We start from the raw sequence: 56,937 nt of genomic DNA, 5'->3' as shown, positions 1-56,937 counted from the left end.
GAACCGGAGCAAGGCTGGTGAACGGAGCGAAGGCAAGAGTTCTGATTTGCGATGACGATCCCTTGTTGATCGAGCTGATGGAATTCAGGCTCAGGGCAAAGGGATATGAGGTCATCAAAGCAGTAGACGGGGCGGAAGCGCTCTCGAAGGCAGAGCATGAGGCGCCGGACATCATCGTGCTCGACGCGATGATGCCCAAGGCCGACGGCCTGGAGGTCCTTGCCCGCATCAAGGGCGATCCGGCTTTGTCCGAAACCCCGGTCGTCATGCTGACCGCCCGCAAGGGCGAAAGGGACATCGTCTCGGCCCTCGAAAAAGGAGCCGACGACTACCTTGTGAAGCCATTCATCCCCGAGGAGCTTCTGGCGCGGTTGGCGCGTCTGCTCGCGCGAAAGAGCGGGAAACGCTGATGCGGCGCCGCCGGTGCGCAGCCCTTGGCGCATGTCTGATCCTGGCGATCGCTGCGCCCCAAGGCGCGGTGCTGGCGCAGACGGTGGATGAACTTTACGAGTTCGGCGTCAAGGCCAGGCAAGCGCAGCATTTTGACGAGGCGGTGGAGTTTTTACGGCGCGCCCTTGCGCTTAAACCCGATAACGCCGACGCCTTGGTGCAACTCGGTTTTGCCGAACTCGGCCGCGACAATCTGTCGGCAGCGCGCGACGCTTTTTCCAACGCCCTGTCCTTGGCCCCAACCTATCGGGACGCCAGCTTTGGCATGGCTGAGGTCGAGTTCCGCTCGGGCAATCTGGATGCCGCGCTTCCGCTAGCCGAAACGGCCCTGCGGGCCGAGCCCGGCAACGCTGACGCCGCCACGCTTATCGCGAATATCCAGAAGGCGAAGCAAGCCGCCGGCAGTGAGGTGAGACGGTCTCCCGCGGTTCCGGCGCCGACAAAGAAACCGACTAGCCGGCGGCCCGATCCCGTCGCCGGTCTGATGGAGCAGGGCAGACGCCTGCGAGCGGCGGGAAAGCTGCCCGAGGCGGAGAAAGTCTATCGCCGGGCACTGGGACTGGCGCCGAAGAACACCGACATCCTCGTCGCCCTTGGCCTGGTCGTCGGCTCCAGCCAAAGCTTCGACGAGGCGGGGCTTTTCTTCGACCGCGCGCTTGCGATCAAGCCGGGCCTTCTCGACGCGCGGCTCGGCAAGGTGCGCCTGGCGATCTGGCGGGGCGACGCGCCGAGCGCCCGCCGCTTGGTCGATGGCGTGCTGGCCTCAGTGCCAGGCAATGTCGAGGCGCTCGAGCTGGATGCGAGAGTGGCTTTGCTCGAGGCCGATTACACGCGGGCCGGGCAGTCGTTCCAGCGCGTGCTTGCGGCCGATCCGCGCAATGCCGAGGCGCTGGTCGGGCTCGGCGATGTGCGCCGCGCCGAGGGTAAAGAGGAGGACGCGCGGGATGCCTACAGCCAAGCGCTCGCCGTCGAGCCTGGCTCTTTCGATATCGAGCAAAGGCTGGCCGTGCCGCCGCCGCGCAAATGGCGGCTCGATCTCGGCAGCGAGGTGAGCGATCTCACGAGCGAGCTCGGCGACTGGACCGACAGTTCGGCAGGTCTTGCCTATCGGCTGTCGCCGCGCACCACGATTTCCGGTCGCACCCGGCTGGCTACACGCTTCGGCCGCACCGACGTCCAGATCGAAGGCCGTATCGACCAGGCCTTCTCGCCGGCGTTCTCTGCCTATGCTCTGGCGGCGGCGACGCCGGACGCTGATTTCCTCGCGCGCTATTCGATCGGCGCCGGGGCTTCGTGGCAGGTCATGGCGCCGGCAAAGGCGTTCGGCCCGCTTTCGCTCAACATCGACGCCCGCTACGACAATTTCGCCGACACAAATGTCACCAGCATCTCGCCATGGGTGCAGACCTCTATCCTAGACGGCCGCCTGGGGCTTTCCGCCCGCTGGGTTCATGCGCAGGATGATATCGGCACGGGCGCAGACGGTTATGTGCTTCGCGTCGACCTTGCTGCGACACCGCACTTCAACGTGTTCGGCGGTTATGCCGACGCTCCCGAAATCTCCGACGGCACGCTGGTGCCGACGCGCGCGGTCTTTGGTGGTGTTTCCTGGGACATCAGCGATCCGCTGACGTTGCGCGCCAGCATCGCGCATGAAGAACGACCGAGATTCGACCGGAATACATTCGGTCTCGGCCTGACCGCGCGGTTCTGACCATGTGGTACATCTGGGATCTCTCCATACTGCTCAGCGCTCTTTCGCTGGTGATCATGCTGTTCCTGATCGCGAGACGCGTCCTGCAGGAGCGCCGGAGCAAGGCTGCGGCCGATCAGCGGCGTCAGCTTCTGACTGCGCTGATCGCCTTCACCGAGAGCCGCGACCGCGAGGTGTTGAAAACGGCCATTCTTTCGGTGCCGGCTGGCGTGGCGATCAATACCGGCTTCGAGTTCATTTCGCTTTTGCGCGGCGAGGAGCACGACGATGTCCTTGCTGCTTTCAAGGAATGTGGCCTGCCGGCCCTTGTCGGCAGGCAACTGGAAAAGGGCAACGGCGCCGAACGCATCCATGCGGCCGAGATGCTGGCGGCGCTGCGCTCGGAAGGTGCGGTGGCAAGCCTGCTTTCCGCGCTGAACCACGACCGCTCGCGCGAGGTCAGGATCGCCGTCGCCATAGCGCTCTGCGATCTGAACAGCCTGCCGCCGCTCGGCATTGCGCTGCGCAAGATCGGCGTGGCCGGGCAGCGCTCGCGACGCCTGATCGAGCTGTTCAGGCGCTTTCCGCACGCGCGCCTGGAGGAACTGGCGGACCATGCTGCGCGCGCCGACGCCGTGCCCTTCATAAGGGCGGCCGCGATCGACGCATTGGCCCGCGCCGGCGGCTTCCGCTTCGCCGATCTCTTCGCCCGCTTGGCCGACGACGCCTCGCCCGAGGTTGCCGCGGCGGCACTGCGGGCGCTCGGCCTCACCGGAAATGCCGACGCGCCGGCGATCCTCTCGACCGCGATGACAAAAGGCGACTGGGAGGTGCGCAGCGCGGCCGCCGATGCCGCCGGCCGCCTCGGCCTCGCCGAACTTGGCCGGCCGCTATCCAAGCTGATGGGCGACGAGGTGTGGAACGTGCGCTATGCCGCCGCCAACGCGCTGCGCTCCTTCGGCCAGCCGGGAGAGCGGTTGCTGCGCCAGATTGCCGACAGTGAGGTCTCGCGCAGCCAGCGCACCGCCTCGCTCATTCTTGCCGAGGGACCAGCCGTATGATCGCCGACTGGAGCGACGAGATCGTTCTTGCCGCCACCATCTTGTCTTGGTTCATCATCGGGGCCGGGCTGGCGCAGACGACGATATACCTCCTGCAGCTCATCGTCGCCGGCTATGCATTGTCCAAGCGCCCACCGGTCGCGCGCTCGGCGCTGCTTTGGCACCGCTATGGCGATGTCGCGCCGCCGATCGCGCTATTGGTGCCCGCCTACAACGAGGCCTTGAACGTGGTCGAGAGCGTCCATTCCATGCTGGCGCTCGAATATCCCAATTTCGAGGTCATCGTCATCAACGACGGCTCGAAAGACGAGACCTTGCTGCGCCTCATCGAGGCGTTCAAGCTGGTAAAGTTCCATCGGCCCTATGAGGAGGCGCTCGCGCACAATCCGATCCGCGGCCTCTATTCGTCACCGATGACCGAGCGGCTGTTCGTCGTCGACAAGGAGAACGGCGGCAAGGCCGACGCCCAGAACGCCGGCATCAATGTCTGTCGCGCGCCGCTCTTTTGTGTCATCGACGGCGACTCTATCCTTGAGCCCGACGCGCTGATGCGTGCCGCCCAGCCATTCATCGACGACCCCGAGCGCACCATTGCCGTCGGCGGCACGATCCGCATCGCCAACGGCTCCAGGATCGAGGCAGGCAGGGTGCGCGAGGTCCGTCTGCCACGCCGTCTGTTGCCACTGCTCCAGGTGGTCGAATACCTGCGCGCCTTCCTGATGGCGCGGCTTGCCTGGAGCCGCATCAACACACTGATGCTGGTCTCCGGCGCTTTTGGCATGTTTCGCCGAGCCGAAGTGGTGGCGGTCGGCGGCTTCACCAAGGGTTCGATGGGCGAGGACCTCGACCTCGTCATCAAGCTGCACCGCTATATGCGGGATAAAAAGCGCAAATACCGCATCCAGTTCATTCCGGAGCCGGTGTGCTGGACCGAGGCGCCGGAATCGCTGAGCGTCCTTGCCCGGCAGCGCACGCGCTGGCAGCGCGGCTCGCTCGAATGCTTCTTCCGCTACCGCTCCATGCTCTTCAACCCGCGCTATGGCCGCGTCGGCTTTCTCGGCTTCGGCCACATCTTCATTGTCGACGTTCTGGGACCGGTGGCGGAGGTGCTGGGCTATATCCTCATCCCCGCCTTCTGGCTGCTCGGTGTCCTTTCGGCCGAATATCTTCTGGCCTTCACCTCGCTCATCTTCACCTATGGCGTCTGCGTGAGCGTATGCTCCCTCGTTCTCGAAGAGGCCGAGTTGCAGCGTTTTCCCCGCGCCAGGGACCTCGCGGTATTGACGGCGGTCGCCGTGATCGAGAATTTCGGCTACCGCCAGCTCAACAATTTCTGGCGCGTGAAGGGCTGGTGGCAATTTCTTCGGGCCGACCAGAGCTGGGGTGAGATGACCAGGACCGGCCTGGGCGGCGCGAAGAAGTGAGCCCCGTCTGCTGAGTCACTTCAGCGTCCGCTCGATCTCCGTGATAAGCGCATCGAGTGCGGCGTGCGAGGCCCCATCGTCCGCCTGCTCGATCAGCAATGTCTCCAACGCCGATGCCCGCGCGCTGATCTCCGCAAACCCGAATGTCCCCGCGGCCCCGGCGAGCGAGTGCGCGGTGGGAATCAGGGTGTCGTTGGAGCCCACTGACGGGCCTCTCTGACGCGCCGCCCTCAACTCCGCGAGTTGAGTGGCGCACCGAGCCAGGAAACGCTGTCGTAAGGGGGCGAAGGGATCATTCAGAATGGAAGGGGCCTCCATGGATGGCTTTAGAGGTATTCAAGCAGAAAACTCGGTGGAGTGGAACGAACTGCTTGCGGTCCACGCTCCTGTCAGAGCAGAACTGCGGCGCCCGCTTCAGCCAAATGCAATGGCGATGAGTTTTTGATGTCCAACCGCGGAATGAGCGAGCTGGTCGGCATAGACCTTCTTGAAGGCCGGCGAGCGGGGTGCATTCAACGTATTTTCAAATGTTTGGAGCCTGCTGCGGTATTCGGATAGGCCGACAGGTCGGCGGCCGCAGCACGTCCGCTATCATGCAATTGGTGAAAGTGTACCATCCTGCCGCCATGAGCTCACGACCGGCAATACGGCTTGCATGGCCCAACAGTTTGCCTAGCCACTCGTCAAGCGCGGGACATCTGAAGCGCAACACGATTTCGTCCTTCCGATTTGGCACGAAAAAGAGCCAGATCGGCGGCATTGACGAAATCCTTCGGCGTTTCGTTCTCGGTGGGCACCGCTGTTGCGACGCCAACGCTGATGGTCACGCGATCCGAGCCGTGGGGTATGTTCAGCTCCCGCACGCTCTGGACGAGCTGCTCTGCGATCGCACTGGATTGTTCCAGTAAAGTGTCGACCAGCACGATGACGAACTCTTCGCCTCCGTACCGCGCAGCGAGATCGGTGGAACGGCCGGAACCGCTCTGGATTACGCGGGCGATTTGCTTGAGCACCTCGTCGCCGGCCATATGGCCATAGGTATCATTGTATCGTTTGAAGTTGTCGGCATCGATCATCAACAGCGACAATGGGGATTGTGCGCGAAAAGCACGCTTCCATTCAGACGCCAGATATTCGTCAAAATAGCGCCTGTTGCCGAGGCCCGTCAGGCCATCGATCCGCGTCAGACGTTCAAGCTCGAGATTAGCACTGATCAGCTGTCGCTGGCTTTCCCTTAGCGCTCGGTATGCAGCTTCTCGCTGGACGTGATCCAGATAGGCCCGCGTGTGATATCGAACGCGTGCAATCAGCTCGATACGATCCGGAAGCTTTACGAGATAATCGTTCGCTCCCGCACCGAACGCTTCGCCCTTGGTGGCTGGGTCTTCCTTGCTCGACAGCACAATGACTGGGACCGCGCGTGTCGAAGCATGCTTCCGGTATTCTCGCACCAGATGCAGCCCATCGACCCCGGGCATGACGAGATCCTGCAGGATGACGGTTGGCTTTACCTCGTCGGCGACCGTCATCGCTCTCAATGGGTCGGTGCAGAAGTGTAACGAGATATCAGGCTCGCTGGCTAGAGCGCGCCTGACCGCCTCGCAAACCATGATCTGGTCATCGATGAGCAGAACCATGGATGAATAGTTATCTGCAAGTGGTGGGACCAGCTGTGGTTCTAGCGTCATCGGACGAACCCTTTCACCTGGAGCGCTGAAAGGGCTTCGATTATGCGTGAGCCGATCGCACTCAAAGGAAGAATATCAACAGCCGCGCCGACATCGGCGGCGGCCTTCGGCATGCCGTAGACGGCGCTGGTTGCTCTATCCTGCGCGATTGTGAGATGCCCCTTGTCGCGGAGCTGTCTCAACCCGTGCGCACCATCCCTGCCCATGCCTGTGAGCAGGACTCCAATCACCGAGCCAGGCCACCATTGCGCGGCACTTTCGAAGAACACATCTACGGACGGCCGATAAACGCTGTCCTCGGGGCTAGGCGTATAGCCAAGTTGCTGAGCTGACTTGAAAACCAGATGATCCGCGGAACTGGCAATGAGAACGGTGCCCGCTTGAGGACTATCGTTTTCCCGCGCTGGACGGATCGGGAGAGGCGTATGCTGGCCGAGCCAATCAGCAAGGCCTGGAACGAATTGGGCATCGAGATGCTGTACGAGCACGATGGCGGCGGCGAAATCAACGGGAAACGCGCTCAGGACTGCGGCAACGGCGGCCGGCCCGCCAGCAGAGGCACCGATTGCAATTAGCCGTCGAGCTGTCGGCTCAGCCGCACGGGACATCCTCCTTCTTGCCTTGCCCGGCGCATCGCCGATCAGCTTGCCGATCGTTGCTATCTTGTTGGTCAACAGCCGTGCGGATTGCGAGGACGCATCACCTTCGATGCCTACTGAGGGAATATCGACGGCGTCGAGCGCGCCATGCCCCATCGCTTCGTAGACGCCGGCGACGTTGGCTTCGATACTGGCTGTCACCAGCAAGATTGAACATGGGGTTTCCGCCATGATTCTGCGGGTCGCTTCCACCCCGTCCATCTCTGGCATCGCTAGATCCATGAGTATCAGATCCGGCAGATCACGTCTGCAGACCTCGACCGCCTCACGCCCATTGGTCGCAATCCATGCGACTTGGTGTTCGCCGGTCGACATGACCAGCCGGCGCAGAAGTTCAACCGCCATCGGCATGTCGTTGACTACGCCAATTCTCATTCGTTGGTCGCCAATTTCGATCTCATTCAGTCGCCTCGCCGATCATGTCCACGACGGCATGGATCAGCGCCTCGTCCTGAAAGGTACTCTTGGTCAGATAATAGTCGGCACCGGCGTCAAGCCCGCGCGAGCGATCTTCTTCCCGATCCTTGTATGAAACGATCATGATGGGTGTGTTCCTGAGATGGGCGTCCTTTCTGATCAGGCTCACCAGTTCGATACCATCCATGCGCGGCATGTCTATGTCAGTGACGACGAGATCAAAAGGACCAGATCGGACGGCATTCCACCCGTCCATACCGTCGACTGCCACTTCGACGTCATAACCGTGATTGCCCAGCATCTTGCGCTGGAGTTCGCGAACCGTGAGTGAATCGTCAATCACCAGCACGCGCTTGCGTCTGCTCGGTCCGGGACCGCCCGCGGCTCGCCGAAGGGCTCGAAATCCGCTGGACGACGCAAGCTTTTCCACCGATCGAACCAGATCATCGACGTCGAAGATCAGAACAGGCGAACCGTCCTCCATCAGGGCCGCTGCGCTGATGTCCTTGATCTTGGCAAACCGGGAATCGAGAGGTCTGATCACCAGTTCGCGTTCCCCGAGAAAACGGTCGACGATTAGGCCGTAGGCTTCCCCCCGACCCGTTTCCACCACGACGACCGAGAGTTCCTCTGGTTCGGACGCAGGCTCTCCTCGATCCAGCACCTCGCGCGCTGTCACCAACCCGATCTGTCGATCGTTCAAGCGAAAATGCGGGCGGCCCTGCAGGAGGTTGATCTCCATCCGCTGCAATTTCATTGTCTTGGAGATGGCAGCGAGTGGAAACGCATAGGGCTCCCCATCGACTTCGACGAGTAAGGTGCGCAGGACTGACAACGTCAGCGGCAGTTGCAGTTGAAACCGGGTTCCTCGACCAAATTCCGAGGAGACGCTCGTGATTCCGCGGACCTCCTTCGTCATCGCCTGCACTGCATCGAGACCCACGCCACGGCCGGAGACGTCGGACAGGCCAACTTTCATCGAAAAGCCGGGCAGAAAAAGGAATGCCAGCAATTCCGTTTCGCTGAGCGCGTCGGCGCTTTCCCTGGTTGCAAACTGCCGGGCGACGACAGTCTCGCGCAGCTTCGAGAGCTCGATCCCTCTGCCGTCGTCCACCACGGCTATTTGCAGCAGTCCGGCATTGTGCCTAGCTTCGAGCCTGATGAGTCCCTCTTCGGGTTTGCCGGTTGCGAGGCGCTCATCAGGCGATTCAAGCCCATGGTCTACCGCGTTGCGCAGAAGATGCCCCAAGGGGGCATCCAGCTGCTCGAGGATATCGCGGTCGATGCCGGTCGAGCCGCCTACGATCTCCAGTCGCACCCGCTTGCCAAGTGTACGACCGAGGTCGCGGACCGTTCTTGCGTAGTGTCTCACCCCGTCTTCAAAAGGTCGCATCCGGCTCGCCAACGTCTCCTCGTACAATCGGTTGGCAAGATCGGTGGCTTTCCGATCGACTGAATCCAACTCATCGAGACGCTCCGCCAAGAAGGCTTGGCTCAACCGAAGCTTTCGCTGCGTTTCAACCAGCGCTTCCACCACAGCCGCATCTTTTGCGACCGGCAGCAGCACTGCATCAAGATTGTCGAACGCACTTGCGATGTCTGATTGAAGGTGCTTCAGCCGCAGCAGCCCGTCAGCGAATGGCCTGAGCCGCCGAGCTTCCATCAGCGACTCGCCGGCCAAACCGAGCAATCGGTTCAGGCTTTCTGCCGTCACCCGAACCATTCTATCTGAGCCGATGCTCCCTCGGGCTTGAGCTTTCGGCTCGACAAGGGGGTTCGCTGACGAGGTTGCCGCCGGCTCCTTTCGGCTATGCTCTGGCGTTGCGAAATCAGCTGCCGAATCTTGGGGTGCGGGCTCGGGGAGGGACAGTTCCTCGAACTTCGCCAGAAAGCTTTCGACTTCCGGGTTGACGCTCTCGTTCGATGATCCCGATGCGATCAATTTCAGAAGGTCAGAGCCTTGCAGAAGCGCATCTATATGCTCCTTGCGTACCCTCAGATGCCCACGTTGCGCGGCGACCAAGCAATCTTCCATTGCATTTGCAACTTTGACGGCGGGCGTCAGATCGATGATGCGGGCTGCTCCTTTCAGCGAATGCGCGGCCCGCATGCATTCTTCCAGTGCGTCGGTGGCGACAGGATCGCGTTCGAGCGCAAGAAGGCCGGAGGTCAAAGCCTGTGATTGCGTCTCCAGTTCGGCCTGGAAAAGGCTCAACATCGAAACCTGGCTGAAGTCCTCATCTGTCATGCCATGCTCCGATCCATCATCGTGAGCAGTTGTCCCGGGTCGAGACAGCCAACAGCCCGTTCCCGCCAGGGCAAAACGGCAACAGTAGCCGCCGACAGCGTCTTGCCGATCGTAGCTGGCACGGCGAGAGTGTCGCGTGCCCGGTAGCGATGTAAGCCGTGGACCTCATCAACCGTGAAAGCAACCCGCTTGTCCCGCTCGCCCACCACGACGAGGCGGCGAAATATCTTGGCTCGTCTGCCTTGTTCCTCCTCCTTGGCTTCGTCGATCCCGAGCAATTCAGCGAGCGACAGGCAAATCAGCAATTCGCCCCGGACATTGGCGATGCCGAGCACTGCACTATTCCTGCGGTGTGGAAGGGAATGAACGGGACGGGATTCAGCCACTTCATGAAAAATGCCAGCTGGAAGCGCCAGCCATTCGTTCCCCAACCGGAAGAGAACGGCCGTCTGCAGCGCTTCATCGTCCGTTGAAACGACCGCTGCACGACCAGCGTCATCAGGCCATTCGCCGCGATATGCCGAGGGCGCCGCACGATCAAGGAGGCGCCGTGCAATCTTCCTATAGGTCGGGCAATTCCGGCAGTGGAGATGCTGCTCCAGTTGGGGACAGGACTTGTCACCCCGAACGCCTATCCGCCGCCAGCAGTCGTCGATTTCAATCTGCTCCACTGGCAGAGCGATCCTTGTCGAAGCCGGCATCAGGTGCCGCTCCTTTTCTGGACCCGGACCAGCCTTCCGGCCAGCGCCTCGGCGCCGCTGTGGTCGCCTTGCTTGCGAAGCAGCAAAGCCAGGTGGACCAGAGCCTCTCGATGATTTGGCGCGAGATAGAGTGCCTTGCGATAGCTTTGCGCGGCCTTGGATGCAGCGCCATCCGCATCCTGAACGAGGCCCAGCAGATAGAAGATTTGCGCGGAAGGACCGAATTTCTCGAGATGGGCGAGGGCGACCTCCTGTGCCTCCTTTACCCGACCCGCATTGGCGATCCGTTCAACCGCGACTAGGCTTTCCGAGACCTGATCAACGGGCTTGGCCAGGGCCGGCGCACTGTTTTCCTTGCCGACGGTCAGTCGTGGCGGAAGAACGGGCTTGCTCTTGTTGAGCTTCGGGGTTGATGTCCGCACCGGGATAGCAGTTGTCGGCGCCGCGGCCTTGATGGGCTCCGATTCCAGGAAGGCAAAGGCCAAGGGCCATTCAGCGGAAATAAAGCCATGCAGCCTTGGAAGTGCTGCTTCCGCGGGACCGACCAGAAGAAGTCCGTCCGTGGCCAAGAGATCTTTCAGGCGGGTCAATGCGCGATCCTGCAGTTCGCGATTGAAATAGATCAGCAAATTCCGACAGAGTAGGATGTCATAGACCTCTTGCCCAAAAATTGCGCGAGTACCGAATAGGTTGCCGACCCTGAAGCGAACCTGTTTCAGCACCGCAGCACTGGGCCGCAACCCACCCTCGACCGCTTCGAAATAGCGGTCCCTGAATTCGAGATAGCTGCCGCGAAAGGAATTGCGCCCGTAGACGGCACGTTCAGCCAACGCGATATTGCGGGTACTGACGTCCACCGCATCGATGTTGAACTCGTGCGCTTCAAAGCCGGCATCGAACATGGCCATTGCGACCGAATAGGCCTCTTCACCGGTTGAACATGGCAGGCTCAAGACTTTTGTCGGCTGAGCACGCTTGTGCACGCGCGCATGCCGCGCCAACATCGTGAACGCTTCTCGGTCGCGAAAGAACCAAGTCTCCGGGATCACCACCGCATTGATCAGCTCCTGCAGCTCCTGCGGGGAACCGGTCAAGTGTTCCCTATAGGCCTGAGGATTGGCAATCCGGCACGCTGCCATCCGGTCTCTGACCGCCTGACGGACCACTGTCGGGCCAACGCTGGCACTGTCCAGTCCAATGGTTTCCATCAGGAGCTTTTCTATTGCGCCGGTCATTAAACACTCATCGCGGCCTGGCGGAGCAATGCGGTACGAATCTCTTCCGAAAGCAGCGCTTCCGCTTTGACCCACTGAATGATCTCCGTGCCATCCGAAGCCACCGGACCAAGATAAGACGGCGTTTCTGGCTCGAGGCCGAACGGCGCGAAGTCGGCAGGGTCTCGCTCGACCGTATCCGTCACCCGTTCCGCGACCAACCCAAGCAGGCGTTGCTCGCCATCTCGCGCCGGGTAGCGCGTAACAACGATCCGGGTGCTCAATAGGCGCTCCGATGGCCGGCCAAGCGCAAGAAGAGTAACATCGATGAGAGGGATGGGTATTCCGTTATAACTGACCAGACCGACCACACCGGTTGGCGCACCCGGCAGAACTTTCACATCGATATAGGGCAGCACCTCTTCAATTTGGTGGACATCGATCAAGTAGCGATCCGAACCCATACTGAAGGCGAGGAATAGCATTATCACCTCCTACTGCCGGCCCGCTATGCTCTCAGCTTGAACCTTGAAATGCTGCTTCGCATGCTACCTGAGACTTGATTGAGCTCGTCGATCGCGAGCGTCGATTGCTGAAGGGACTCGACTGTTTGCTGAGCTGCCTCGCTTAGCTGGGTTAGCGTGTCGCTTATCTGTCCCGCGCCGATCGCCTGTGCTTGCATGCCTTCATTGGCGACTTCGAAACGTGGCACCAACCCCTGGACCTGCTGGATGATGTCGAAGAGTTGCCCGCCGACCTGCTGGATTTCGTGCATGCCCCGGCGGACCTGCTCGGAAAACTTGTCCATGCCCATCACACCGGCAGCAACTGCCGACTGGATGTCTTTGACCATCTGCTCGATATCGTAAGTGGAGACGGCCGTCTGGTCCGCAAGCCTTCGGATCTCTGTCGCCACCACTGCAAAGCCCCGGCCATATTGGCCGGCCTTCTCAGCCTCGATGGAAGCGTTGAGCGACAACAGGTTCGTCTGATCGGCCACTTTGGTGATGGTCGTCACCACCTGATTGATGCTGCCAGCTTTCTCGCTGAGGATTGCGAGTTTGGAATTGATCGCACCCGCCGCGTCCATGACCTGCTGCATGGTTCCTTCCATACGGGTCAGCCCCTCTTGCCCTCCGCCCGCGACGGCAGCCGTTTGCTCGGCAACTGTCGAGACCTCGTTCATCGTGCGAACCAGCTCGTTTGAAGTGGCGGAAATTTCCTTGGCTGTCGCGCGGATCTCAGTCGTGGTCGCGGCGATTTCAGTCGCTGTTGCCTGCTGCTGCTTGGAGGTTGCAGCAATCTCAGTTATCGACGTGCCGACCTGTATGCTGGACCTTTGTACCTGACCAATGAGAGTTGTGAGATCGTCTGCCATTGCGTTGAAGCCGTCGGCAAGCACGCTGAATTCGTCCCGGCGCCTCAGATCGAGGCGTTCGCTGAAGTCGCCTTGCCGTATCATTTGAACCGCGTCGACCAAACGTGTGAGCGGAGCTGTGACAGCGCGAAACAGCTGGTAACCCAAAAGAAGGGCTAGTCCGAGGGCTATCAACAAGCCCACGCTCAAACCGACTTCCGCCGTGCTAACGATTGAGCTGATTCGCTGCGTCGCGCTGTTTGCCTCGCCTCTGTGATCCTCGAGCATGGCTTGCAGAGCGGACTGCAATTTCACAAAGATCGGCTCTACCGTGTTCTTGATGACCGGACTTTCATTGGGAGTTTCACCTTTCGACAAGGCAGCTCGGCTCGTGTCCAGCACAGCAGTTTCCGCCAGCCGAAATTGGTTGGCGAGTTCTTTGACGACTGCGTAATTCTGCTTGTCGATGTCGGAGACGATCGTTGCTTCATACTCGTCCATCAACCGCCGCACTTGGTCGCGATTGGTCGCGATCGTGCTTTCAAGCGTGCTTTTATCCGACGGGTTGTCCTGGAGGGCATATTCCTGAAGCAGGCTATGTGCCTTCATCTGCCCCATCATGATCTCGGTGCTGTGATAGAGGTCTGGAAGGATGCCCTTCTCGACCTCAGTTGCCTCCCGCTCCGCCTGAAGAAACCAGGCGTACGCGATAACGGCGATCACGGACATAACCACCAGAACGGCAGCGAAACTGACGAGGATGCGGTGGCGTATTGTCAGACTCGTCATGGAACCGGTTCACCTATGGGGGCATCGAGGCCTGCGCGAAAAGCGCTCGTTCCGACGTTTCGAAAAGGTGCGTCGAAAAGCAGCAGTCTTAAGCAGAATGGTTTCTTTTCCGTTCCATCGCTAATGATGGCAAAGCGGCTCGCCAGTCGGCGCCCCCAATAAGCGTGGTCAAAGGCATGTCTCGCCGTCGACATAGATAAATCCGACATCGGCTGGGGCGGCACGCACCGTCAAGTGGAGCGTGCATGAGCTGCTTGAGGCCAGGAGTTGAATGACTGCTTAGTCCGCTTGATGCCGAAAGCCGACCTCTCGCTTGCGTCCACTAATTTCACCTTGAATCCAACGCAAAGTAAAAAAGGGCCGAGCTGAGACACATATGGTGTGCGCGCCGAGCGGACTTTGCGCTGCCGCCCGAGAACCATCTTGGAACGAAGCCAAACGTTCTCTAATTGCAGATGCTGGTGACTTGGAAGGACGCGCACAACGGAAATCCAAGGAATTTTCGACGCACTCGCAACATCCAAGCATGAGCGGTGGAGAGAAGTTCTATACTCACCTGTTCGACCCGGGGCCTGATGACCGTCCCATGCCGGGGTTGATCCATATGGCGTGGCGTCGCAGGCGCGAACCTTCAAATTTTCCGTGATAAAGAGAATGCTGGATTCAGTAGGCTGACAATTGTAGTGCCGAGAATAGATGAGGCCCGCAATCGCTTGAAGAAATTGGAGTGAAGCTGGCCGCTGAACCGGAGGCTGACTGCGGAAGGATCGCTACGAGTTCATCTGCAAGGCGTGGGCGTCACAGCCGGAACGCTTCAGACTCAATCCGCTCCAGCAAATGCCGGGACCAAACATTTAGGCGATCAACCGGGGTGGGCAAGATGTGCCGCGTGCGCAGATATCAGGGCCCTGAATCTGCCGCTCAACAGGCACCTCGCCGCTGGCCAATCGCTCGCCGCTGGAAAACGCGGCCGCGCTGGCTGAGGAAAAACATCTTCGGCTGGGCCGGCGACTCTATGCCATGAAGCCTCCGGCAGGCTTGGACCGCGCGAAAAAAGGCGGCGTCGCCCGGCTGGGTCTGTCACACTACACCACGACGGACGAGGTCGACCAAGCCATAGAGGCCGTTGCCCGGCTCGCGGTCCGACGGGGGGCATTAAGTAGGCAAAAAGGGGACCAGCTGTGGCTGCTGTGGATAATGGTCCTGGTGTCTTGCTGATTGGGCCAGCTAGCGCGCACTCTCACAGCTATGGTGGCAGAGCATGTCGAATTGGCCTTGTTTGAGCAGTCACTCGGCAACATCGAAGGCCTCAATCGACCGTTCTGTGATCGTGTGGCGGACGCTGCGGAAAAAACCGAAGGGTCGGTTCTGTTCGATGTCCGCGTTGACGGCGATACCTGGGTTCAGCGGATAGCTGCGATTGGATATGGCGTGATAGGTACAGCTATAATCGTGATGGGGAAGAACGGACAACTTAGATGCGCATCGGTAGACGGGGATACCGCTCTTTTGGTGTCAGAACTGGCTGCCTGGAATGCGTCTCCGCTTGGTGAGCAAGCGAAGATTGATCAACGCGGAGCAGCCAACATCCTGCTGGCGACGCTCCGTAGTTCAGGTCACTTCGGCAGTGGTGGCTGGCGTTCCTGAGCGAGGCTTATGCAGCCTTCTGGCTAACCACCAGCGGGATAGTCGAGTTCCAACGATCCAGATTTCCAGGGCGGCAAATTGCTTGCCCTGTGACGTCCCGTGACTGACGGTCAGGTCTCCCTACCTGGGCGGGTTGGGCTACAATACCGGCTTCGCCAAAGCGGTCGATCTTGCTGGAAGCTTGCTGCCGCGGTCACGGGTTGAGCCATGCCGCATGGCAGCTACGTACAGGCAGCCTTACAGCAGCAGAATGAAAACCGACCACCCTATTCCCGCCTGTACGGCACGCCCAGCATAGCCGGTGCGCTGGTCCGCGAGCGACGGATCATCAACGCAACGATCGCCGCAACATAAGGCATCATCAACATATATTGGTAGGGAATTGCGATACCGACGCCCTGGATTTGCAATTGCAGCGCGTCGAGGAAGGAGAACACCAGAGCCGCCACGAAAATCGGGTAGGGGCGCCATAGGCCGGCGATGACGATGATGATGGCCAGCCAGCCGCGCCCGTTGGTCATGTCCGGCACGAAACGCGCCGCCTGGCCGACGGAGAGAAACGCGCCGGCAACGCCCGCCATCAGGCCGCCGAAGAGCACGGCGGCATATTGCACCGGCGCGACCTTTACCCCCTTAACATCGAGGGCCTTGGGATTGTCGCCGGCGCAGCGCACGATCAGTCCATAACGCGTCCGGAACAGGAAGAGCCATACCGCCGGCACCATCAGAAAGGCTATGTAGGTCAGCACCCGCTGGTCAAACAGGATGGGGCCCAGCACGGGAACATCGCTCAGCCCTGGCACCGGCACATCGGCGAAGAAAGGGATGGTCGGCGTCTTGCCGTCGCCAGCGAAAGCGGAACGCAACCAGTATGTGGAAAGGCCGGCGCCGAGCAGGTTGACGGCAAGACCGGTGACGATCTGCTCTACTTTCAGCGTGATCACCAGCACGGCAAAGACGAGAGCCATCAGCGCGCCGGTAAATCCGGCAGCGAGGACGCCCAGCCATAACGACCCGCTTTCATAGGCGGCGAGATAGCCGGTGAAGGCTCCCATCAGCATCATGCCCTCAAGACCCATATTGTAGACGCCGCTGCGCTCGGCGATAAGTTCGCCAAGTGCGGCGAGCAGGAGCGGGGTGCTGATGCGGATGGTGGCCGCCGCCACACTGACCAGGATTGAGGTTTGAAAGAGTGCGTCAAGCACGGCCGACCCTCCGCAGGCGGAAATTGCACGCTGCCCAGCCAGCTAGGAAGAACAAAAGCAGGATCGCCTGGATGGCGTATATCAGCGCCGAGGGCACGCCGGTCTTGATCTGCATGAGCGTAGCGCCGTTGAGCAACGCTCCGAACAGCACCGAGGCAACGACGACGCCAAGCGGATGCAATTGGCCGAGGATGGCCACGATGATGCCGCTGTAGCCGTAACCTGCTATTACGCCTGCCTTCAGGCGGTAATGGACGCCGTAGACTTCCGTGATCCCCGCGAGCCCCGCAAGCGCGCCGGAAACCAGAAGCACAACTATGACCAGCCTTCGAGTATTGGTGCCCTGTACATCGAGCGCGCGCATGTTGGACCCGGCAGCCTTGATGTCATAGCCCAGCGGTGTGCGCGTCAACAGCATGTGAACCAAGCCAGCCGCCACAATCGCCAGCAGGAAGCCGGAATGCAGGCGTGAACCGGAAAACAGCAACGGAAGCACCGAGCCCGGATCGACCTTCGGCGTCTGTTCGAAGAAGGCGCCCGCCTCGCTCCATGGGCCGCGCAGCAGCAGCAGCGAAAGGACATAGACGATGATGTAGTTGAGCATGACGGTCGAGATCACCTCATCGACCGAGAAGCGGGTCTTCAGCACGCCCGCAAGGCCGGCATAGAGTGCGCCGCCGACAATGCCACCGACTATAACCACAGGAATTTGGATGAAAGGCGAAAAGCCGGTGAGATTGTGCTGCGCCCAATAAGCGAACATGGCGCCGGCAAAAACCTGGCCTTCGGCGCCAATGTTCCAGATACGCGCGCGGAAGGCGACACAGGCAGCAAGACCGGTGAAGATCAGGGGCGTTGCCTTGACCAGCGTTTCGCCGGCGGCGCGCAACGAGCCAAAGCTGCCTTTCAGGAGAGCCGTGAAGGCGGCACCCGGGCTGGCGCCCGCGGCGGCGAAAAGCAGACTGCAAACCAAAACCGCCGCGATCGCCGCCAAAGCAAGTGCAACGATGCGCGCGGTCGGCCGCGGTTCCAGCCGGCGCTCGAGGCGCCACTCCACGAGGTTGAAACCGGTCACGCCGCAGCCTCGCTCCCATGGCCGGCCATCAGGCTGCCGATTTCGTCATAGGTGGTTTTTTCCGTATCGAGCACCGCAAGGACGCGGCCGCGAAACATCACACATATACGACTGCTGAGAGCGAAAAGATCCTCCAGTTCCTCGCTCGCAAGCAGGATGGCGCAGCCTTCGTCGCGCTTGTGCAGGAGTTGTCGGTAGACGAATTCGATGGCGCCGACATCGAGGCCGCGCGTCGGCTGGTTGCACAGCAGAAGCCGCTTCGCTTTGGCGAACTCGCGGGCGAGGATGACCTTCTGCGCGTTGCCGCCAGACAATTTGCGAGAGGGTGACGACGGCCCGGTTGCGGCAATCGAATAGGCAGCGATGACCATGCGTGCATTTGCGTCGAGCGCCGCGGTGTCGATAAATGGCCCATTGCGCCAGCGCGTTTGCCATTGTTGGCCGAGTACAAGATTCTCGCCGATATCGAGATCGGCAACGAGCCCGTCGCGGAAGCGGTCGCTGGGCACGTAGCCAATGCCTTTCGCAGCAATCGTCGCCGGTGAGTACGCCTGCAGAGTTTCGCCATCGAGCAAGACCGTGCCGCCGTCGGGCGCGGCGAGGCCTGCGAGGCACTCGAACAGCTCGTCTTGGCCATTCCCGGAAACGCCGGCGATGCCGACGATCTCGCCGGCTGCGATGTCGAGCGATGCGTTGTCCAGCACGGGCCTTCCATCGCGCAGGTGCGTGAGCCCACGCACCGAAAGCACCGTCTCGCCGGTCGCTTTCGCATCTGCGGCGCGCGCCGGCGCCGCAACGGAGCGGCCGACCATCATGGTGGTGAGTTGGTCGCGGCTGACGTTCGAGGTTATGACCGTTCCGACCAGTCTGCCCTTGCGCAGCACGCTGACCCGGTCGGATTGCATCACTTCCGACATCTTATGGCTGATCAGCACGACCGACAGATCTTCACTGGTGAGCCGCCGCACGATCGCAAACAGGCGGCGCGATTCCTCGGGCGTCAGCACCGCCGTCGGTTCGTCGAGGATAAGCAGTCTGGCGCCAGTGTAGAGCGCCTTGACGATCTCGACCCATTGCTGTTCGCCGACGGAAAGGTCGCCGACGTGCCGGTGTGGGTTGAGCGAGATGCCGTAGGTGGAGCAGATCGTCTCGATCCTGGAGAGAGCCTCAGCCCGGCCCAGCCGCCAGCCGGAGCCCGTTCCTACCGCCACATTCTCCAGCACAGTGAAGTTGGGCACCAAGACGAAATGCTGGTGCACCATACCGATGCCGGCGCGGATGGCTTCGCCCGGCGAGCCTAGCTGGACGGTCTTGCCGTCCACCCGAATTTCGCCGGCGTCTGGCTGGTAGAGCCCGTAGAGGCAGGACGACAGTGTCGACTTGCCTGCGCCATTCTCCCCCAACAAGCAATGCAATTCTCCGGGCATGACGTCGAGCGAGACGTCGTCATTGGCAGCAAGCGCAGCGAAACGCTTCGTCAGGTGCCGAACCGACAGGCGCGGTATCTTGCTCATCTCGGATCGGCCCGGCACCACCTCCGGCGTCAGTCCGATTTCGGCTCGTTCACATTGAGCTCGATTTTCTTCTTGCCGCCTTGGATGGCCTTGGCCGTTTCAGCCGCAAGCGCCTTTACGTCATCGGGCATTTTGGCTTCCCAGGCAGGATTGAGGATGAGGTCGCCCGAACCCTGCTGCCAGCTGAACCACCTTGGTTCCTTCGGCGCGTCGAATTTGGCGTTCATGGTCTTTGCCTTCCACCATTCATCGATGATCCAATTAATGTGCGGATCCCATTTGACGATGGTGGAGGCGACGATCGACTTCGGCGCCACTTTCGACATGTCCACATAATTGCCGAAGCAGCCTATGCCGCGCTCCTCACAAACCTCGAAGGCGCCCGACATCTGGTAGATCATGTCCGCGCCGGCGGCGATCTGCGCCGAGGTCGCCTCGTTCGATTTAGCCGGATCGAACCAGGACTGGATGAAGGTGATCTTCTGTTTCACCTTTGGGTTCGCTTCCTTGGCGCCGGTGAAGAAGGCATTGATCTGATCGTTGGTATCTTCGGCCGGGAAGGTGGAGATGGCGCCGATGACATTCGACTTCGTGAGTTTGCCGGCCAGTTGCCCCATCACGTAGGCAGGCTCGTGCGCGTGGACGAATATCCAATAGGCATTGCCGCCGAGTCCGCGATTGCCCGAACCGCTCATGACGAACATCGTATCGGGGAATTCGTCCTTCAGCTTCTCGATCGCATCTGCATAGGCGGTGTCGCCGAACAAGATGTCGTAGTCGCCGGTCTCAGCATAGGTGCGGAACACCTGCTCGGCATTGTCGTAAACGTTCTCGGTATAATTGACCTCGATGTCGAGGCCGTGGGGCTTGGCGGCGATGATCCGGTCCATGGAACTCACGAAGGATGATTCCCACGGTGCTTCCTTGCCCGCCGAAAGAATGCCGGCGATCCTGAGCTTGGTCGGCTCTTCGGCTTGTACGCGGCCGCCCCACAGCCACGTCGCGGCCACGAGCGAAACAGCGACAACAAGGTTTTTCAGCATGGTTCCCTCCCTTTCCTAGCGTTCCCAGTCATGAAGCCGGCTTAACGGATCGACCACCGTCAGGTTTATGCAATCGATCAGGCCGAGATCGGTTATCGCGAAATCGGGAATCGCGGTGATCTGCAGCACGAACATGTACATGAAAGGCCATGGCAGCCTACAGCCGAGCGCGCGCGCGGCCGCGTCGAGCTCCTGCTCTTTCTTCGCCATCTCTGGAGGATCAATGTCCGATACGATTCCGCCGATCGGCAGGGGCAGGAATGACACGATCCGACCGCCGTCCGCCACCGCCTGGCCGCCATTGTTCTCGATAATGTGGTTGATTGCCAACGACATGTCGTGGGGATTGGTGCCCACACAAACGATGTTGTTATCATCAGGCGCCGTCGAAGTGGCGAGTGCGCCGGAGCGCAGTCCGAAGCCTGAAGCGAACGCGACCGGCCGATGGGAAGTGCGGCCGTAGCGTTCGACGACGGTGAGATACTGCACGTCCTGTGATGGATCCGCGTCTATATAGCCGTCGCGGACCGGGAGCACGACATCACGTCGCGTGCGTACGAATATTCTCTCGGGCGTAACGGCGATCGCCAGCACGGCCGCCTTGTCGCCCGCTCCGGGCGCGCGCACCAATAGGTCTTTCTGTGAAACCGGCGCTACCTTGAATGTGTTGGTGACAACGGCGCTGCGGGCAGGCGGCGCAAGATCGTCCACGAGCTTGCCGTCGCGAGCGGCCAGCTTGCCTTTCGCGATGACACCTGAGACATGGAAGTCCGCGATATCCTTGACCAGCAGGATATCGGCGGCGAGCCCGGGCGAGATCGAGCCGACCTTCTGGCCGATGCGCAGCGCCTCGGCGCCGTTGATGGTCGCCATCTGGATGGCGGTGAGCGGCGGAACTCCCATCGCGACCGCCATGCGGATCATGTTGTCGAGGTGGCCGCGGGCCAGGATATCCGAGGCGACCACGTCATCGGTGCAGAAGCTGACCCGGCTCGTCGCGGCTATTCCCATCTCGGTGACCATCCGCAGGTTCTCTTCGAGAAAATGGGAGATCGAAGATTCGCGAATGACGACATGCATGCCTTTGCGCAGCTTCTCCAGCATCTCGTCCGCAGTGTAGCTCTCGTGGTCGGAGCGCACTCCGGCCTGCAGGTAGCTGTTCAATCGATTGCCGCGACACATCGGCGAGCAGCCGAGGATCGGCAGACGGCTCTTTTCGGCGATCTCGACCGCCTGCAGAACGTGCTCATCCATCGTGTCGACGAACTCGCGCACCGTCTCCCATATGCCGACGCATTCCGGCCAGGAATGGGTGGCGCGGTGATCGTCCGGTCCGAAATAATAGCCGACGTTGGAGCGAGGCAGTGTGTAGGGCGTCTTGCATGGTGCGCCCCAGAAGATCTTGAGAGGGGTTGCCTTGGCCTCGTCGAGGAATTCGCGGGCGCCTTCCAGGCCGGACACCACGAGGATCTGGTCCAGGCCCGACACAATCGAAGTGGTGCCGAGCGGCACCACCGCCTTGGCGAAGCTAGTTACCGACATCTTGGAACATTCAACGTGGAGGTGGCCGTCTATCAGGCCAGGGCAGAGGAAATAACCAGTAGCATCGATCATCTCGGTCTCGGGGCCGCGGTACTCCGAGACGTCTCCGACAGCGACGATGCGATCCTTGTAGACGGCGACGTCGGCCGGATAGATCTCACCCGAAGCGACGTTGACTAGTGTGCCGCCGGTGACGATGAGAGTCGATTTATGCTCGGCGCGACCAGCACGGATGAATTCGCGTATGTCGGACAAATTCATCTCCGCTCGTGTGGCCTCGCTCGGGCTTGGGACCAAGCTTGTCTGCGCCAAAAATCCCACCTTGCGCGCTCTGATCCTGTCGTATTAGGGTCGTCCATGCAAATGGCAGTTTCTGGCTAGTTCTGGACGCACCGTTCAAATTCTTGGACGATCGATGGATTTTGAAGCGATCGATTATTTTATCAAAGTGGCGGAGGCGCAGTCGCTCTCGCACGCCGCGAAACTGTATGGACTGCCCAAGTCCAGCCTCAGTCACAAAGTGCGCGCGTTAGAGGATTCGCTCGGTGTCGCACTGTTTGTGCGCGACGGTCGGGAATTGCATTTGAGCGATGCCGGGGCCGAGTTCCTCGACCATGCGCAACGCATCAAGGAAAGTTGCGAAGGAGCCAAGGCGGCGATCGCCGAGGCGGGCCACGATATCGCCGGCACGCTGACGATCGGCTCGACCGGCGAGTTCGGCACTTCCTTCACCTCGGAACTGCTGTTCGCCTTCCGTCAACAGTATCCGCAGGTGAATGTCGACGTGATCTTCCTTTCGCTCGGCTATTTCCTGGCGCCCGAAAAGCACCAGCCTTTCGACGGCATATTCCATTGGGGCGAGCCGGCGAACTCAGACTACATCGCTCGCAAGCTCGGGGAGGCTTCCTTCTGTCTCTACGCCAGCCCGCGCTACATTGAGCAATTCGGGGAACCGTCGACGCCCGCAGACTTGGCGGGCCATGGGGCCGTCGCCTTCCGCCGCCCGAGCGGCGTGCAATCCTGGCACCTCGAGCGCGGCGCGGAAACGGTCGACTTCATGCCGACCGCGCAGTGCATGGCGAACGACTACTGGATGCTGAAATACTTCGCCGTAGCCGGCGAGGGTATCGTCTATCTGCCAGCCTTCTTCACCGAGATCGAGTGCAAGAACGGCGATCTGGTGCCGGTGCTCCCGCAATGGCGCTCGCCACTGGTTCCAATCAATCTGCTCTACATGCGACGCCGGTATGTGTCGCGTAAGTTCGCCGCTTTCCTTGATTTCTGCCTGGACTATTACCGCCAGCGCGCCGCTTACAGTTCGCCAAGATATTGCGTCGAGGTCGTGCGGCCCTTTGCGGGCGCGCGCGCCGGGGGAGAAAACAACAGATGATCCAGAGCTGGTTCGAATGCGCGCCGCAGTTGGTTGATGTCGCTATGGGACGCACGCCGGCCGACATGGTGGTCCGGAACGTGCGCTGGGTGAATGTCCATTCGGGCGAGATCATCCCCGCGACGGACATTGCCATCGCGGTCGGCCGCTTCGCCTTCGTCGGCCCGAATGCCGACCATGCCGTGGGCCCCGAGACGCAGATTATCGACGGAGAGGGCCGCTACGCGCTGCCGGGGCTGTGCGATGCGCATATGCATGTCGAGAGCGGCATGGTTACCGTTACCGAGTTCGCGCGTGCGGTCATCCCGCATGGCACCACCTCGATGTTCATCGACCCGCACGAGATCGCCAACGTCCTAGGCATGCCGGGCGTCAAGCTGATGCACGACGAGGCTGCCGGACTGCCGATCAATGTGTTCGTGCAAATGCCGAGCTGCGTGCCGAGCGCTCCGGGCCTCGAGAACGCGGGTGCCAGCCTCGGTCCCGCCGACGTGCGTGAGGCGATGTCGTGGCCGAACATCGTCGGCCTCGGCGAGATGATGAACTTTCCTGGGGTGGTCGCCGGAAATGGCGACATGCTGGCCGAGATCGCTGCCACTCAGGCGGCAGGCAAGACGGTGGGCGGCCACTATGCCTCGAAGGATCTCGGTCTGCCCTTCCATGCCTATGTCGCCGCCGGTCCGTCCGACGATCACGAAGGCACCAGCCTGGCCGACTGCGTTGCGCGGGTGCGCCAGGGCATGCGTGCCATGTTACGGCTTGGCTCCGCCTGGTACGACGTCGCCGCGCAGATCAAGGCGCTGACCGAGCTCAGCCTGGACTCGCGCAATTTCGTGCTGTGTACCGACGACAGCCATTCCGGCACACTAGTCGATGACGGCCATATGAACCGCGTTGTGCGCCATGCCATCGCCCAGGGATTAAAGCCGATCACCGCGATTCAGATGGCCACCCTGAATACTGCTCAGCATTTCGGCATGGAGCGTGAGCTTGGCTCGATAACGCCCGGGCGGCGCGCCGACCTGGTTTTGACCTCCGATCTCACCGAACTCCCGGTCGAAACCGTCATCGCACGCGGCTGTGTGGTGTCGAACGACGGCAAGCTCGTCGCCGACATCACGCCCTACGACTATCCCGCCTCGACCAAGAACACGGTTCGCTTGGGCAAGAAGCTCTCAGCGGCGGACTTCGACATCGTGGCGCCCGAGGGTGCGAACCAGGTCATGGCGCGGGTCATCGGCGTGCTCGAGAACCAGGCACCGACCCGTGCCCTGGAGGCTTCGCTCGGCGTCTTGAATGGTATCGTTCAGATGGATCGGACCGGTGACGTCTGCCAGATCGCGCTGGTGGAACGGCATCACGGCACGGGAAAGGTCATCAACGCGTTTGTTTCCGGCTTCGGTTACGACAAACCATGCGCCATCGCCAGCACCGTCGCCCATGACAGTCATCACATGATCGTGGTGGGTACCAACAAGGACGACATGACGCTGGCGGCGAATCGGCTGGGACAGGTCGGCGGCGGCGTCGTGCTGTTCAGCGAAGGACGCGAACTTGCGCTTGTCAGGCTGCCGATCGCCGGACTGATGTCTGACCAGCGCGCCGAGATCGTGGCAGAAGAAGCCAATGGCCTGATCGCGGCGATGCTTGCCTGCGGATGCGCCCTCAATAATGCCTATATGCAGCACTCTCTGCTGGCGCTTGTCGTCATCCCGGAATTGCGCATCTCCGACATCGGACTGATCGATGTGTTGAAGTTCCAGCCGACCGAAGTGCTGGTCGCCACGACCGCATGAGGAGGCGGATTTAACCTGACATCACCTTCGTCCTGATTATTTTCGGGTCACTCCTCGTCTCTTCGGCATTCATCCAATAAATCATAGCCCTTCCTCCCGCGCATAGGCAGCAAGAAGGTCCGGAAAGTCATTTTCGGGTTTCGCTTTCAGCAGCGCACGTGTGGTGATTGCATCAATATGATGGTCCATCAAGGCAGCAGCCTTGTTCCGGTCGGCCGCGGCCAGGGCGGCAATGATCTCGTGATGCTCGGATACGGCGCAGTCGGACGAATGCGGCCGTCCGTAGAGCGACAGGATGAGCGATGAACGCGAAACGAGTTCCGTGACATAGCGCAGCAACAGTTCGTTTCCGGTCAGCGAGGCAAGCAGCACATGAAATTCGCCGGCCAACTGAATCGACGACGCGGCATTGTTGGCTTTGGCCATTTCTTCCGCGTCGACATGAGCTTCGAGCTGTTTGATCTTTTGCGGCGTCAGCTTGCCGATCAGCGTGTCGACCACCAGCGCTTCAAGCGCCCGCCTCACCTCGAATATATTGTGGCCTTCCTCCAGGCTCGGCTGCGCGACGCAGGCGCCCTTGTGCGGGCGCAATTCGACCAGGCCTTCGCCGTTCAGTCTTGCCAGCGCCTGCCTGACAATGGTGCGGCTGACGCCCAGCCGCTCGCCGATCGAATCCTCAGGCAGCTTTGTTCCCGCGGTCAGCGCCTGGTCGAGTATGACGCGCTTCAACGTGCGATAGACCGCGTCGGACTTGGATACGGCGGATTTCGGATTTTTATTGCGAATGTTGATTGTCATGACCGATCCTGAAAATTCATATCCAAGCACACAAGAAGAAAAGCATCCGCAAAGCCGGAGTTTAGAGATGCAAACGGCCCGGCGTCGAGGGCCAATGCCGTCGGCTCGCGTGCCATCAAGGTTTATTCCAATCGTTGTGTGTCGTTTCTGGAGCCCTCATGCCATGAACATCCGATAGCTGGGAGGGAAAATCTCGGCGACCGTCGGATGTCGCCAGGTGCGTTGCGGATAACGCTGGACAAGCCGTTCGAACTGGGCCTGTGCGCGCTGGTGGGCTGCATCGAGATCGAAACCCGGAATGGTTCGGGCGCTCATCACGGTGCGCCCGTCAATGATGACCGTGTGCACATCGCGTCCGCCTGCGGACGTCGTCAGGCAGGCGATCGGATCGAGGACCTGTCCCAGATGGTTGCCGGACAGGTCGAACACGACGATGTCGGCGGCTGCTCCCGCCTGCAGACGTCCCAGGTCCGACCGGCCGAGCGCGTCGGCGCCGCCAATCGTGGCCGCGTCATAGAGATCGGCTGATTTCGGCGTCTCCAGATTGCCCGCCATGACGCGGCCGAGCATCAGGCCGACCTGCATGTTCTGCACCATGTCGGGTGGCCAGGTGTCTGTGCCCATGCCGATGCGCAGACCCTGGCCGCGAAGGCGGGCGAAATTGTCGAGCGCCGCGCCATGCCGCGCCATCACCAGCGGGCAATGCACCAATGTGGCACCCGAACCGGCGATGATTTCGAGATCATCGCCGTCGGCGTGGGTGCCATGCGGCAACAACGCTCTTTCGCTGAGAAAGCGGATGTCCTGGAGCCAGCGGGCGGATGTCGTGCCGAACCGGCGACGCACTGTCTCGATCTCGAATGAAGACTGGCAGCAATGCAGACGGACCGGCACGCCGAGGTCTCGCGCGGCATTGGCGGTCCTGCGCAACAGGTCGGCGGTCCAGAACTCGACACGGTCCGGTGCAAGCATGGTTCGCACCAATCCGCCGAAGCGTCCTTCGTGCTCCAGGCAAAAGGCAACGGCATCGTCCAGACCCTCCGCGCCGCGCTCTTCGTCCACCTCGACGACGATGCCGCCATCCACCTCGATGACGGAATGGCCGGCGCGAAAGGCAGGCCCGAGATAGACGCGAAGGCCCAACTCTGCGGCGCTTTCGGCGGCGGATGCGAATTCGTCCGATGTCTCGTTCCATGCACGATAAAACAGCGATGCGATCAGCAATGCAGTAGTGATGCCGTTGCGGATGAGTTGCGCGAAGGCATAGTGTTTTTGAAACGCCAGCTCCTCGCGCGCCAGCATTTCGACCGGCCCGGCTTCCACATAGTCGCGCGGCCAGACGCGGCCCTTCTTCCAGCCGGGTTGATGATCGAGGCCGAGCACGCCCGTATCCAGGTCCGAAAGCGCATCCAGATCGATGAAACCCGGGCCGATCAGCGCCCTGCCATGATCGATCCGCCGCTTTACAGGCCCGCCGTAGCGATGGCCGACTAAGACGATCCTGCCGTTCTCATGGACGACCTCGCCATTCTCCAGAAGGACATGGCGCCCGTCCCGGTGGCCGACAACCCATCGCGCGGTGAGCAGGACAGGTCCGTCGTCACGCTGGTTCGTCCGACGACTATGCGACATCGGGCAGATCTCCGGCCAGCGCACCGTCACGCACGAGCACGCGGCCGCCGCGGATGACCGTGCGCTTCCGTGGGGTCAGGGCCACGGCTTCCGCCAGGGTCCGCGCGCAAACCAGCACGACATCGCCGTGGCAACCGGGCGAAAGCCCATAATCCGTCAGGCCGATACCTTGCGCGCCGCCAAAGGTGCAAACGCGCGCCGTCTCTTCCAGATCGGCATCGTTGGTCATGCCGTTGCGCTGCGCAAGATATTTGGCCCGCTCCAGCATGTCGCCATTGCCCCATGGCTCCCAGGTGCCCTGGATGCCGTCGGAACCGGATGCCACGACGAGGCCGGACTGGCGCATCATGCGCAGCGGAACCGCCGGCGCGGATGGGCTGCCGACCGTCATGACGGCGATGTCTTCAGCCGCCAGCGCGTCGATCAACGTGTGCTGCCTATGCGTGTCCAGCATGCCGAGACAATAGGCATGGCTCACCATGACGCGGCCCTGAAGGGAGAGCGCCTTGGTCCGTTCGACGATCAGCTCAAGGCAGAAGGCGCCCAATTCTCCCGGTTCGTGCAGATGAATGTCGACCGGCTTGCCGTATCGATCCGCGAGCGCGAAGATTGCGTCCAGGTGGCGAACCGGATCCCGCTCGATCGTTGCCGGGTCGATGCCGCCGACAATATCGGCCCCCGCCTTCAATGCGTCCTCCATCAGCGCCTGCGTGCCTTCGCGTCCCAGCATGCCGCTTTGCGGGAAGGCGACGACCTGCACGTCGACCAATCCCTTGAAGGCTTCGCGCGTTGCAACGACACCCTCGATGTTGGTAATGCCGATTTCCGTATCCACATCGACATGGCTGCGGATATGCGTCACGCCGAAAGCCAGCGTCTGCACGATCTGACGCGCCGATTGCCTGCGCGCATCGATGCCGAGTTCCCGCTTGGCCTTCCTGTCGGCCAGGATCCTGTCGTTGCGCGTGGGTCCCACACGGTTCTGAAACCAGTCCATGCCGACAAGCGTCTTATCGAGATGCGTGTGCGCCTCGACCAGGCCGGGCAGGGCAACCTGTCCAAGCCCGTCGATTTCATGCGCCGCTTTCCCGCTGGTTGCGTGCGCGAACCGACCGTCGCGAATGTAGAGGTCCGTGACAGCGCCGCCCAAGGGCCTGACATTGCGAATGAGAAGGTCTTCGGTCATCTGGGTCTCCCTGTTTGCGCCCCGGAACTCGGCCTATGCCAGCCCGGCGCGTTTCATCATCAGATGGAAGGCTCCTTCGGCGCGATCCAGAATGGCGTCTTCATCGTGATCGACGAGGCGGCGTCCGCGCATGAGGACACGCCCGTCGACGATCGTCGTGTCAACATCCGCGCCGTTGGCGAAGCGTGCCAGCCGCTGCGCGGGGTGTGCCGGCGGCCACAGATGCGGCTGGCGCATGTTGACCAGGATGATGTCGGCGCGCTTGCCCGGGTCCAGCGAGCCGATTTCGTTCTCCATCGACAGGGCACGCGCGCCCTCGATGGTCGCCATCTCCAGCAATTGCATCGGCGGCAGGACCGCATCGTTCCTGAAGTGCCGGGCATGATAGCGGTGCGCCTGGAACATGTTGCGGAACATGTCGAAAGAGCGGTCGGGCGCCGCCGCGTCGGTGCCGAGCGACAGGGTGACACCCCTTTCCATCAGTTCCGTCGCCGGACAACGGCCCGAGACCGACATCAGAGCACTTGGATTATGCGCCACCTTGGCGTGGCTGCGTTTCAGCGCGGCGATGTCTGCCTCGGTCAGTTCGATGCAGTGCGCCAGCAGCGAATGCTCGTCGAACAGATCGAGCCGTTCCGCATTGGCGGCGATGGAACCGTCGCGATGGCCATCCTGGATGAACAGCACGTTTTTTGCGCGAGCAAGGTCGCGAGCATTGCGGGACAGATTGTATACCGTTTGTTCGTCAAGTTCGCGCCGAGTGAACACCGGGAGAGAGACCGCAATCCGCACCCGGCCATCGCGACCAGCCCAATCATCGATGATTTCCGCGCACACTGCCAACTGGGTTTCCGGCGAAATGGTGATTTCGACAGACGGAACGTATGCGTGGTCCCGATAGACATGGGACGAGGTCGGCCGGTTCGGCCCGACGGCGAGTATCTCGCGCACTCCCATTTCGGCGATGGCGGCAAGATGTGCCCGTGCTGCCCCCGGCGCCTCGGTGCGCATGATGTCCGGCCCGCCGCCAAACAGCAGGGCAGCGGTGGTCGTTCCGCATTTTATGCGCTCAAGGGCCGACAATGTGGCCTCGGCTGCCCAGAATTCCGTATCCGACGCCTCTGCATAGATACGCCCCGCGATAGTCATCCAGGCTTCGGAATCGTCTCCCAGGCCTTTGGTCAGCATGTGACCCGCATGCGCGTGCGTGTCGACGAGACCCGGCATGACAACCATTCCCGAAGCATCGATGCGCGCCACCTTCTGATCTGTGGCGGGGGCCGCGCCGTCGCCGGCGGTGACGATCCGGCCATCCTCCACCAGGACATGACCCCTCGAGAAAATCCGGCGCCCCGCATCCATGGTGACGATGACACCGTTTTCTATCAGCAAGGCCTGGGTCATTCGGAATCCCTTTTCGGAACGGTCACTTGAGCGGTTTTGCACATGAGAAACGAAATCGAACATGCCTGCCTTGATATTGTGCACAATGTGTGTACGATATCAATGGGGATAAATGGTATCCAATATATCGGAAACTTCGTATACAAATGGGAGAAGAGAATGAGAAAATGCGTTAGGGTCCTGCTCGCCGGACTTGCGATGGTGATGTCGGTGACAGCGCCTTCGCTTGCACAGACACTGCGCTGGTCATCGGCCGGCGACGTCATTTCGTACGATCCGAATGCCCAGGTCGACAGTTTTACCCAGAGCGTCCAGAACATGGTGTTCGACGGGCTGGTGCGCCGCAACAAGGAAATGGCTATCGAGCCTGCGCTTGCGACCTCCTGGGAGATCGTCTCGCCGACGCGCTGGCGCTTCAAGCTGCGGCAGGGCGTCAAGTTCCACGAAGGTCAACCCTTCAATGCCGATGATGTCGTCGCCACCATCCAACGTCAGATCGATCCCGGCGCGCGCAACCGAGAAAACCTCTCCGCCGTAACCGGCGTCGAGAAGGTTGACGACTACACGGTCGACCTGATCCTGCGCGGACCCTATCCGCTGCTCCTGAACGATCTCGTCGCCATCTACATGATGAGCAAGCCATGGATGGAGGAGCACAATGCCCTCAAGCCCGGCAATGCCTCGACGGGGGTCGTCACCTACGCCAGCAATCATGCCAATGGCACCGGCGCGTTCAAGCTGGTCAGCTACGAGCCGGACTCGCGCTCGGTCTTCGCCGTCAACAAGGAATGGTGGGACAAGCCGCAGCACAATCTGACGGGGGTGGAATTCCGCCCGATCGCTTCGAACGCCACGCGCGTCGCGGCGCTGCTTTCGGGCGAACTCGACATGATCGCGCCGGTTCCGTTGCAGGACATCGACCGGGTCGCCAACACCGCCGGCCTGAAGGTTGTCGAGAACCCGTCGCTGCGCGAGATCTTTCTCGGCTTCAGCTTCCGGCCGGAGCTTCATGCAGCGCCCGGCAAGCCCAATCCGCTGCTGAACGTGAAAGTGCGCCAGGCGCTTTGGCACGCGGTCGACCTGAACACGATCCAGAAGCGTTTGATGCGCGGAAAGTCGCGCACCTCCGGCACACTGGTCGCGCCACAGGTCACCGGCTACGATCAGTCGATCGACGTAGCGCTGGACTATGATGTCGCGAAGGCGAAATCCATGCTGGCGGAAGCCGGCTATCCCGACGGCTTCAAGGTTGGACTGGCCTGTTCCAACGACCGCTACATCGCCGACGAACAGATCTGCCTGGCAATCGCGTCGATGTGGGCCAAGATCGGCGTCGAGGCCGACGTGCACGTCGAAAGCAAGACGACCTATTTCCCTCGAATGGATAAGGGCGATCTCGATATCTATATGCTCGGATGGGCCTCGCTACCGCCGATGGATGGCTACAGCGTGCTGCAAGCCTTGCTGGCGACCAATGACGGCAATTATGGCGGCAGCAACCCCAACGGGCTTTCCAACGCCAAGATCGACGAATTGGCCCGTTCGGCATCGACCGAACTCGACGAGGCCAAGCGGGTGGATATGCTGAAGGCGGCCTTCAAGATCACGCATGATGAGGCCCTCTATCTGCCGCTGCACCAGCAGCCGGTCGCCTGGGCGATGAGCGACAAGGTCGACATGCCGCAATTCCCCGACGAGTATGTGCGTCCCTGGTTCGCGCATATGAACTAGGAAAATGCGCCGGTAAGGCGTGCCCGCGCTTGCGAGGGAGCTTTCGCGGACACGCCTGACTCGGTTGGAGCGCCTGCTATCCGTGGTGGATCGCGAACTGCTCCAGCGGTGGCGCAAGCCCCGCCTGTCTCGATCCGCGCTTCTTGAAAGGTTTTTCCTGATGATCCGGATTCTATCGGTGCGGCTGTTGCAGGCCATCCTCGTGATGGTTGCCGTAACCGCCATCGCCTTCATCATGTTCCGTTTCGTCGGCGATCCGGTCGCCACGATGGTGCGCGAAGGCGCGAGCCAGGCTGAGAAGGATGCCTTGCGCGTCGCTCTCGGACTCGACAGGCCACTTTTCGTACAGTTCCTCGAATTCGTCGGGCGCGCGCTTCATGGCGACCTCGGCACCAGCTTTCGCTACCAGGAGCCTGTCGTCAGCCTGCTGTTGACCAGGCTTCCCGCAACGCTGGAACTGGTCGTGGTCGCGACCCTCCTGTCGCTGTTCATCGGCATCCCGACGGGGGTTCTCTGCGCCCTGAAGCCGAACGGCTTTCTGTCGCGGCTGATCCAGTCGCTGACCCTCGTCGGGATATCCATGCCGACATTCGTCACCGGCCTGCTGCTCATCCTGATCTTCGCCGTCAGTCTGCGCTGGCTGCCGTCCTCGGGGCGTGGCGAGCTTGTCGATCTCGGCTTCTGGAAGACAGGCTTCCTGACGGCCTCCGGCCTCAAATCGCTGATCCTGCCTTCGATCACACTGGCGCTGTTCCAGTTGACGCTGATCATGCGCCTCGTGCGCTCCGAGATGATCGACGTGCTCTCTTCGGACTATGTCCGCTTCGCCTTCGCGCGCGGTCTGCCCCGCCGCTACATCTACGGCCGTCTGGCGCTGCGCAATGCCTTGATGCCGGTCGTGACCGTCACCGGGCTGCAGATCGGACAACTCATCGCCTTCGCCATTGTCACGGAAACCGTCTTTCAGTGGCCGGGCATGGGGCTGCTTTTCACCAACGCCGTCGGCTATCCGGACATCCCCGTCCTCGCGGCCTATCTGCTGTTCGTCGGCTTCCTGTTCGTCGTGATCAACATGGTCGTCGACATGCTCTACGCATTGATCGATCCGCGGCTGAGGACAAAATGATGGCAACGCAGGTGTCTCTGTCGCGCAGGCTTCCTCCCATCTCGGTCATGATCGCTGGCTTGATTCTGGTGACCATGCTGATGCTGGTGATCTTCGCTCCGTTGATCGCACCCATCGATCCGCGCGATGTCTCCTCATATTCGCTGATCGACATGGAAATCCCGCCCGTGTTCATGGACGGTGGCGATCCGCGCTTCCTGCTGGGCACCGACAATCAGGGACGCGATCTGGTCTCGGTCATCCTCTTCGGCCTGCGCATATCGATGCTGATCGGCGCCGGGGCGGTATTGTTGGCCGCTGCCATAGGCGTCACGCTGGGATCGATAGCCGGCTATTTCGGCGGTATCATCGACAGCATCGTGATGCGGATCGCCGATGTTCTGGTGAGCTTTCCGACGATCCTCGTCGCGCTTCTGATCAGCGGCATAGCCCGCGCGCAATTGAGCGCCGATACGGTCTCGAACTGGGCACCGGTCATCCTGATCTTCGCGATCGCCGTCAACGAATGGGTGCAATATGCCCGCACCGTGCGGGCCTCCAGCATGGTGGAAATTTCCCGCGACTATGTACGAGCCGCCAAGGTCATCGGTCTTCCCTCCCGCCGCATCATGATGCGGCACATCCTGCCCAACGTGATGAGCTCCGTCATGGTGATCGCCACCATCAATCTGGCGGGCGCGATCTTGACGGAGGCGACCCTCTCGTTCCTCGGCGCCGGCATGCCGGCCACTTATCCCTCGCTCGGCACGCTGATCCGCATCGGCAACGAGTTCCTGTTCTCTGGCCTGTGGTGGATCGCCGTTATGCCCGCCGTCGTGCTGGTCGTCCTGGTTCTGGCAGTCAACATAATCGGCGATTACCTGCGCGATCGCTTCAACCCCAAACTGATGGCGAACTGATGAAAAACACAACGCCACACGCACTCGACATCAGGAATCTGCGGGTCGAATATCCGCTTGCCAACGGCAGCATTCTCGCTGCCGTCGACGACATCGACCTGACGATCCGGCCCGGCGAGATACATGCGCTGGTGGGAGAATCCGGTGCGGGAAAAACCACCGTCGGCAATGCGCTGATGGGTTTGTTGCAGGCTCCCGGCAGGATTGCTTCCGGCACCATCACCATAGCGGGCAAGCCGATCGACATCCGAACCGGTCGCACCAAGGGGATCATTCCAGGCCGTGACGTCGGCGCGATCTTTCAGGATCCGATGACAAGCCTGAACCCGCTTTTCACCGTGGAAAGCCAGTTGTGCGAAGGCATGCTGGCGCATCTGAAGATCGGGCGCCGCGAAGCCAGGGCCCGCGCGCTCGAATTGATGAGAGCCGTCGGCATTCCCGAGCCGGAACGCCGGCTGGGCAACTATCCGCATCAATTGTCGGGCGGCCAACGCCAGCGTGTCGTCATCGCCACCGCACTTGCCTGCGACCCAAGGCTGATCGTCGCCGACGAGCCGACGACGGCGCTCGACGTGTCGGTGCAAGCGCAAATCCTCAAGTTGATCCGCGAACTTGCCGATGATCGCCGCGTCGGCGTCCTGCTGGTTACCCACAATATGGGCGTGGTTGCGGAAATTGCCGACCGGGTCACGATCATGCAGAACGGTTGCGTGGTCGAGAGTGGATTGACACGCGATGTGCTGACGGCGCCCAAGGCGCCTTACGCGCGCACGCTGATCGCCGCCGTTCCGCCGATCGACATTCGCCTTGACCGTCTGCCGGTCCCAAGCGAGGAAACGAAGACGACACTGGAGGCGCGCGAAGCCGTGCGCTCCAAGAACACCGGCACCGCTGCGGGGCGCAACGGCGAAGCCGCGCTGACTGTACGCAATCTTTGCGTGGAATACGGCCAGCGCTCGTTCATCCCGGGCCGCAAGGCATCGGTCTTCAAGGCCGTGAAGGACGTCTCCTTCGAGGTGCGCCGCGGCGAAATCTTCGGGCTTGTCGGCGAGTCCGGTTGCGGCAAGACCACGGTCGCCAACACCATTGCCGGTCTCGTGACGCAGAGTTCGGGAACCATAGAGTTTCAGGGCACGGCATTGGCCGCCCGTCGCGACAAGACCGTGCGCCAGTCACTCCAGATGGTGTTCCAGGACCCGTATTCGGCCCTCAATCCAAGGCTGCGGATCAATTCGGCGATCGCGGAGCCAATCCTGTTCTACAAGCTTGCCTCCAGCGCAGCGGAAGCGCGGCTGGACGCTGAGACATTGCTCGAGGCGGTGGGCCTGCCGGCGCAGGCCGGCTCTCGGTTCGCCCATGCCTTTTCAGGCGGCCAGCGCCAGCGCATCGCGATTGCGAGGGCGCTCGGCCCCCGGCCATCGCTGCTGATCTGCGACGAGCCGACCTCGGCGCTCGACGTGTCGGTGCAGGCGCAAATTCTCAACCTGTTGAAGGACCTACGAGATCTTGCCGGGCTGTCGATGCTGTTCATCAGCCACGACCTCGCGGTGATACGGCAGATGTGCGACCGGGTCGCCGTGATGAAAGGCGGCGAGATCGTCGAACTCGCGGATACCGAAACATTGTTCTCCGCGCCCACTCACGAATACACGCGCGAACTCCTGCGCCTCGCGCCTTCGCTCGACCGCATCCTTTGCAGCGAAAAAAGAGAAGCGAGCCTGTGATGGCAGACATTCTGATCAGAAACGGCACCGTCATCGCTGTCGATCCCGATCGGCGGATCATTCCCGATGGCGCCGTAGCCATCGAGGGAGACCGCATCGTGGCCGTCGGCGCTTCGCAAGACGTGGCGCGGGACCATCCGGCGCGCGAGACGATCGACGCCCGCGGCATGGCCGTCATGCCAGGCTTCGTCGACAGCCACGCCCATGCCGGGCACGGGCTGATCAAGACGATGGGCGGCGGCCGCAGCGACCTCTGGTACAGGGCATGCCAAGGTGCCTATACGGTGGGTTCGACGCCGGAATTCTGGCATGCGGAGGCGCAGCTTGCCGCGCTGGAACGCCTGCGTTTCGGCGTGACGACCGGCGTGTCCTTGCTGGGCGGCGGCGATTCGGTCATGCGCACCGACGATCCGGCCTATGGCAACGCCCATATGGAAGGCGTGCTTGGCATCGGCACGCGCTCAGTGGTCGCCGTCGGCACCACGCGCCCGCCGCACCCCCTGACTTATGCACGTTGGAAGGGCGCCAGCCGTACCGATTATCCGGTGTCGTTCGACCAGCAGCTTGCCACCTCGCAAAAGCTGGCCGACCGCTGGCACGGCACCCACGAGGATCGTCTGCATCTCGCCCTGCTGACGCCGACCATGCATCAGGAACATCTCGATGGTCCCGGGGCAGGGGACGCCATCGCGCAATCGCGCAAGGTCAGGCAGATCGCCGAACAGCGCGGCCTGATCTTCACCCAGGATGGTCATACCAAGGGCAGCGTGAAGATCGCCGGGGAGATCGGCATTCTGGGGCCGCGCACACTGCTGTCGCATGCGACCGCCCTGACTGACGAAGAAATAGCGATCTGCGCCGAAACCGGCACGAGCATCGTGCACAATCCGAGCGCCGTGGCCGCCATTCTCGCGCGCTGCCCGGTCACGGAACTTCTCGACGCTGGCGTCGTGGTGGCCATCGGCTCCGATGCGACCGCGCCGGACCGCTCCGCGGACATGTTCCGTCACATGCAGCAATGCATGCACTATCATCGCACTCATTTCCACGATCCGAGCTGGCTTCCGCCGGGCAAGGCCCTGGAGATGTGCACCATCGACGGCGCGCGTGTCCTGGGCCTCGACCATCAGGTCGGATCGCTGGAGCCCGGCAAGAAGGCCGACGTCATTCTTGTCGACCTGCGGCGCCCGCATCTCTACCCGGCCAACATGCCGGAATTCCGTGTCACCTATTTTGCCAACGGCAACGACGTCCACACCGTGCTGGTCGGCGGACGCGTGCTGTTGCGCGACCGCAAGCCGGTTCATGTCGATCAGGATGCCGTGCTCGATGCTGCGCAACGGGAGACGGAACTGATGATTGAGCGGCTGGGCTTGCGCGATCTGCTCAGGACCCCGGACCGGTTCTGGCGGCACAGCCGCGACACGGATCTGATCGAATAGGCTTCAATATCGAGACAGGCCACCGGTGATGCGGAACGGCAGCGATGCACGTTCGGCCGGGCGGCGGCTTCAGGAATTTTTCCCATGGTACGCATCGGCATCATCAATCCCAATTCGTCCGCGTCGATGACGGGATCCATCGCCGTCGCGGCGCGGCGAACCGCGCAGGCGGGCACCGAAATCATCGCCATGCAGAACGACAGCGGCCCGGCTTCTATCGAAGGCGCGATCGATGGCGCGAAGGCGGTCCCAGGTCTTCTCGACCGTATCGAAGGGGCCGAGCGCAGTGACGCCGTGGACGCCTATATCATCGCCTGCTTCGACGATACCGGACTCGACGCCGCGCGGATGCTGACGCGCAAGCCGGTCATCGGCATAGGCGAGGCTGCCGCCCGTGTCGCCAGCATCGTGGCGAGGCGCTTCACGGTGATTACCACCTTGCCGGTTTCCGTTCCCATTCTCGAGGACAATCTGGTTCGCTACGGCCTTTCGCCATTCGCCACCGTGCGGGCGAGCGGCATTCCCGTCCTGGCGCTGGAAGCTAATGGCGAGGCGGCCTTGTCGATCATCAGCGAAGAAATCCAGGAGGCGCTGCGGGTCGATCGCGCCGACGCCATCGTGCTTGGCTGCGCCGGCATGTCGGATATGGCGCGGCGACTGGCCAGCCTTCACGGTGTCCCGGTCGTCGAAGGGGTGTCGGCGGCTGTCAGGCTCGCGGAATTGCTCGTCGGCCTGGAGCTCCGTCCCAGGCAGGATGCTTTCGCCACCTCTCGGCGGAGCATGACGGCTTCGCTCGCCGCAGCAACCCGCTCGGCTTCCACGCACAGCGTGTCGGGGGGCTGATGCCGATGATCGAGCGCAGACTTTTGCTGGGCGTCATCGTCGCCTGCATTCCATCGATAGCGTTGGGGCAGAACATGAATGAGACAAGGCTTCACTCGGCTGCGGCAAATGACGATGTCTCCATGATCAAGATGCTTGTTTCCGAGGGGGCCCGGATCGACGCGCGCGACGAGAACGGCCGCACGGCTCTTCTCGTCGCGACCCACGGCAACAAGGTCAGCGCTGCCAGGACTCTCATCGAGGCTGGCGCGGACGTCAACGCCAAGGACGATATCCAGGATAGTCCATATCTCTACGCCGGCGCGCGCGGGCATCTCGAAATCCTGAAGATGACGCTTGCGCACGGCGCCGACCTGAAGAGCACCAATCGCTATGGCGGTACCGCGCTCATTCCGGCTGCCGAACGCGGACATGTCGAGACCGTCGGCGCGCTGATCGATGCCGGCATTGATGTCGATCACGTCAACAAGCTCGGCTGGACCGCGTTGCTGGAGGCCATCATCCTCGGCGATGGCGGGCAGCGTCATGTCGAGATCGTGAGGCGGCTGATCGAGGCCGGCGCCAACGTCAATCTCGCCGACAAGGACGGGGCGACACCGCTGCGGCACGCGCGCAGGAACGGCTATGCGCAGATGATAACCCTGCTGGTGCAAGCGGGCGCCAGATGAACAGCGCGAAAATGTCGATGACCGCGCAGCCTGCAACCGACAGGCAATGGACGCTGCTTGCCCTCGTCGTGCTAATCGGGATCAACCTGCGTCCCTTTCTGACGGCGCCGGGACCGATATTGGCCGATATCGTGGCCGACACCGGGATGGGCTATGGCAGCCTGGCCATGCTGACGCTGTTGCCGATGCTGCTGATGGGCCTCGGTGCGTTCGTTGCACCGGGCATCCAGGCGGCCGTCGGAACGCGCCGGGGCCTGCTCGCGGCGCTAACGGTGCTGACAGCGGGCTCGCTGCTCAGGCTTGTCGTGCCCGGCGGCCTGTCGTTGATCCTGACGGCGGCACTTTGCGGGGCGGGGGTGGCCTTCATCCAGGCCGCGTTTCCGGGGATCATCAAGGCAAAGTTCCCGACCAGCACACCCGCCGTGACCGGCCTCTATTCCTGCATGATCATGGGCGGTGGGGCGCTCGGCGCACGTCTGGCGCCCCTGCTCGTCAACAACGGATACGACTGGCGGGCAGCCCTTGCCTGGCTCGCGGCTCCCGCCGCCATTGCGCTGTGCGCGGCATTCCGCGTCCTGTCCGACGCCAAGGCTTCAAGACCCGATCGCGCCTTGACCGGTTTTCTGCTTCGCCGCCCACGGACCTGGGTTCTGATGGCGGCCTTCGGCCTGGTCAACTCCGGCTATTCCTCTATGGTCGCCTGGCTTGCGCCCTACTACCAGGCGCAAGGATGGAGCAGTGCCGCCAGCGGCAATCTTGTGGCCGTGATGGCCATTTGCCAGGCGGCTTCGGCCCTGGTGCTGCCTGTCCTGGCGCGTCGAGGCATCGACCGCCGTCCCTGGCTCTGGCTGACGCTGCTGCTGCAGGCGGCGGGCTTTGCCGGACTTGCGGTTTTTCCCGCACTGTCGCCCCTTCTGTGGGTGGGGATATGCGGGGCCGGTCTTGGCGGAAGCTTCTCGCTTGCAATCGTCACGGCGCTCGATCATCTGCCGCGCCCGGAGCAGGCGGGCGCGCTGGCTGCGCTGATGCAGGGCGGCGGTTTTCTGATCGCCGCGCTTGGTCCATTCGCCACCGCGCTCCTGCATGGCTGGAGCGGGAGCTTCAGCAGCGGATGGATCATGCATCTCGGCTGCGTGACCGTCACAGCGTTTCTCTATCTGCACTTCAACCCAAAACGGTACGCCGACGTCATGAGGGGCTCGGAACAAGAGCAGTGCGAAATGGTAGTTTAACGAAGCGGAATGCAAGTTCTGAACTCAATGACGACGTACGTCTCCGCGGGGTGAGCAGCAGGCGCTTGCGCCGCATCTCGGCCGTGGAGATCGGCTCTGCCGGATCATCGGGGCCGGGCTGGCGCAGACGACGATATACCTCCTGCAGCTCATCGTCGCCGGCTATGCGCTGTCCAAGCGCCCGCCGGTCGCGCGCTCTGTACTTCCCCTCCTCGGCCGACAGTTCTCCATCCGCCAAATCGCAATTGGGGTTGCAGGCGCCCAGACAACAGCCGGGCCGATAAAGTCACACGCCATCGTTGCGAAACTACACAAACATCATCACGATGATCGCTCCGATAACTATCAGGACAAGCCCACCGATAAGCATCGGCAGCAGAGTGTTGTCCGGGTCGATATCAGAATCAATGTCCTTTGTGACCTGTTGATCATTCTTCTTTGGTTCAGCCATGGCCCATCTCACATCCGAGCAAAAACAGCGCGCGTCGAAGCCGCGCAACATTATACGGTCTTGCGTGTCGCCCCGGTGCGAACGGGTGGTATCTGACCGCCGAGGAAGTCTTCGGGCATCAGTGTGATGTCGGCGAGCGTGTAGCGGTCAAGGACGTTCAGGAAGGAGGCTGTCGCTTCGTCAAACATGCCTGAAAGCTTGCAGGAGGCGGTTAGCACACATAGGTTTCCGGTCGCGAAACATTCGACCAGCGCGAAATCCGGCTCGGTTAACCGCACGACATCGCCAATCCGGATCATCTCAGGCCGGCGCCCGAGAATGAGACCACCGGAACGGCCGCGGATTGCCTTCATATAGCCGCCACGGGTCAGGGTGTTGGCGACCTTGTTCAGATGCGTCTTCGACACGTTGAAGGTGCGGGCAACCTCCTCGATCGTTATAAGCCGGCTACCGGCGGCGGCAGTGTACATCAGCATCCGCAATGCATAATCCGAAAAGCTGGTCAGCCGCATGAATCACGGCTCCCTGTCGATCGCTGTGCATTGTAGGAACCACTCACAAACCGGTCGTGCATCACAAGTCTCTCTCGACGATAGGTTCGATGCCGATCGTGGTCTCGCCGCGGTTGAAGGCGATCGCGAGACGGAAACTGTGAGCAATTCGCAGCGCGCGATCCATAAAAAGCGTCGCCACCTCGGCCGGGCAAATGCGACGCACCGTTGTCCGAAACAATATTAGCCAGCGACGGAAATGCGCCGCGCCGAGGCCGGCTATGACCAGGTGCGGCGGCAGTGGCCTGCCGTCGTATCGGGATGTCCGAAGTAGAGTAGCGGACCAGAAGTCACACATCTTCGCCAGATGCTGCGGCCATTTATCTGGCTCGATCCGATCGTGGAAAATGGGACCGAGAAGGTCATCACGGCGAATTTCGTCATAAAACCCGTGGACTACACCGCGGATCATTGCCTCGTCGAGTATGTTGGGCAATGGCACGCCGTCGACCACGATTGTTCTCTTGCTTCGACCGTTCGCGGTCATTCCGAAGCTCCTGTTTTCTCCGACGCAAGCTGGCTGAAGCCTTGGTTCGCTCTTCGATGTGATCCTCTATATAAGATATATTGTCAATCTATCTTATTGCGTGGCAAGACGCCGTGATGCCGCACCAGAAATGGGTCTGTCCGACCAAGCGGCGAATGACGAGCCCTTAATCCTAGGCATTTCCGAACTGCCTGGACATCACCCCAGGCCCGAGGCCGGAAGTATCTAAATTGGCGGGGAATTCCCGATGTGGCTCAGTTTCGAGAGTCGCCAACGCCTCATCAGATGACCGTGCCAGCCGGAGTCGCTCCCGAACCTGAAGTGCGATCTACGACAACGGCAAATCCTTCACGACGGAAATCCTGGCGTCCTCAATTCGCACTCCACTCCATGTCAAACAGGCGGCGATCGCAGGCGCGGATGTCGCGACCGTACCACCAGCGATACTCAGAAACCTCGCCAGACATCCACTCACCGACAAGGGCCTCAAGTCGTTTCTTGCCGACTGGGGAAAGACTGGGCAGGCGATCTTGTAGTTGTGCGCAGTGGAATCGCGGAGGGAAAGCCATCATGAAAACTGCACTCAACTATCGATTAAATTCGTTTGCATGATGTCCGCGAGAGCGGGAGACTGCGGTCTGAGCCACTCAGCCCAGTACATGACGCAGTCGGAATGTCGGCGCGGATAATGCTGAGAATCTGAAGGCGCACTAGCCAGGCAGAAGGTACCCCGAAGCAGTGTGCCGCCTCGCCGCACGAGCGGTTTTGACACGGATCGCCAAGGACGAGAATATGGCTGAAGCTGATACCAAATCAAACGGACCGGATCTGGTCCAGGGGATCGCGCTGTCCGACCTTCCCGATGGCGGAAAGCTTGTCGGCCATTGCGGCGACGAGCAGGTGTTGCTGGTGCGCCGCGGGGCCGAGATCTTCGCCATCGGCGCGACATGCACACATTACGGCGGGCCGCTCGGTGACGGTCTTGTGGTGTCGGATTCCATTCGATGTCCGTGGCACCACGCTTGCTTCGATCTGCGCACAGGCGAGGCCTTGCGAGCGCCTGCCTTCAATCCACTCGCTTGCTGGTCGGTGGAACAGCGCGATGGGCGGATATTCGTGGGCGAGAAACTCAAACGGACGGCGCCGAAGCCGCGCGGCGGAAGCGCGGGCGGGGTCCCCGAGAAAGTCGTCATTGTCGGCGGCGGCGCGGCCGGTTTCGCGGCGGCCGAAATGCTGCGGCGAGAGCAGTACCAGGGCAGCATCGTCATGATCAGCGACGACCATGCGCCGCCCGTCGACCGGCCGAATCTCTCCAAGGACTACCTCGCAGGGAAGGCTCCGGAGGATTGGATTCCGCTGCGCGGCCAGAAATTCTATTCAAAAAACAACATCGACCTGCGTCTCGATACGAAGGCCGTCGATATCGACCTGCGTTCTCGCGAGGTCATTCTGGCTGACGGAAGCAGGATTCCTTACGATAGACTGCTACTTGCCACGGGGGCCGAACCGGTGCGCCTCTCCATCCCCGGCGCGGATCAGCCACATGTTCACACGCTGCGCTCGCTTGCAGATTGCAAGGTGATCATCGAGCGAGCCACGACTGCGCGCCGCGCCATCGTGCTTGGCGCCAGTTTCATTGGCTTGGAAGTTGCCGCAGCGCTGCGCGCGCGCAATATCGAAGTTCATGTCGTGGCGCCGGATAAACGACCCATGGAACGGGCCCTCGGTCCGCAAATGGGTGACTTCATCCGCGCACTCCATGAGGAGCATGGAGTCGTGTTCCATCTCGAGGACACCGCGAGCAGCATCGACGGCAACAAAGTGAAACTAAGCAGTGGCAACATGTTGACGGCGGATTTCGTCGTCGCCGGCGTCGGCGTGCGTCCGCGGACCGGGCTTGCCGAAAGGGCGGGGCTCACTCTTGACCGCGGCGTCGCCGTAAATGCCTTTCTGGAGACGAGCGCACCGGACATATTCGCGGCCGGCGACATTGCGCGGTGGCCGGATCCTCACACTGGCGAGAACATTCGGGTCGAGCATTGGGTGGTTGCAGAGAGGCAGGGGCAAACCGCGGCCCTGAACATGCTCGGCCATCGCGAGAAATTCGCGGCCGTGCCGTTCTTCTGGAGCCAGCACTACGACGTTCCCATCAACTATGTCGGCCATGCCGGGCAATGGGACGAGATTGCTGTCGATGGAGACATCGGTGCCAGGGACTGCCTGCTGCGCTTCAAGCGCGAAGGGCGCACGCTGGCTGTCGCTTCGATCTTCCGTGACATCGAAAGTCTAGGGGCGGAGATGGAAATGGAGCGCCAAATGGCAAGGTAGCAAGCGCTCTTGGGCACCGCGATCCGTAGAGAGCGCAACCCGTATGGCGCAGCGGTGCGTCGCTGTGACTGAAAGGAGTTCGACTTATGTCCACAGTGCAACAGGAACCGAGCACCACCAACGGATTGGACGCGGTTCATTCAAAGATCGTCAAGTTCGCTACCGGTGTGGCCAGGGAAGCGTCCGATGAGGCGCCGACCTCGGTCGAAATCTTTTCGGACAGGGGCCGCTGGTACTGCAGGGTCCGTCGCGGCGATGAAAAGACTCGGCCAATGGGTCCCTATTCCAAACAACAGGCTGAGCGGATCCAAGAGGCTCGGAGACTGTTGATTGCCAAAAGAGGCACCGCTCGGATCATGTTCGAGTAGGGAGGACATTCACGATCACGTCGGCCGGCGTACTTCTCACCACAACCATCGTTCATCATCGACTTTTTTGAAACTGTGCAGGTAGACCTCCGGCTTTGAGGGTTGTCGCGTTGTGAAGCCGCGTTGCGCGGCAGGGTGTCTGTTGACGTTTTCCCCTTGGCCAAGCCGGCATCGTCGCAGCGTCGCCCGAGGGCGCCTCTTCTGGCAATTTTCGTCGTTCCACCCGACCTCGGTAGCCTGATCCTTCAGGCAGGACGGCCTGTCTTCGTCGCCTCGACCAGCCAGGAAAATTTCCGCATCAACAAGATTCTTGTCGGATGGAAGGATAGGCGTGAAGCCAAGCGCGCGGTTACCGATGCCGTGCCCCTTTTTCAAATGGCTCAGGAGGCTGGTATAATCACGATCGAGGATGCCGCGACCGATGAAACCTGGAACAGCCTGAACAATATCGTCGCCTTCCTTTCGAGCCACGGCGTAAGGGCGAAGGCTGACGTGTTTCCGGAAAGATCTGATGGTGGATCAATCGCTGATGTGGCCGATGCGATGCATGCGGATCTGACCATATCCGGCGCCTGAGGCTACAGCAGGTTCAGGGAGTGGATCTTTGGCGGTGCTACCCGCTCGCGGCTTGAGAATGATCGACTGAACCGGTCATGCCGATTTGATCGTGATACACAAATCGTGGATGCACATTGTCAAAAGCTGAAATTCCGCGCGGCTCGAGCGCTCCGGGTTGACCTGACAAGGCTGTCAGGCAGGCATCGGATGAGCATGCACTCGTTACTCGCCTTCCGTGGCTATCAACATCCAATTGCGCTTTGTTGACGGGGTGTCACAGGCGAACGTCCACGTATCGATCACCTCAACGATCTGCTGGGGATCGCCGGCGACGATCGCATCGTTGGCCGAGCGTGTAACGCTGACCACGTCGGAAACGAAGCGAACGGCAATCTCAGCGGTGCCGTTCTCCGCAAGAGCGTCGACGACCTTTGCTTCCTTCGTGCCAATGAAGGTGAGTTGCAGCATCTCCCCCCGATCCCGGCGGCCGGCAATCGCTCGTCCGAAGATATCGAGCACTTCCGGCCCGACGAGACGCTTCAACGTTGGGATGTCGCTGTCCGCATACGCGCGCAGGATAGCTTCATAAGCCATATTGGCACCGGTCAGAAACGCGGCAAGGTCGAAAGTTGGGTCGATCTCTCGGATCGCATTCAAGCGTGTGTCCGTATAGGATATATCGTCGATACTGCCGGTTCGCTGCTCTGTCGGCGCATCGTCCTGCTTGGCCTTGTCGTTGCCCGAGCGCGGCAGAGTTTGGCCCCAACTGCCCAGCAATGCCCAATAAAACGCTATGATCGCCACGAGCAGGATCTGGTTGTTTGGATCTGTGGTTTCGTTCATGACGTTCTCCCGACAGAATGTCGAAGCAGGCGCCGGTTCGGAACCGGAGCTGAATTTCAGGCAACGCGCGGCAGCTTCTCCCATTGATGGAAGGGCGGCGGCGATGGCAGTTGCCATTCCAGCGTGGTCGCCCCTTCGCCCCAAGGATTGGCGCTTGCTGGGCGTCTGCGGCTGAAGGCCTCGGCAACCGCGATGAAGAAAACGACGAGCCCGGCCGTTGAGATGTAGGAACCGATCGACGAGACGAAATTCCAGCCGGCAAAAGCATCGGGATAGTCGGCGTAACGTCGCGGCATGCCGGCCATGCCCAGAAAATGCTGCGGGAAAAAGACGAGGTTGACGCCGATGAACATCAGCCAGAAATGCAGCTTGCCGAGCGTTTCGCTGTACATGTAGCCGGTCATCTTCGGGAACCAGTAGTAGAAGCCGGCAAAGATCGCGAAGACCGCCCCCAAAGACAGCACATAGTGGAAGTGAGCGATCACGAAATAAGTGTCGTGGTACACGCGATCGATACCGGGGTTCGCAACCATGATGCCAGTGACGCCACCAATGGTGAACAGCAGGACGAAGCCGAGAGCCCACATCATGGGTGTCTTGAACTCTATCGATCCTCCCCACATGGTCGCCAGCCACGAAAACACCTTCACGCCGGTTGGAACGGCGATGACCATCGATGCGAAGGCGAAGTAGCGCTGCGTGTCGACCGACAGGCCGGTCGTATACATATGATGCGCCCAGACGACAAAGCCGATCGCGCCGATTGCCACCATTGCATAGGCCATGCCGAGATAGCCGAAGATCGGCTTCTTGGCGAAGGTTGAGATGACGTGGCTGATGATGCCGAAGCCAGGCAGGATCATGATGTAGACTTCGGGATGGCCGAAGAACCAGAACAGATGCTGGTAGAGGATCGGATCACCGCCGCCGGACGGCGAAAAGAAGGTCGTCCCGAAATTGCGATCGGTCAACAGCATGGTGACCGCGCCGGCGAGCACCGGCAGCGACATGAGAAGCATGAAGGCGGTGACCAGCATCGACCAGGCGAACAGAGGCATCTTGTGCATGGTCATGCCGGGTGCGCGCATGTTGAAGATGGTCGTGATGAAGTTGATCGCGCCGAGGATCGAGGAGGCCCCCGAAAGGTGGATAGACAGAATAACGAGGTCGACGGCGGGACCTGGCTGGCCATCCGTCGAATAAGGCGGATAGAGCGTCCAGCCGCCGCCATGGCCGAGCGTACCGGGCGCTCCCGGAACGAACATCGAGGTGATGAAGAGGATGAATGACACCACCAGCAGCCAGAACGAGGTGTTGTTCAAGCGGGGGAAAGCCATGTCGGGCGCGCCAATCATGATTGGCACCATCCAGTTGCCGAAGCCACCAATCAGCGCCGGCATGAGCACGAAAAAGATCATGACCAGCCCATGGGCACTGACGACGACATTGTAGACGCCCGGATCGCCAAATATCTGCAAACCCGGTTCCTGCAACTCCATGCGGATCAACACGGAAAGCGCCGTACCGAAGACGCCTGCCATGATCGAGAACAGCAGGTAAAGCGTTCCGATATCCTTGTGGTTGGTCGAAAACAGCCATCGGACGAGAAACCGGGGCTTGTGACCATCCAAGGTCGAGGCTGGATTGGACATGATGTGCTTCCTGCTCTCCACTGCCGGCAGGCAGACGGGCTCAACGATGGACGATCCCCGCGATCCGCCATCACACGAGGCCAGCTCTTGCCCGCGTTTATTCATTCATCCGTGACGACCACATCCATCGGAATGTCGTGCGGTTGCGGATAGATGGTTCGGATCCTGCTGCGGGCGTAACCGACGCCGACGACGAGAGGCCGCCTGGGCGCCGCGGCCAGGGTCCGGTCGAAGAAGCCGCCGCCATAACCCAGGCGATAGTTAGCCTCGTCGAAACCGACAACGGGCGCGATGACCACATCCGGTTGGACCGATGGCCCGTGTGGCGGGACAAGAATATTCCAGATGCCGCGTTCCAGCGGATCTCCGGGTCGCCAGACGCGAAACTCCAGCGGCCAACCTTTTTTTATGACGACCGGCAACGCGATCCGACCGCCGCGCTCAATCACCTTTATCGCCCAGTTGCGGAGGTCGGGCTCACCGCGGAACGGCCAATAGCCGCTGACGATCCGCCCGCTCACCCGACCGACGGCCAGGTCGAGAACGGAAGCGATGCGTAAAGACCTCGCATTGCGTTCCTCGGCGTCGATCGCGAGACGCTCATCGATCAGGCGCTTGCGTTCCGCCTTGCGCCATCGACAGACATCGGGCCATGCGTCCTGAACGGCCGGCTCGGTGCCGTACCCCGGAACAAGCTCATGCATAAAGCATGGTGGAGAGGCGTATTCTCTCGTCTCCGGACATACATCCTCGTGATCAGACATCGCACGCTCCATATCCGTTACAGCGGAGACCCTCGCCTACGTGGACGTTGCGCTGCGTAAAACAGGAAGGCAAACGGAATTAAATGCTGTATTGATGCAAGATTATTGCACTAATCGGGAACCAGCATGGACATCGACCGCGCGCGCACGTTTTTGGAAATCGTCCATTCCGGCAGCTTTCTGAGAGCTGCCGACCGACTCCACGTCACCCAGACCACTGTCAGCGCGCGGATACGCACGTTGGAGGAAGAGCTCGGACGTCAGCTCTTTGTCCGCAATCGCAATGGTGCGCAGTTGACGCAGGCGGGCCGGGAGTTCGAGCGGTTCGCGCAATCATTCGTGCAAATCTGGGAACGAGCACGCCACCAGCTCGCCATCCCATCGGGACGGACAAGCGTCGTTGCCCTGGGCGGGGAGCTCAGCCTGTGGAACCCGCTGCTGCTCGATTGGCTGGTCTGGATGAAGAAGGCCAGGCCGGAAATCGCCATCCAAGCCCAGGTCGGCGTGCCGGACCAGCTCCTCGAGCAGCTCAGGACTGGCGTTCTCGACATCGCGGTGCTCTATGCGCCGAAGCTGCTGTCAGGCTTCAGGGTGGAGCTGCTCGTTGAGGAACAACTCGTCCTGGTTCGGAGCACGGACAGAGACTCGGAGTTGGACGCCTCAAGGGACTATGTCTATGTCGATTGGGGGCCGCTGTTTGCGGCCCAACATGGCGCCAGTTCCTCTGCCTTCGGCGAGCCGGGATTAATGGTCGGCCTTGGTCCGCTTGGGCTGAGCTACATTCTGCGCGCCGGCGGAATGGGCTATTTCCGTAGGGGCGCGGCAGCGCCCCATATCGAGGCCGGGCAGCTGGAGGTCGTGGAGGGCGCGCCGGAATTCACCTATCCGGCCTATGCAGTCTATCCGGATGCAAGCGCATCGCGAACCGACGTACAGGAGGCGCTACGTGGATTGAAGCAGGTGGTGAAATGACCGTGTTCTGTCAGTTCCAAATCACTGATCATGCGGCCGGAAAGAAATCCACCGCCATGGATTGATCGAACATGCCTTATCCGTTCCACACCATCGGCCACTCGACCCGGCCGACCGCCGAATTCGTCGCCCTGTTGCGGGTTGGCGAGATTACCCTGGTGGTCGACATAAGGACCATCCGGCGATCGCGGACCAACCCGCAATTCAACAGCGAAACGCTGCCGGACAGCCTTGCGGATTTCGCGATCGGATATGAGCATATTGCCGAGCTTGGCGGCCTGCGCGGCAGGGCGCACGCCATTCCACCGACGCTCAACGCATTCTGGCTCAACCAGAGTTTTCACAACTACGCCGACTACGCGCTGTCAGCGGAGTTTCATGGCGGTCTGGAGCGGCTTGTGTCCCTTGGCAGGCAGCAGCGGTGCGCCATCATGTGCTCGGAAACGCTTTGGTGGCGTTGCCACAGAAGAATCGTCGCGGACTATCTGATCAGTCGTGGCGAGTCCGTTTTTCATCTGATGGGCCATGACAAGGTCGAGCCGGCGAAGCTCACCGACGGTGTGGAGGCAAGGCTCGACGGAACGCTTGTCTACCCGCTTTCCCAGCGTTCTGGATAGTCGAGGCCTCAGGCGGCCGACGGCCCGGGTCGTCGAACCCGTCGTTGAAAGCCGCCATGACGCTGTTTTCCGCTTTGGGTTGTGACTCATCAGAGTGATGGGCGACGCGCAAAACCGGTCCGTTCGGTCGCCACGGGTCCGGCGCTGCATCCCCCGCCAGCTCCAATCTCTCCCGCCTTGCCGCTTCCGGCTGGTAGACCACTTCATGCACAGTCAGCGTTTCATGGCCGCCCTGCGCGGTCGGAATGGACATGGACTGACCTTCGGCCAGACCAAGCAGCGCCAGGCCGCGCGGGTTGGTGATCGGCAAAAGCATGCCAACCAGACCGCGCATCTCGTCATGTGCGACGATGCGGGTCTCGGCAGGGCCGTCGTTTACACGATAGGTCACTCGGGTGCTGAGCGTCACGACCGTTGGCGGAATGTCTTCTCGAAACATCACGATTGCGCTCGAAATCTTCCGTTGAAGGACAACGGACAAGGCATCGCCGCGGGGATGGCGCTCTTGCATCACTTCAAGAATCGTGAAGTCCTTGGTGGTCAGTTGACAGCTATCGATAGTGGGCATGGTGCGTCTCCAAGACGGACCCGTGAAAGGGTTCCGGCGTCAAGCATTTGATCGGATGTGGAAGCTACCCCTGTGCCGGACCAGGACAGGCCGGCGCAGGGGTCACACTCCCGCGATCAGGCTGCCTGCGTGATTGAGGAGACGGATGGAAACGCCCATGTCTAGGCGTCTGCCGGGATCGCCGAAGACGCTGGTGCGCGCCGATCGACTGCATCGCCTTCCGCAGCGGGTTGGCCTACGGCAAGCACCGACAGTTCGTGCCGGCGCCCATCGCGCGCTGTCCACATGATCGACTGTCCGGCCGAGAGGCCGATCAGGGCCGTGCCGATCGGCGTGAGGACTGAAACCTTGCCTTCGGAGATGTCCGCGTCGCCAGGAAAAACCAGCGTGACTGTTTTGGCATTGCCAGTATCGGGCTTGAATGTCACCGTCGAACCCATCTGGACGGTGCCGGCGGAGACCCAATCATCGGCGACGATACGTGCCCGCTCGAGTTCGGCGAGCAGTTCATCGGAGGCCTCCGGATTGCGCGCGGCCACGGTGCTCGCAACCGCCGACAGACGCGCATGGTCTGACTGTGAGATGCGGATGTTCGGCTTGCGCCGCGTTTTCGTGTTGTCTTGCATTTGAATACTCGTGCTTCCGCTCGGACCAGCCGCCACGGAGGGTGCCGGAATCGAGCCAATTCGTGAAAATCTTGATGGAACGCCAATGCTCCGGAGGCTTGAGGTCCTGCGGAACCATCCCATGTGGGTAATCGCACCGCCCCTCGGCTCGGGGCACGCATGGCAGCCGAGCCGGGGGCTACATTCCCGCTATGGGGCAAACCCGGAAAAGAAAATCGCGACGAATTCTGACTGCGGCGTTCATAGGACCATAGTTGGTGAAGCAATCCGGGAAGTCAAGTCAGCCACCTCGGTGCAGTTTGGCGGGTATCAATCCTAAACTAGTCAGAGCGGGCGCCAAGCAACGTTCTTATCACCAGCTCTCTTCCGGCCCGGTTTATCCCGGTCCCGCTGGGTCTTTCTTCAGCCAGCCCGAGAAAGACAAGACGTTCGGCCAAGGCTTTCGATAGAGATGGGTAGGGTCCGCGGTTCATTCGCTTGAGTGCCGTCTGCTCCTCCTTGGTGAGATCGTCCCAGATAACTGTCATGAGAGCCATCTCCCTTGTGTGCACTATCAAGCCGATGCCGATCCTGGATTGTCCAGCGACGGGCTGCGACCATGAATTCATTGGGCCCCGAAGTCTTGCTTATGGAACGGCATCTGTTCCGACAATGCCGCCTTCATTCTCCAGAACGCCGATCCGCTTGACTTCCGAGCGGTTGAGCTTCAGGCGAACGCCAATACCGCCGCCGTTCTCGGCAATGAAAACGGCGCCGGCGCTTTCAAGCGCGGTTTGCAGCGTGTCGCAGATATCTCGGTCAGGAAGGTTGATCCGGCGCTCGAATTCTTCGATGACCAGCGCATCCACGCCTGAATTGCCGGCGAGCTTTTCACGGGTCCATTCGACCAGTGCGCGAGCGGCACGGCATTGAGCACCAGTGATCATCCTCAAAATCTCCTTCTGGATCGCTTTGGGAGCGATTGCCGCCTGCTGAAACCCGGGACGCTGGGGGCGACGGCCGCGTCCGTAAAAAATGCATATCGAATCCGAAAAGGAAAGGGTTGCGCCCCTCACCGCGATCGAAATCATGATGCAAAATAATTGTGCTGAAACGGCAATAAATTTCGTTTGTCTTGCAGATAAGGATGAGTGAAGCTCGTGCGTAGCGAAACGACAGATTGGGTGCCAGCCAGCAGGTCTCAACGCTAGGGGACTGTTTGGCGATATCGCGCGAAGGGCACCTTGGGCTCGGCAATGACAATAATGGACAGGCTTGAACACGATTTCGGCAGTATCCTTTCTGGCCCGGACATTCGGCGTCATGTCGTCGGTCGAATGGTATCTGCCAATCGCCCTGACGCAGATGACGGCATCCCAATCGTACCTGTGGATGACAATGCTCTCAAAACCCGGCTGCGCGAGGAACTGCTCCTGCAAGCACGGACCCGGCTGCCGATCACCTATGCAAGACTGGCCAAGAGCATGGTTGGTTCGCAAGCAACAGGCGTGATCCAGGGTGCACTCGAACAACTGATGGACGACGATGCGGACGAAGGCCTGCCATTGCTTGCGGCCGTTGCCGTGAACGCGCTCGATCCTGGTTTGCCCGCTCCCTGGTTCTTCCACAAAGCCGAGGACATGGGGCTGTTCGCTGGCGATCCGGCCGATCTGGAAGCGTACGCTTTCCATGCAAGGGAGTTTTGTCGCGCGATCCATCTCCATGCTGGCAACGGGCAAGGCTCTGGAACGACCTTGCCGCCGGTACTGCCGCCTGCAGGCCGGTGAAGGAGAACGAAATGCTGATCGCCAAGGACGTCATGACGTCGCCGGCCATCGCGGTAGGGCCTGACAGTACGGTGGACGAGGTCGCCGATATTCTTCTGTCGCACGGGATCAGCGCCGTGCCGGTGATCGATCGAGGTGCGCTGCTGGGCATCGTCAGTGAAGGAGACCTGATCCGCCGGGCGGAGATCGGAACAGCACCGCAGGGTCGTTCCTGGTGGCTTCATTTATTCACCAACAACGCGGTTCAGGCGGAAGACTATGTCAAATCTCATTCCGATCATGTGATCGACGTCATGACACAGCAGGTTGCGACGGTGGTCGAGAGTACGCCAGTCGCCGAGATCGCAACCCTGCTTGAGCACAATCGGATCAAGCGTGTCCCAGTGCTGCGCGACGGGCAGGTGGTGGGATCGTCAGTCGCGCTAATCTGGTGCGAGCGCTGGTCATTGCCAGGAAAGGGTGGCGCGCTCCGGCCTTGCATGACGACAGCAGCATCAGGATGGAGATTGTCGATGCCTTGCGATCCGAATCGTGGCCCTCGAGTTCGGACGTGATCGTGAACAACGGCGTGGTCACCCTGTGGGGAACGTATCTGTCGGAGCAGGAGCGGAAAGCCTCGATCGTCCTGGCTGAAAACACCGCTGGCGTGCGGGCTATCGATGACCATCGCATTCCCTTCGATATGACCTACGGCTTGGTCTGAAGGCCACCGAATGACATTCGTGGTCACCGACAATTGCATCAAATGCAAATACATGGACTGCGTGGAAGTCTGCCCGGTGGACTGCTTCTACGAAGGCGAGAACATGCTCGTCATCCATCCCGATGAATGCATCGACTGCGGCGTCTGCGAGCCGGAATGCCCGGCGAAGGCCATTTTTCCCGATACCGAGCCTGGTCTCGAGGATTGGCTCGCGCTGAACGCCGAGTATGCGTCTGTGTGGCCCAATATTGCGATCAAGCGCGATCCACCCGCCGACGCCAAGGCGTTCGACGGCGAAGCGGACAAGCTCGCGAAATATTTTTCGCCGGAACCTGGGTCGGGTGACTGATCAAAATGAACGCATGTGCGCACCAGCCGTCGCCACTTTATCTGGGCATTGACACTGGCGGCACGTACACCGATGCCGTGCTGTGGTCGGAATCCACAGGCATCGTGGCCAAGGCCAAGTCGCTGACCACGCGACACGATCTTGCCGAGGGCATCGCCGGCGCCGCAGACGCTGTTTTGTCCGAGGCAGTCATCGAGCCCAGCGCGATCAAGCTCGTCTCGATGTCGACCACGCTGGCCACCAACGCCCTCGTCGAAGGGCAGGGCGGGCGGGTCGCGCTGGTGATGATCGGCTTCACTGAAGCCGACCTTGCCCGGAACGGATTGTCAAAAGCCCTCGGCTCCGATCCCGTGATCTTTTGCCCGGGCGGACATGACGTCCACGGAGATCCGCGTGAGCTGGTGCTCGACGCTCTCGTGGCTGCGCTGCCGTTTCTCGCCGACACAGTTTCAGGCGTCGCCGTGGCCTCCTATTTTGCCGTTCGCAATCCCGAACACGAAATCGCGGTACGTGACGTCATCCGCGAGCGCACCGGGCTCCCGGTGACCTGTTCGCATGAATTGTCGTCGAAACTCGGCGGCCCGCGTCGGGCGCTGACCACGCTTCTCAACGCCCGGTTGATCTCGATGATCGATCGCCTTGTCGACGCCACCGAGAGCTTTCTGGCAAGACGCGGGATCGTCGCTCCGCTCATGGTCGTGCGTGGCGACGGCGCGCTCATTACCGCAGAATTCGCCCGCGCTCGGCCAATCGAGACCATTCTGTCAGGACCAGCGGCAAGCCTGGTGGGGGCGCGGTACATGACCGGCATCGATGATGCGGTGGTGTCCGACATCGGCGGCACCACCACCGACATCGCAGTCCTGGACGGCGGCCGCCTGCGGCTCGATCCGGAAGGCGCCACCGTCGGCGGAATGCGAACCATGGTGGAAGCCGTCGCCATGCGCACCTTTGGCCTTGGTGGGGATTCGGAAGTTTCGCTTCATGAGCAGTCGTTGGCTTCGACGATCGTGCTCGGGCCCCGGCGGCTGGTACCGCTCGCGCTCGCCGCGGTGAAACACGGCGATGCCATATACCAAGGTCTCAAGCGGCAATTGCTCAGTCCCAACACCAGCCGACTGGACGGCCGCTTCGCATTGCGCACAGGCGTGCCCGAACGTCTAGCCGCAGGCCTGACGGTTACCGAGACGCGGCTCTATGCTGACATTTCGGCAATTCCCGCCGCGCTCGACCGGTTGCTCGTATCGACGTCACAGGTCGCGACGCTCAATCGCCTCGTCGCACGTGGCCTGGTGCATATCGTCGGCTTCACGCCATCCGATGCAGCCCATGTGCTCGGCCGGCAAGGGAACTGGGATCCTGTCGCGGCTCGACTGGGCGCCGAATTGTTCTCACGCAAGCGCGACGGCCAGGGGCATCGTGTCGCCAAAGGCGCAGAAGCGTTTTCCGAGATGGTTCTTGCCGCCGTCACCCGGCGTTCTGCCGAAGTAATTCTTGAATCGGTATTTGCCGAGGACGGGCTGGAGGGCGGCGTCTCCGTTGCCAACCCGCTGGTTCAGCGGGCGGTTGGCGGGCGAGGCGGCATGGCGCGGCTGTCGATCGCGCTCGACCGGCCGGTGATCGGCCTCGGGGCGTCGGCTTCGCTGCACTTTGCCGGGCTGCCGCAATTGATCGGCAATGAATGCAGCATTGCCGAACACGCCGATGTCGCAAATGCGTTGGGCGCCGTGGTTGGACAGGTGCGAATGTCAGCGGAAGCGCGCGTCAGCCAACCGGAGATCGGGCTTTTCCGTCTCAATTCCGGCGAGCGGCTGGACGACTATGATACCGAGGACGAGGCGATGGCCGCAGCCGAAGCCCACATTCGAGTCTTGGCGGCAGGTCTTGCCGAGCGCGCCGGGACCGATCAGGCTCGGATCGAGATCGCACGCGACATAAGAGTTGCTACAATCGAAGGCGAGCGCAGTTTCGTGGAAGCCATCGTCGTCGCGACAGCCACCGGGCGGCCGCGAATCGCGTCGTGACATGCACGCGTTGTTGTGGTGGAGCGTTGTCGAGTGACAATGCTCTGACAGTATTTTTTCCTGAGGCGGCGATCGCCTCGTCGAGATCGCGACCTTGCCAATGTTCATCCGCAGCCGCCCGTTCCGCACCTGCTGGACGATCTCGCTCAACTGGCCACGACCGGACTCGACGATGAAATCGACCGCCAAGCCATCCGCGGGCTGCGCCTCGGCTGGTCCGACGACGGTCACCAGCATACCTCGCCCCGGATCAGGGCTGCAGACCGCTTCTGGATGTCGCCACCGATGACGTCGAACACCAGATCGATGCTGCCGATGTCTTATCTCTCACGCGAATTGGCCGTCGGTTCGGTGCCTTCCACGACAATATCGGTACTGAATTGCTTTGTGATTTGCACGGCCGCGGTGTGCGCCTGCAGCTACAAGTCTATCGACACCGCTCCCATGGGATGAGTGCAGCAGGCGAGCACATATCCGGCGTCCTTCTCCTGTGCGCTGAGTCCGCCGAAATTAGCCATTTCCACGTCGCCGCTGACCTTCAGCACACGACAGGTCCCACAAATCCCTTGCTGGCAAGCGCTTGGCAGGTACAGACCAACGCTCCGAGCGATTTCGAGCAGGGTCTGTGTCGAACGGCATTGGTGGGTGACACCTGTGCGAGCAAAACGCACGGAAGCGGCCTGGGCTGTTTGCAATACCGGTGCAGGCTCCAACAGGCCGCCAAAGCTCTCCTCATGATACCGACCAGGATCCAAGCCGATGCTGTTGAGGGCGTTCCGGACTGCGTTCATGTAAGGCTCGGGCCCACAGGCATAAACGGTGCGCTCCCTAATGTCGGGAGCAAACTTCAGCAACATGGACTCACCAACCGATCCAGTTGGACCGGCCCAATTATGCACAGCTTCGGCGCAGACGACATGGACGTGAAAATTGCGATGGTCCCGTGCCAGGTTGTCAAGCTCGTCACCGAAGATGATGTCCTTCGGCGAGCGTGCGCTATGAATGAAGCAGACATCCTTGTCGGAGCCACTGTCGGCGAGCGTGCGCAGCATCGACATCACCGGTGTTATGCCGCTGCCGCCGGAGAGGAAAAGCGGCCGGTCGCTCCGCAGGTCATCCCAGTTGAAGCTGCCGGACGGGCCGTCGACCTCTATTTCGCTTCCCTGTTCGAGATTGTCATGCAGCCAATTGGAAGCGAGGCCGCCGGGGACGCGCTTGACGGTTATCCTGAGGTCTCCCACCCGGGTTGGCGGCGAAGAGATCGAGTAAGTCCGGACGGCCGGAGCGCCGTCGATCACGAGGTTCAGAGTGATAAACTGCCCGGCTTTGAACTGGCCGGCCTGCCCGCGCTTTGGACAAAAGACGAAGGTCTTCACGTCGTGCGTCTCCTGAACGATGCCGCGACAGATCAGCGTGTGACGTCCGCTGACGCGGTCGGATCGGCAGGAGGGAGCGAAAGAAACGAGGGCGTTCATCATCTGGCTCCCATTAAGGGGCCAAGAATGCCAGCAGGCCTACGTTCGATACAGGAGGAACCTCAAACATCTATGATCGACAATATCGATCAACCTTCCAGCGACATGACCGCAAGATGAAGCGCGCGAATGCCTTTCTTTATGATTGGCTCATGCCGGCGTCGCGCGAGATTGCGGTGTAGACGGGCTGATGCAGAGTTGGAGCACCTTCCACAATGTGGGAGGGTTGCTCGGCGG

Annotated in this window: 53 protein-coding genes and 2 pseudogenes (1 of these 55 cut by a window edge); 25 read left to right on the top strand and 30 right to left on the bottom strand. The window is 61.2% G+C overall.

What is annotated here, in order from left to right; all coding sequences use genetic code 11:
* Positions 1-17 precede the first annotated feature (17 nt).
* From FJ949_RS27115 to FJ949_RS27100, 4 genes are read left to right on the top strand one after another with little or no spacing between them, the layout of a single operon-like run.
* Complete coding sequence (locus tag FJ949_RS27115) at positions 18-410, top strand: response regulator (protein ID WP_140500730.1); 393 nt, start codon at positions 18-20, stop codon at positions 408-410.
* Positions 410-2,164 (top strand): YaiO family outer membrane beta-barrel protein, encoded by a 1,755-nt coding sequence (locus tag FJ949_RS27110; RefSeq protein ID WP_140500729.1) that lies wholly within the window; start codon positions 410-412, stop codon positions 2,162-2,164. The genes FJ949_RS27115 and FJ949_RS27110 overlap by 1 nt, the downstream gene beginning before the upstream one ends.
* 2 nt (positions 2,165-2,166) lie before the next feature.
* Positions 2,167-3,204 carry a HEAT repeat domain-containing protein gene (locus tag FJ949_RS27105; RefSeq protein ID WP_140500728.1) on the top strand — a complete coding sequence of 346 codons (1,038 nt, stop codon included), beginning with the start codon at positions 2,167-2,169 and terminating at the stop codon, positions 3,202-3,204.
* On the top strand, positions 3,201-4,628 hold the full coding sequence (locus FJ949_RS27100; RefSeq protein WP_181165449.1) for a glycosyltransferase family 2 protein: 1,428 nt from the start codon (positions 3,201-3,203) through the stop codon (positions 4,626-4,628). The genes FJ949_RS27105 and FJ949_RS27100 overlap by 4 nt, the downstream gene beginning before the upstream one ends.
* Positions 4,629-4,643: 15 nt before the next feature.
* Here FJ949_RS27100 and FJ949_RS27095 read toward each other — a convergent pair whose 3' ends face one another.
* The 8 genes from FJ949_RS27095 to FJ949_RS27060 form a co-directional block, all read right to left on the bottom strand.
* Positions 4,644-4,946, bottom strand: a complete 303-nt coding sequence (locus tag FJ949_RS27095; protein ID WP_181165450.1) for an Hpt domain-containing protein — start codon at positions 4,944-4,946, stop codon at positions 4,644-4,646.
* Between the two features lie 365 nt (positions 4,947-5,311).
* On the bottom strand, positions 5,312-6,265 hold the full coding sequence (locus FJ949_RS27090) for a PleD family two-component system response regulator (RefSeq protein ID WP_281405526.1): 954 nt from the start codon (positions 6,263-6,265) through the stop codon (positions 5,312-5,314).
* Between the two features lie 47 nt (positions 6,266-6,312).
* The gene (locus FJ949_RS27085; RefSeq protein WP_140500726.1) at positions 6,313-7,350 is read right to left on the bottom strand and encodes a chemotaxis response regulator protein-glutamate methylesterase; all 1,038 of its coding nucleotides are present in this window, start codon (positions 7,348-7,350) and stop codon (positions 6,313-6,315) included.
* A 22-nt stretch (positions 7,351-7,372) separates the two neighbouring features.
* Positions 7,373-9,640, bottom strand: a complete 2,268-nt coding sequence (locus tag FJ949_RS27080) for a hybrid sensor histidine kinase/response regulator (protein WP_140500725.1) — start codon at positions 9,638-9,640, stop codon at positions 7,373-7,375.
* On the bottom strand, positions 9,637-10,341 hold the full coding sequence (locus FJ949_RS27075; protein ID WP_140500724.1) for a chemotaxis protein CheW: 705 nt from the start codon (positions 10,339-10,341) through the stop codon (positions 9,637-9,639). The genes FJ949_RS27080 and FJ949_RS27075 overlap by 4 nt, the downstream gene beginning before the upstream one ends.
* A complete protein-coding gene (locus FJ949_RS27070; protein ID WP_140500723.1) occupies positions 10,341-11,576 on the bottom strand; it encodes a protein-glutamate O-methyltransferase CheR in 1,236 nt (411 codons plus the stop codon). Before FJ949_RS27070 ends, FJ949_RS27075 begins: the two co-directional genes overlap by 1 nt.
* Positions 11,576-12,040 (bottom strand): chemotaxis protein CheW, encoded by a 465-nt coding sequence (locus FJ949_RS27065; RefSeq protein ID WP_140500722.1) that lies wholly within the window; start codon positions 12,038-12,040, stop codon positions 11,576-11,578. Before FJ949_RS27065 ends, FJ949_RS27070 begins: the two co-directional genes overlap by 1 nt.
* Before the next feature lie 23 nt (positions 12,041-12,063).
* Positions 12,064-13,701, bottom strand: coding sequence for a methyl-accepting chemotaxis protein (locus FJ949_RS27060; protein WP_140500721.1), 1,638 nt, complete (start codon positions 13,699-13,701; stop codon positions 12,064-12,066).
* 1,275 nt (positions 13,702-14,976) lie between these two features.
* Here FJ949_RS27060 and FJ949_RS27050 point away from each other — a divergent pair.
* Positions 14,977-15,348, top strand: coding sequence for a hypothetical protein (locus FJ949_RS27050; protein ID WP_224656134.1), 372 nt, complete (start codon positions 14,977-14,979; stop codon positions 15,346-15,348).
* Positions 15,349-15,614: 266 nt separating this feature from the next.
* On the opposite strand, the gene FJ949_RS27045 is transcribed toward FJ949_RS27050, so the two are convergent.
* The 5 genes from FJ949_RS27045 to FJ949_RS27025 are packed head-to-tail and all read right to left on the bottom strand — an operon-like array spanning position 15,615 to position 21,982.
* Complete coding sequence (locus FJ949_RS27045; protein WP_140500720.1) at positions 15,615-16,553, bottom strand: ABC transporter permease; 939 nt, start codon at positions 16,551-16,553, stop codon at positions 15,615-15,617.
* The gene (locus FJ949_RS27040; protein WP_246680038.1) at positions 16,546-17,628 is read right to left on the bottom strand and encodes an ABC transporter permease; all 1,083 of its coding nucleotides are present in this window, start codon (positions 17,626-17,628) and stop codon (positions 16,546-16,548) included. Before FJ949_RS27040 ends, FJ949_RS27045 begins: the two co-directional genes overlap by 8 nt.
* Positions 17,625-19,142: an ABC transporter ATP-binding protein gene (locus FJ949_RS27035; RefSeq protein ID WP_140500719.1), complete on the bottom strand. Its 1,518-nt coding sequence runs from the start codon at positions 19,140-19,142 to the stop codon at positions 17,625-17,627. The genes FJ949_RS27040 and FJ949_RS27035 overlap by 4 nt, the downstream gene beginning before the upstream one ends.
* Positions 19,143-19,171: 29 nt before the next feature.
* A complete protein-coding gene (locus FJ949_RS27030; RefSeq protein WP_140500718.1) occupies positions 19,172-20,185 on the bottom strand; it encodes a BMP family protein in 1,014 nt (337 codons plus the stop codon).
* Positions 20,186-20,200: 15 nt separating this feature from the next.
* Positions 20,201-21,982 (bottom strand): adenine deaminase, encoded by a 1,782-nt coding sequence (locus FJ949_RS27025; protein WP_140500717.1) that lies wholly within the window; start codon positions 21,980-21,982, stop codon positions 20,201-20,203.
* A 160-nt stretch (positions 21,983-22,142) separates the two neighbouring features.
* Between FJ949_RS27025 and FJ949_RS27020 the strand changes: the two genes are divergently transcribed.
* Both FJ949_RS27020 and ade read left to right on the top strand, forming a co-directional pair.
* Positions 22,143-23,117 (top strand): LysR family transcriptional regulator, encoded by a 975-nt coding sequence (locus tag FJ949_RS27020; RefSeq protein ID WP_140500716.1) that lies wholly within the window; start codon positions 22,143-22,145, stop codon positions 23,115-23,117.
* A complete protein-coding gene (gene ade, locus FJ949_RS27015; RefSeq protein ID WP_140500715.1) occupies positions 23,114-24,913 on the top strand; it encodes an adenine deaminase in 1,800 nt (599 codons plus the stop codon). The genes FJ949_RS27020 and ade overlap by 4 nt, the downstream gene beginning before the upstream one ends.
* Before the next feature lie 81 nt (positions 24,914-24,994).
* On the opposite strand, the gene FJ949_RS27010 is transcribed toward ade, so the two are convergent.
* The 4 genes from FJ949_RS27010 to FJ949_RS26995 form a co-directional block, all read right to left on the bottom strand.
* A complete protein-coding gene (locus FJ949_RS27010; protein ID WP_140500714.1) occupies positions 24,995-25,711 on the bottom strand; it encodes a GntR family transcriptional regulator in 717 nt (238 codons plus the stop codon).
* A 156-nt stretch (positions 25,712-25,867) separates the two neighbouring features.
* Complete coding sequence (locus FJ949_RS27005; RefSeq protein WP_140500713.1) at positions 25,868-27,343, bottom strand: amidohydrolase family protein; 1,476 nt, start codon at positions 27,341-27,343, stop codon at positions 25,868-25,870.
* On the bottom strand, positions 27,333-28,529 hold the full coding sequence (locus tag FJ949_RS27000; protein ID WP_140500712.1) for an amidohydrolase: 1,197 nt from the start codon (positions 28,527-28,529) through the stop codon (positions 27,333-27,335). The genes FJ949_RS27005 and FJ949_RS27000 overlap by 11 nt, the downstream gene beginning before the upstream one ends.
* Before the next feature lie 33 nt (positions 28,530-28,562).
* Positions 28,563-29,933, bottom strand: a complete 1,371-nt coding sequence (locus FJ949_RS26995) for an amidohydrolase family protein (RefSeq protein WP_140500711.1) — start codon at positions 29,931-29,933, stop codon at positions 28,563-28,565.
* 159 nt (positions 29,934-30,092) lie between these two features.
* Here FJ949_RS26995 and FJ949_RS26990 point away from each other — a divergent pair, with 159 nt between their 5' ends.
* From FJ949_RS26990 to FJ949_RS26955, 8 genes are all read left to right on the top strand, one after another.
* Positions 30,093-31,664: an ABC transporter substrate-binding protein gene (locus tag FJ949_RS26990; protein WP_140500710.1), complete on the top strand. Its 1,572-nt coding sequence runs from the start codon at positions 30,093-30,095 to the stop codon at positions 31,662-31,664.
* A gap of 160 nt (positions 31,665-31,824) precedes the next feature.
* Positions 31,825-32,790, top strand: coding sequence for an ABC transporter permease (locus FJ949_RS26985; RefSeq protein WP_140500709.1), 966 nt, complete (start codon positions 31,825-31,827; stop codon positions 32,788-32,790).
* The gene (locus FJ949_RS26980) at positions 32,790-33,689 is read left to right on the top strand and encodes an ABC transporter permease (protein ID WP_140500708.1); all 900 of its coding nucleotides are present in this window, start codon (positions 32,790-32,792) and stop codon (positions 33,687-33,689) included. Before FJ949_RS26985 ends, FJ949_RS26980 begins: the two co-directional genes overlap by 1 nt.
* Positions 33,689-35,413 carry an ABC transporter ATP-binding protein gene (locus FJ949_RS26975; protein ID WP_140500707.1) on the top strand — a complete coding sequence of 575 codons (1,725 nt, stop codon included), beginning with the start codon at positions 33,689-33,691 and terminating at the stop codon, positions 35,411-35,413. The genes FJ949_RS26980 and FJ949_RS26975 overlap by 1 nt, the downstream gene beginning before the upstream one ends.
* A complete protein-coding gene (locus FJ949_RS26970; protein WP_140500706.1) occupies positions 35,413-36,855 on the top strand; it encodes an amidohydrolase family protein in 1,443 nt (480 codons plus the stop codon). Before FJ949_RS26975 ends, FJ949_RS26970 begins: the two co-directional genes overlap by 1 nt.
* Before the next feature lie 84 nt (positions 36,856-36,939).
* Positions 36,940-37,698: an aspartate/glutamate racemase family protein gene (locus tag FJ949_RS26965; protein ID WP_140500705.1), complete on the top strand. Its 759-nt coding sequence runs from the start codon at positions 36,940-36,942 to the stop codon at positions 37,696-37,698.
* Positions 37,699-37,703: 5 nt separating this feature from the next.
* On the top strand, positions 37,704-38,366 hold the full coding sequence (locus FJ949_RS26960; RefSeq protein ID WP_140500704.1) for an ankyrin repeat domain-containing protein: 663 nt from the start codon (positions 37,704-37,706) through the stop codon (positions 38,364-38,366).
* Complete coding sequence (locus FJ949_RS26955) at positions 38,363-39,598, top strand: cyanate transporter (RefSeq protein WP_224619935.1); 1,236 nt, start codon at positions 38,363-38,365, stop codon at positions 39,596-39,598. Before FJ949_RS26960 ends, FJ949_RS26955 begins: the two co-directional genes overlap by 4 nt.
* A gap of 307 nt (positions 39,599-39,905) precedes the next feature.
* On the opposite strand, the gene FJ949_RS30475 is transcribed toward FJ949_RS26955, so the two are convergent.
* The 3 genes from FJ949_RS30475 to FJ949_RS26945 form a co-directional block, all read right to left on the bottom strand.
* Positions 39,906-40,049, bottom strand: a complete 144-nt coding sequence (locus FJ949_RS30475) for a hypothetical protein (protein WP_181165452.1) — start codon at positions 40,047-40,049, stop codon at positions 39,906-39,908.
* A 50-nt stretch (positions 40,050-40,099) separates the two neighbouring features.
* A complete protein-coding gene (locus FJ949_RS26950; RefSeq protein ID WP_140500703.1) occupies positions 40,100-40,561 on the bottom strand; it encodes an Rrf2 family transcriptional regulator in 462 nt (153 codons plus the stop codon).
* 61 nt (positions 40,562-40,622) lie between these two features.
* Positions 40,623-41,087, bottom strand: coding sequence for a group III truncated hemoglobin (locus FJ949_RS26945; RefSeq protein ID WP_140500702.1), 465 nt, complete (start codon positions 41,085-41,087; stop codon positions 40,623-40,625).
* 326 nt (positions 41,088-41,413) lie between these two features.
* Here FJ949_RS26945 and FJ949_RS26940 point away from each other — a divergent pair.
* The 3 genes and pseudogenes from FJ949_RS26940 to FJ949_RS26930 all read left to right on the top strand — a co-directional run.
* Positions 41,414-41,623 (top strand): annotated as a pseudogene (locus FJ949_RS26940) (transaldolase family protein); the annotation flags it as partial.
* Positions 41,624-41,879: 256 nt separating this feature from the next.
* Positions 41,880-43,415 (top strand): FAD-dependent oxidoreductase, encoded by a 1,536-nt coding sequence (locus FJ949_RS26935; protein WP_140500701.1) that lies wholly within the window; start codon positions 41,880-41,882, stop codon positions 43,413-43,415.
* 524 nt (positions 43,416-43,939) lie between these two features.
* Positions 43,940-44,359, top strand: coding sequence for a universal stress protein (locus FJ949_RS26930; RefSeq protein WP_140500700.1), 420 nt, complete (start codon positions 43,940-43,942; stop codon positions 44,357-44,359).
* A gap of 204 nt (positions 44,360-44,563) precedes the next feature.
* On the opposite strand, the gene FJ949_RS26925 is transcribed toward FJ949_RS26930, so the two are convergent.
* The 3 genes from FJ949_RS26925 to FJ949_RS26915 all read right to left on the bottom strand — a co-directional run bounded on the left by FJ949_RS26925 (position 44,564) and on the right by FJ949_RS26915 (position 47,600).
* Entirely contained in the window at positions 44,564-45,184 is a 621-nt protein-coding gene (locus tag FJ949_RS26925) for a Tim44/TimA family putative adaptor protein (protein WP_181172172.1), read from the bottom strand.
* Between the two features lie 56 nt (positions 45,185-45,240).
* A complete protein-coding gene (gene ctaD / locus FJ949_RS26920) occupies positions 45,241-46,836 on the bottom strand; it encodes a cytochrome c oxidase subunit I (protein WP_140500698.1) in 1,596 nt (531 codons plus the stop codon).
* 101 nt (positions 46,837-46,937) lie between these two features.
* On the bottom strand, positions 46,938-47,600 hold the full coding sequence (locus tag FJ949_RS26915; protein WP_140500697.1) for a 5-formyltetrahydrofolate cyclo-ligase: 663 nt from the start codon (positions 47,598-47,600) through the stop codon (positions 46,938-46,940).
* A 126-nt stretch (positions 47,601-47,726) separates the two neighbouring features.
* On the opposite strand from FJ949_RS26915, the gene FJ949_RS26910 reads away from it, so the two are divergent.
* A complete protein-coding gene (locus FJ949_RS26910; RefSeq protein ID WP_140500696.1) occupies positions 47,727-48,572 on the top strand; it encodes a LysR family transcriptional regulator in 846 nt (281 codons plus the stop codon).
* A gap of 71 nt (positions 48,573-48,643) precedes the next feature.
* Entirely contained in the window at positions 48,644-49,189 is a 546-nt protein-coding gene (locus FJ949_RS26905) for a DUF488 domain-containing protein (RefSeq protein WP_140500695.1), read from the top strand.
* On the opposite strand, the gene FJ949_RS26900 is transcribed toward FJ949_RS26905, so the two are convergent.
* The 4 genes from FJ949_RS26900 to FJ949_RS26885 form a co-directional block, all read right to left on the bottom strand.
* On the bottom strand, positions 49,122-49,757 hold the full coding sequence (locus FJ949_RS26900) for a nucleoside-diphosphate kinase (protein ID WP_181172173.1): 636 nt from the start codon (positions 49,755-49,757) through the stop codon (positions 49,122-49,124). The two genes, FJ949_RS26905 and FJ949_RS26900, sit on opposite strands and share 68 nt — an antisense overlap.
* A gap of 161 nt (positions 49,758-49,918) precedes the next feature.
* Positions 49,919-50,383, bottom strand: a complete 465-nt coding sequence (gene rnk / locus FJ949_RS26895; RefSeq protein ID WP_140500694.1) for a nucleoside diphosphate kinase regulator — start codon at positions 50,381-50,383, stop codon at positions 49,919-49,921.
* 320 nt (positions 50,384-50,703) lie between these two features.
* On the bottom strand, positions 50,704-50,910 hold the full coding sequence (locus FJ949_RS26890; protein ID WP_140500693.1) for a hypothetical protein: 207 nt from the start codon (positions 50,908-50,910) through the stop codon (positions 50,704-50,706).
* Between the two features lie 99 nt (positions 50,911-51,009).
* Entirely contained in the window at positions 51,010-51,453 is a 444-nt protein-coding gene (locus FJ949_RS26885) for a hypothetical protein (RefSeq protein WP_224646934.1), read from the bottom strand.
* A 174-nt stretch (positions 51,454-51,627) separates the two neighbouring features.
* Here FJ949_RS26885 and FJ949_RS26880 point away from each other — a divergent pair, with 174 nt between their 5' ends.
* From FJ949_RS26880 to FJ949_RS26865, 5 genes are read left to right on the top strand one after another with little or no spacing between them, the layout of a single operon-like run.
* Complete coding sequence (locus tag FJ949_RS26880; RefSeq protein WP_140500692.1) at positions 51,628-52,149, top strand: hypothetical protein; 522 nt, start codon at positions 51,628-51,630, stop codon at positions 52,147-52,149.
* Positions 52,150-52,160: 11 nt separating this feature from the next.
* Positions 52,161-52,703: a CBS domain-containing protein gene (locus tag FJ949_RS26875; protein ID WP_210239489.1), complete on the top strand. Its 543-nt coding sequence runs from the start codon at positions 52,161-52,163 to the stop codon at positions 52,701-52,703.
* Entirely contained in the window at positions 52,649-52,852 is a 204-nt protein-coding gene (locus FJ949_RS30545) for a BON domain-containing protein (RefSeq protein WP_140879976.1), read from the top strand. Before FJ949_RS26875 ends, FJ949_RS30545 begins: the two co-directional genes overlap by 55 nt.
* Positions 52,853-52,862: 10 nt before the next feature.
* A complete protein-coding gene (gene fdxA / locus FJ949_RS26870; RefSeq protein ID WP_140500691.1) occupies positions 52,863-53,201 on the top strand; it encodes a ferredoxin FdxA in 339 nt (112 codons plus the stop codon).
* A 5-nt stretch (positions 53,202-53,206) separates the two neighbouring features.
* Entirely contained in the window at positions 53,207-55,225 is a 2,019-nt protein-coding gene (locus FJ949_RS26865; RefSeq protein ID WP_140500690.1) for a hydantoinase/oxoprolinase family protein, read from the top strand.
* Between the two features lie 67 nt (positions 55,226-55,292).
* Here the strand turns inward: FJ949_RS26865 and FJ949_RS30915 are convergent.
* The 3 genes and pseudogenes from FJ949_RS30915 to FJ949_RS26850 form a co-directional block, all read right to left on the bottom strand.
* Positions 55,293-55,545, bottom strand: a pseudogene (locus FJ949_RS30915) (zinc-binding dehydrogenase); the annotation flags it as partial.
* A 99-nt stretch (positions 55,546-55,644) separates the two neighbouring features.
* Positions 55,645-56,700, bottom strand: a complete 1,056-nt coding sequence (locus tag FJ949_RS26855; protein WP_181172170.1) for a hybrid-cluster NAD(P)-dependent oxidoreductase — start codon at positions 56,698-56,700, stop codon at positions 55,645-55,647.
* 150 nt (positions 56,701-56,850) lie between these two features.
* Positions 56,851-56,937: the 3' end of a LysR family transcriptional regulator gene (locus tag FJ949_RS26850; protein WP_140500688.1), read on the bottom strand. Its footprint extends 708 nt past the window's final position; only the last 87 of its 795 coding nucleotides appear in the window; the start codon falls outside the window, past its right edge; its stop codon occupies positions 56,851-56,853.

It is taken from the genome of Mesorhizobium sp. B2-4-1 (genome assembly GCF_006442185.1).
Lineage (GTDB): Bacteria > Pseudomonadota > Alphaproteobacteria > Rhizobiales > Rhizobiaceae > Mesorhizobium.
The sequence above is the reverse complement of the archived record's forward strand: the minus strand, read 5'-3'. Positions and strand labels throughout refer to the sequence as shown.

Coding starts and splice junctions, on each gene's coding strand:
- FJ949_RS27105 (WP_140500728.1), top strand. CDS start 2,167: ATGTGGTACATCTGGGATCTCTCCATACTGCTCAGCGCTCTTTCGCTG.
- FJ949_RS26935 (WP_140500701.1), top strand. CDS start 41,880: ATGGCTGAAGCTGATACCAAATCAAACGGACCGGATCTGGTCCAGGGG.
- fdxA (WP_140500691.1), top strand. CDS start 52,863: ATGACATTCGTGGTCACCGACAATTGCATCAAATGCAAATACATGGAC.
- FJ949_RS26855 (WP_181172170.1), bottom strand. CDS start 56,700: ATGAACGCCCTCGTTTCTTTCGCTCCCTCCTGCCGATCCGACCGCGTC.
- FJ949_RS26890 (WP_140500693.1), bottom strand. CDS start 50,910: ATGACAGTTATCTGGGACGATCTCACCAAGGAGGAGCAGACGGCACTC.
- FJ949_RS27030 (WP_140500718.1), bottom strand. CDS start 20,185: ATGCTGAAAAACCTTGTTGTCGCTGTTTCGCTCGTGGCCGCGACGTGG.
- FJ949_RS26995 (WP_140500711.1), bottom strand. CDS start 29,933: ATGACCCAGGCCTTGCTGATAGAAAACGGTGTCATCGTCACCATGGAT.
- FJ949_RS27080 (WP_140500725.1), bottom strand. CDS start 9,640: ATGACAGATGAGGACTTCAGCCAGGTTTCGATGTTGAGCCTTTTCCAG.
- FJ949_RS27070 (WP_140500723.1), bottom strand. CDS start 11,576: ATGACCGGCGCAATAGAAAAGCTCCTGATGGAAACCATTGGACTGGAC.
- FJ949_RS26980 (WP_140500708.1), top strand. CDS start 32,790: ATGGCAACGCAGGTGTCTCTGTCGCGCAGGCTTCCTCCCATCTCGGTC.
- FJ949_RS27100 (WP_181165449.1), top strand. CDS start 3,201: ATGATCGCCGACTGGAGCGACGAGATCGTTCTTGCCGCCACCATCTTG.
- FJ949_RS30475 (WP_181165452.1), bottom strand. CDS start 40,049: ATGGCTGAACCAAAGAAGAATGATCAACAGGTCACAAAGGACATTGAT.
- FJ949_RS26985 (WP_140500709.1), top strand. CDS start 31,825: ATGATCCGGATTCTATCGGTGCGGCTGTTGCAGGCCATCCTCGTGATG.
- FJ949_RS27085 (WP_140500726.1), bottom strand. CDS start 7,350: ATGAGAATTGGCGTAGTCAACGACATGCCGATGGCGGTTGAACTTCTG.
- FJ949_RS26875 (WP_210239489.1), top strand. CDS start 52,161: ATGCTGATCGCCAAGGACGTCATGACGTCGCCGGCCATCGCGGTAGGG.
- FJ949_RS26965 (WP_140500705.1), top strand. CDS start 36,940: ATGGTACGCATCGGCATCATCAATCCCAATTCGTCCGCGTCGATGACG.
- FJ949_RS27110 (WP_140500729.1), top strand. CDS start 410: ATGCGGCGCCGCCGGTGCGCAGCCCTTGGCGCATGTCTGATCCTGGCG.
- FJ949_RS27010 (WP_140500714.1), bottom strand. CDS start 25,711: ATGACAATCAACATTCGCAATAAAAATCCGAAATCCGCCGTATCCAAG.
- FJ949_RS26905 (WP_140500695.1), top strand. CDS start 48,644: ATGCCTTATCCGTTCCACACCATCGGCCACTCGACCCGGCCGACCGCC.
- rnk (WP_140500694.1), bottom strand. CDS start 50,383: ATGCAAGACAACACGAAAACGCGGCGCAAGCCGAACATCCGCATCTCA.
- FJ949_RS27075 (WP_140500724.1), bottom strand. CDS start 10,341: ATGCCGGCTTCGACAAGGATCGCTCTGCCAGTGGAGCAGATTGAAATC.
- FJ949_RS26960 (WP_140500704.1), top strand. CDS start 37,704: ATGATCGAGCGCAGACTTTTGCTGGGCGTCATCGTCGCCTGCATTCCA.
- FJ949_RS27095 (WP_181165450.1), bottom strand. CDS start 4,946: ATGGAGGCCCCTTCCATTCTGAATGATCCCTTCGCCCCCTTACGACAG.
- FJ949_RS27060 (WP_140500721.1), bottom strand. CDS start 13,701: ATGACGAGTCTGACAATACGCCACCGCATCCTCGTCAGTTTCGCTGCC.
- FJ949_RS27035 (WP_140500719.1), bottom strand. CDS start 19,142: ATGAGCAAGATACCGCGCCTGTCGGTTCGGCACCTGACGAAGCGTTTC.
- FJ949_RS26880 (WP_140500692.1), top strand. CDS start 51,628: ATGGACAGGCTTGAACACGATTTCGGCAGTATCCTTTCTGGCCCGGAC.
- FJ949_RS26865 (WP_140500690.1), top strand. CDS start 53,207: ATGAACGCATGTGCGCACCAGCCGTCGCCACTTTATCTGGGCATTGAC.
- ctaD (WP_140500698.1), bottom strand. CDS start 46,836: ATGTCCAATCCAGCCTCGACCTTGGATGGTCACAAGCCCCGGTTTCTC.
- FJ949_RS26945 (WP_140500702.1), bottom strand. CDS start 41,087: ATGACCGCGAACGGTCGAAGCAAGAGAACAATCGTGGTCGACGGCGTG.
- FJ949_RS26955 (WP_224619935.1), top strand. CDS start 38,363: ATGAACAGCGCGAAAATGTCGATGACCGCGCAGCCTGCAACCGACAGG.
- FJ949_RS27000 (WP_140500712.1), bottom strand. CDS start 28,529: ATGACCGAAGACCTTCTCATTCGCAATGTCAGGCCCTTGGGCGGCGCT.
- FJ949_RS26915 (WP_140500697.1), bottom strand. CDS start 47,600: ATGTCTGATCACGAGGATGTATGTCCGGAGACGAGAGAATACGCCTCT.
- FJ949_RS26990 (WP_140500710.1), top strand. CDS start 30,093: ATGAGAAAATGCGTTAGGGTCCTGCTCGCCGGACTTGCGATGGTGATG.
- FJ949_RS27005 (WP_140500713.1), bottom strand. CDS start 27,343: ATGTCGCATAGTCGTCGGACGAACCAGCGTGACGACGGACCTGTCCTG.
- FJ949_RS27090 (WP_281405526.1), bottom strand. CDS start 6,265: ATGGTTCTGCTCATCGATGACCAGATCATGGTTTGCGAGGCGGTCAGG.
- FJ949_RS26910 (WP_140500696.1), top strand. CDS start 47,727: ATGGACATCGACCGCGCGCGCACGTTTTTGGAAATCGTCCATTCCGGC.
- FJ949_RS27065 (WP_140500722.1), bottom strand. CDS start 12,040: ATGCTATTCCTCGCCTTCAGTATGGGTTCGGATCGCTACTTGATCGAT.
- FJ949_RS26975 (WP_140500707.1), top strand. CDS start 33,689: ATGAAAAACACAACGCCACACGCACTCGACATCAGGAATCTGCGGGTC.
- FJ949_RS26970 (WP_140500706.1), top strand. CDS start 35,413: ATGGCAGACATTCTGATCAGAAACGGCACCGTCATCGCTGTCGATCCC.
- FJ949_RS30545 (WP_140879976.1), top strand. CDS start 52,649: ATGGAGATTGTCGATGCCTTGCGATCCGAATCGTGGCCCTCGAGTTCG.
- FJ949_RS26885 (WP_224646934.1), bottom strand. CDS start 51,453: ATGATTTCGATCGCGGTGAGGGGCGCAACCCTTTCCTTTTCGGATTCG.
- FJ949_RS26950 (WP_140500703.1), bottom strand. CDS start 40,561: ATGCGGCTGACCAGCTTTTCGGATTATGCATTGCGGATGCTGATGTAC.
- ade (WP_140500715.1), top strand. CDS start 23,114: ATGATCCAGAGCTGGTTCGAATGCGCGCCGCAGTTGGTTGATGTCGCT.
- FJ949_RS27020 (WP_140500716.1), top strand. CDS start 22,143: ATGGATTTTGAAGCGATCGATTATTTTATCAAAGTGGCGGAGGCGCAG.
- FJ949_RS26900 (WP_181172173.1), bottom strand. CDS start 49,757: ATGCCCACTATCGATAGCTGTCAACTGACCACCAAGGACTTCACGATT.
- FJ949_RS26925 (WP_181172172.1), bottom strand. CDS start 45,184: ATGAACGAAACCACAGATCCAAACAACCAGATCCTGCTCGTGGCGATC.